The organism is Delftia deserti, from assembly GCF_042653485.1.
Lineage (GTDB): Bacteria > Pseudomonadota > Gammaproteobacteria > Burkholderiales > Burkholderiaceae_C > Comamonas > Comamonas acidovorans.
Genome location: NZ_JBHSIH010000001.1, coordinates 2,392,245 through 2,448,275, shown reverse-complemented (window position 1 = coordinate 2,448,275; position 56,031 = coordinate 2,392,245). Strand labels below are relative to the sequence as shown.

General features: G+C 68.8%; 49 protein-coding genes (2 of these 49 running past the window's edge). 21 read left to right on the top strand and 28 right to left on the bottom strand.

Annotation, left to right across the window (positions count from 1 at the left end; all coding sequences use genetic code 11):
• Together ACFPFG_RS11955 and ACFPFG_RS11950 are read right to left on the bottom strand one after the other, a co-directional pair.
• A protein-coding gene (locus ACFPFG_RS11955) for a patatin-like phospholipase family protein (RefSeq protein WP_197957246.1) crosses the window boundary here: on the bottom strand, nt 1–975 show its 5' portion. The gene continues 264 nt to the left of window position 1, outside the view; 975 of the gene's 1,239 nt are visible here — the first part of the coding sequence; its start codon is at nt 973–975; the stop codon falls past the left edge of the window.
• A gap of 56 nt (nt 976–1,031) precedes the next feature.
• Complete coding sequence (locus ACFPFG_RS11950) at nt 1,032–1,592, bottom strand: restriction endonuclease (RefSeq protein WP_380106703.1); 561 nt, start codon at nt 1,590–1,592, stop codon at nt 1,032–1,034.
• Between the two features lie 136 nt (nt 1,593–1,728).
• On the opposite strand from ACFPFG_RS11950, the gene apbC reads away from it, so the two are divergent.
• Together apbC and ACFPFG_RS11940 are read left to right on the top strand one after the other, a co-directional pair.
• Nucleotides 1,729–2,820 carry an iron-sulfur cluster carrier protein ApbC gene (apbC, locus tag ACFPFG_RS11945; RefSeq protein WP_012203771.1) on the top strand — a complete coding sequence of 364 codons (1,092 nt, stop codon included), beginning with the start codon at nt 1,729–1,731 and terminating at the stop codon, nt 2,818–2,820.
• 19 nt (nt 2,821–2,839) lie between these two features.
• Entirely contained in the window at nt 2,840–3,799 is a 960-nt protein-coding gene (locus tag ACFPFG_RS11940) for a LysR family transcriptional regulator (protein WP_197957245.1), read from the top strand.
• Here the strand turns inward: ACFPFG_RS11940 and ACFPFG_RS11935 are convergent.
• From ACFPFG_RS11935 to ACFPFG_RS11915, 5 genes are all read right to left on the bottom strand, one after another.
• On the bottom strand, nt 3,796–6,108 hold the full coding sequence (locus tag ACFPFG_RS11935) for a xanthine dehydrogenase family protein molybdopterin-binding subunit (RefSeq protein WP_380106700.1): 2,313 nt from the start codon (nt 6,106–6,108) through the stop codon (nt 3,796–3,798). The two genes, ACFPFG_RS11940 and ACFPFG_RS11935, sit on opposite strands and share 4 nt — an antisense overlap.
• A 107-nt stretch (nt 6,109–6,215) precedes the next feature.
• The gene (locus tag ACFPFG_RS11930) at nt 6,216–6,905 is read right to left on the bottom strand and encodes an N-carbamoylsarcosine amidohydrolase (protein WP_063327083.1); all 690 of its coding nucleotides are present in this window, start codon (nt 6,903–6,905) and stop codon (nt 6,216–6,218) included.
• Nucleotides 6,902–7,987, bottom strand: coding sequence for a 2,5-dihydroxypyridine 5,6-dioxygenase NicX family protein (locus ACFPFG_RS11925; RefSeq protein WP_183017467.1), 1,086 nt, complete (start codon nt 7,985–7,987; stop codon nt 6,902–6,904). Before ACFPFG_RS11925 ends, ACFPFG_RS11930 begins: the two co-directional genes overlap by 4 nt.
• 50 nt (nt 7,988–8,037) lie before the next feature.
• Nucleotides 8,038–8,883 carry an alpha/beta fold hydrolase gene (locus tag ACFPFG_RS11920; protein WP_183017468.1) on the bottom strand — a complete coding sequence of 282 codons (846 nt, stop codon included), beginning with the start codon at nt 8,881–8,883 and terminating at the stop codon, nt 8,038–8,040.
• Between the two features lie 11 nt (nt 8,884–8,894).
• A complete protein-coding gene (locus tag ACFPFG_RS11915) occupies nt 8,895–9,683 on the bottom strand; it encodes a maleate cis-trans isomerase family protein (protein ID WP_310889361.1) in 789 nt (262 codons plus the stop codon).
• Nucleotides 9,684–10,006: 323 nt separating this feature from the next.
• Between ACFPFG_RS11915 and ACFPFG_RS11910 the strand changes: the two genes are divergently transcribed.
• From ACFPFG_RS11910 to ACFPFG_RS11890, 5 genes are all read left to right on the top strand, one after another.
• A complete protein-coding gene (locus ACFPFG_RS11910) occupies nt 10,007–11,164 on the top strand; it encodes an FAD-dependent monooxygenase (protein WP_183017469.1) in 1,158 nt (385 codons plus the stop codon).
• Between the two features lie 107 nt (nt 11,165–11,271).
• Nucleotides 11,272–11,829, top strand: coding sequence for a (2Fe-2S)-binding protein (locus ACFPFG_RS11905; protein ID WP_380106696.1), 558 nt, complete (start codon nt 11,272–11,274; stop codon nt 11,827–11,829).
• Nucleotides 11,826–14,807 carry a c-type cytochrome gene (locus ACFPFG_RS11900; RefSeq protein WP_380106694.1) on the top strand — a complete coding sequence of 994 codons (2,982 nt, stop codon included), beginning with the start codon at nt 11,826–11,828 and terminating at the stop codon, nt 14,805–14,807. Before ACFPFG_RS11905 ends, ACFPFG_RS11900 begins: the two co-directional genes overlap by 4 nt.
• 353 nt (nt 14,808–15,160) lie before the next feature.
• A complete protein-coding gene (locus ACFPFG_RS11895) occupies nt 15,161–16,477 on the top strand; it encodes an MFS transporter (RefSeq protein WP_012203781.1) in 1,317 nt (438 codons plus the stop codon).
• Nucleotides 16,478–16,608: 131 nt separating this feature from the next.
• A protein-coding gene (locus ACFPFG_RS11890; RefSeq protein WP_380106692.1) for an IS3 family transposase occupies nt 16,609–17,879 on the top strand; the annotation gives its coding sequence in 2 pieces (ribosomal slippage) (nt 16,609–16,968 and nt 16,971–17,879; 1,269 coding nt in all).
• Between the two features lie 41 nt (nt 17,880–17,920).
• Here the strand turns inward: ACFPFG_RS11890 and ACFPFG_RS11885 are convergent.
• Nucleotides 17,921–18,364 (bottom strand): MarR family winged helix-turn-helix transcriptional regulator, encoded by a 444-nt coding sequence (locus tag ACFPFG_RS11885; RefSeq protein WP_174549389.1) that lies wholly within the window; start codon nt 18,362–18,364, stop codon nt 17,921–17,923.
• Nucleotides 18,365–18,663: 299 nt separating this feature from the next.
• Here ACFPFG_RS11885 and ACFPFG_RS11880 point away from each other — a divergent pair, with 299 nt between their 5' ends.
• Genes ACFPFG_RS11880 through ACFPFG_RS11870 form a run of 3 tightly spaced genes read left to right on the top strand, consistent with a single transcriptional unit; the run spans nt 18,664 to nt 24,068 of the window.
• The gene (locus tag ACFPFG_RS11880; protein ID WP_380106690.1) at nt 18,664–20,889 is read left to right on the top strand and encodes a formate dehydrogenase subunit gamma; all 2,226 of its coding nucleotides are present in this window, start codon (nt 18,664–18,666) and stop codon (nt 20,887–20,889) included.
• A 12-nt stretch (nt 20,890–20,901) separates the two neighbouring features.
• Nucleotides 20,902–23,838: a formate dehydrogenase subunit alpha gene (fdhF, locus tag ACFPFG_RS11875; RefSeq protein WP_380106688.1), complete on the top strand. Its 2,937-nt coding sequence runs from the start codon at nt 20,902–20,904 to the stop codon at nt 23,836–23,838.
• Nucleotides 23,838–24,068 carry a formate dehydrogenase subunit delta gene (locus tag ACFPFG_RS11870; RefSeq protein WP_312377422.1) on the top strand — a complete coding sequence of 77 codons (231 nt, stop codon included), beginning with the start codon at nt 23,838–23,840 and terminating at the stop codon, nt 24,066–24,068. The genes fdhF and ACFPFG_RS11870 overlap by 1 nt, the downstream gene beginning before the upstream one ends.
• A 20-nt stretch (nt 24,069–24,088) precedes the next feature.
• On the opposite strand, the gene ACFPFG_RS11865 is transcribed toward ACFPFG_RS11870, so the two are convergent.
• A complete protein-coding gene (locus ACFPFG_RS11865; protein ID WP_380106685.1) occupies nt 24,089–24,424 on the bottom strand; it encodes a GNAT family N-acetyltransferase in 336 nt (111 codons plus the stop codon).
• Here ACFPFG_RS11865 and ACFPFG_RS11860 point away from each other — a divergent pair, their 5' ends adjacent.
• Nucleotides 24,425–24,733 carry a hypothetical protein gene (locus ACFPFG_RS11860; RefSeq protein WP_380106684.1) on the top strand — a complete coding sequence of 103 codons (309 nt, stop codon included), beginning with the start codon at nt 24,425–24,427 and terminating at the stop codon, nt 24,731–24,733.
• 203 nt (nt 24,734–24,936) lie between these two features.
• Here ACFPFG_RS11860 and ACFPFG_RS11855 read toward each other — a convergent pair whose 3' ends face one another.
• The gene (locus tag ACFPFG_RS11855; protein ID WP_312377425.1) at nt 24,937–25,821 is read right to left on the bottom strand and encodes a LysR family transcriptional regulator; all 885 of its coding nucleotides are present in this window, start codon (nt 25,819–25,821) and stop codon (nt 24,937–24,939) included.
• A 72-nt stretch (nt 25,822–25,893) separates the two neighbouring features.
• Here ACFPFG_RS11855 and ACFPFG_RS11850 point away from each other — a divergent pair, with 72 nt between their 5' ends.
• The gene (locus ACFPFG_RS11850; RefSeq protein ID WP_380106681.1) at nt 25,894–26,850 is read left to right on the top strand and encodes a DMT family transporter; all 957 of its coding nucleotides are present in this window, start codon (nt 25,894–25,896) and stop codon (nt 26,848–26,850) included.
• 16 nt (nt 26,851–26,866) lie between these two features.
• Here ACFPFG_RS11850 and ACFPFG_RS11845 read toward each other — a convergent pair whose 3' ends face one another.
• The 11 genes from ACFPFG_RS11845 to ACFPFG_RS11795 all read right to left on the bottom strand — a co-directional run bounded on the left by ACFPFG_RS11845 (nt 26,867) and on the right by ACFPFG_RS11795 (nt 39,729).
• The gene (locus ACFPFG_RS11845) at nt 26,867–27,862 is read right to left on the bottom strand and encodes a Bug family tripartite tricarboxylate transporter substrate binding protein (protein WP_312377429.1); all 996 of its coding nucleotides are present in this window, start codon (nt 27,860–27,862) and stop codon (nt 26,867–26,869) included.
• Between the two features lie 112 nt (nt 27,863–27,974).
• Nucleotides 27,975–28,889: a dioxygenase family protein gene (locus tag ACFPFG_RS11840; protein WP_183017480.1), complete on the bottom strand. Its 915-nt coding sequence runs from the start codon at nt 28,887–28,889 to the stop codon at nt 27,975–27,977.
• 47 nt (nt 28,890–28,936) lie between these two features.
• The gene (locus ACFPFG_RS11835; RefSeq protein WP_183017481.1) at nt 28,937–29,929 is read right to left on the bottom strand and encodes a Bug family tripartite tricarboxylate transporter substrate binding protein; all 993 of its coding nucleotides are present in this window, start codon (nt 29,927–29,929) and stop codon (nt 28,937–28,939) included.
• A gap of 53 nt (nt 29,930–29,982) precedes the next feature.
• Nucleotides 29,983–30,261 (bottom strand): muconolactone Delta-isomerase, encoded by a 279-nt coding sequence (catC, locus tag ACFPFG_RS11830; RefSeq protein WP_012203794.1) that lies wholly within the window; start codon nt 30,259–30,261, stop codon nt 29,983–29,985.
• Between the two features lie 28 nt (nt 30,262–30,289).
• Nucleotides 30,290–31,477 carry a muconate cycloisomerase family protein gene (locus ACFPFG_RS11825; RefSeq protein WP_380106677.1) on the bottom strand — a complete coding sequence of 396 codons (1,188 nt, stop codon included), beginning with the start codon at nt 31,475–31,477 and terminating at the stop codon, nt 30,290–30,292.
• A 180-nt stretch (nt 31,478–31,657) separates the two neighbouring features.
• The gene (locus ACFPFG_RS11820; protein WP_380106675.1) at nt 31,658–34,039 is read right to left on the bottom strand and encodes a TonB-dependent siderophore receptor; all 2,382 of its coding nucleotides are present in this window, start codon (nt 34,037–34,039) and stop codon (nt 31,658–31,660) included.
• Between the two features lie 88 nt (nt 34,040–34,127).
• Nucleotides 34,128–35,216, bottom strand: coding sequence for a FecR family protein (locus tag ACFPFG_RS11815; protein ID WP_312377437.1), 1,089 nt, complete (start codon nt 35,214–35,216; stop codon nt 34,128–34,130).
• On the bottom strand, nt 35,213–35,773 hold the full coding sequence (locus tag ACFPFG_RS11810; RefSeq protein ID WP_183018809.1) for an RNA polymerase sigma factor: 561 nt from the start codon (nt 35,771–35,773) through the stop codon (nt 35,213–35,215). The genes ACFPFG_RS11815 and ACFPFG_RS11810 overlap by 4 nt, the downstream gene beginning before the upstream one ends.
• A 134-nt stretch (nt 35,774–35,907) precedes the next feature.
• On the bottom strand, nt 35,908–38,436 hold the full coding sequence (locus ACFPFG_RS11805) for a sensor histidine kinase (protein WP_380106673.1): 2,529 nt from the start codon (nt 38,434–38,436) through the stop codon (nt 35,908–35,910).
• A gap of 25 nt (nt 38,437–38,461) precedes the next feature.
• Nucleotides 38,462–39,358, bottom strand: coding sequence for an ABC transporter substrate-binding protein (locus ACFPFG_RS11800; RefSeq protein WP_380106671.1), 897 nt, complete (start codon nt 39,356–39,358; stop codon nt 38,462–38,464).
• A complete protein-coding gene (locus ACFPFG_RS11795; RefSeq protein WP_183018812.1) occupies nt 39,358–39,729 on the bottom strand; it encodes a response regulator transcription factor in 372 nt (123 codons plus the stop codon). Before ACFPFG_RS11795 ends, ACFPFG_RS11800 begins: the two co-directional genes overlap by 1 nt.
• Before the next feature lie 113 nt (nt 39,730–39,842).
• Here ACFPFG_RS11795 and ACFPFG_RS11790 point away from each other — a divergent pair, with 113 nt between their 5' ends.
• The gene (locus ACFPFG_RS11790; RefSeq protein ID WP_183018813.1) at nt 39,843–40,478 is read left to right on the top strand and encodes a response regulator; all 636 of its coding nucleotides are present in this window, start codon (nt 39,843–39,845) and stop codon (nt 40,476–40,478) included.
• Nucleotides 40,475–41,248, top strand: coding sequence for a response regulator (locus tag ACFPFG_RS11785; RefSeq protein ID WP_380106668.1), 774 nt, complete (start codon nt 40,475–40,477; stop codon nt 41,246–41,248). The genes ACFPFG_RS11790 and ACFPFG_RS11785 overlap by 4 nt, the downstream gene beginning before the upstream one ends.
• 81 nt (nt 41,249–41,329) lie before the next feature.
• Here ACFPFG_RS11785 and ACFPFG_RS11780 read toward each other — a convergent pair whose 3' ends face one another.
• The gene (locus ACFPFG_RS11780; protein WP_380106666.1) at nt 41,330–42,523 is read right to left on the bottom strand and encodes an MFS transporter; all 1,194 of its coding nucleotides are present in this window, start codon (nt 42,521–42,523) and stop codon (nt 41,330–41,332) included.
• A 95-nt stretch (nt 42,524–42,618) separates the two neighbouring features.
• Between ACFPFG_RS11780 and ACFPFG_RS11775 the strand changes: the two genes are divergently transcribed.
• Nucleotides 42,619–43,206, top strand: a complete 588-nt coding sequence (locus ACFPFG_RS11775; RefSeq protein ID WP_183018816.1) for a TetR/AcrR family transcriptional regulator — start codon at nt 42,619–42,621, stop codon at nt 43,204–43,206.
• Here the strand turns inward: ACFPFG_RS11775 and ACFPFG_RS11770 are convergent.
• Nucleotides 43,203–44,582, bottom strand: coding sequence for an aminotransferase-like domain-containing protein (locus ACFPFG_RS11770; protein ID WP_197957226.1), 1,380 nt, complete (start codon nt 44,580–44,582; stop codon nt 43,203–43,205). The two genes, ACFPFG_RS11775 and ACFPFG_RS11770, sit on opposite strands and share 4 nt — an antisense overlap.
• A gap of 122 nt (nt 44,583–44,704) precedes the next feature.
• Here ACFPFG_RS11770 and ACFPFG_RS11765 point away from each other — a divergent pair, with 122 nt between their 5' ends.
• The gene (locus ACFPFG_RS11765; protein ID WP_380106664.1) at nt 44,705–45,568 is read left to right on the top strand and encodes a DMT family transporter; all 864 of its coding nucleotides are present in this window, start codon (nt 44,705–44,707) and stop codon (nt 45,566–45,568) included.
• A gap of 47 nt (nt 45,569–45,615) precedes the next feature.
• Here the strand turns inward: ACFPFG_RS11765 and ACFPFG_RS11760 are convergent, their stop codons facing one another.
• Together ACFPFG_RS11760 and ACFPFG_RS11755 are read right to left on the bottom strand one after the other, a co-directional pair.
• Nucleotides 45,616–46,545 (bottom strand): tripartite tricarboxylate transporter substrate binding protein, encoded by a 930-nt coding sequence (locus ACFPFG_RS11760; protein WP_380106662.1) that lies wholly within the window; start codon nt 46,543–46,545, stop codon nt 45,616–45,618.
• Between the two features lie 3 nt (nt 46,546–46,548).
• Nucleotides 46,549–47,478, bottom strand: coding sequence for a LysR family transcriptional regulator (locus ACFPFG_RS11755; RefSeq protein ID WP_374620185.1), 930 nt, complete (start codon nt 47,476–47,478; stop codon nt 46,549–46,551).
• 145 nt (nt 47,479–47,623) lie between these two features.
• Here ACFPFG_RS11755 and ACFPFG_RS11750 point away from each other — a divergent pair, with 145 nt between their 5' ends.
• Complete coding sequence (locus tag ACFPFG_RS11750) at nt 47,624–49,012, top strand: hypothetical protein (protein WP_380106660.1); 1,389 nt, start codon at nt 47,624–47,626, stop codon at nt 49,010–49,012.
• A gap of 279 nt (nt 49,013–49,291) precedes the next feature.
• The gene (locus ACFPFG_RS11745; RefSeq protein WP_183018822.1) at nt 49,292–50,182 is read left to right on the top strand and encodes a LysR substrate-binding domain-containing protein; all 891 of its coding nucleotides are present in this window, start codon (nt 49,292–49,294) and stop codon (nt 50,180–50,182) included.
• Between the two features lie 84 nt (nt 50,183–50,266).
• On the opposite strand, the gene ACFPFG_RS11740 is transcribed toward ACFPFG_RS11745, so the two are convergent.
• Entirely contained in the window at nt 50,267–50,608 is a 342-nt protein-coding gene (locus ACFPFG_RS11740; protein ID WP_374620179.1) for a hypothetical protein, read from the bottom strand.
• Between the two features lie 229 nt (nt 50,609–50,837).
• Here ACFPFG_RS11740 and ACFPFG_RS11735 point away from each other — a divergent pair, with 229 nt between their 5' ends.
• Nucleotides 50,838–52,916, top strand: coding sequence for a bifunctional 2',3'-cyclic-nucleotide 2'-phosphodiesterase/3'-nucleotidase (locus ACFPFG_RS11735; RefSeq protein WP_380106657.1), 2,079 nt, complete (start codon nt 50,838–50,840; stop codon nt 52,914–52,916).
• Between the two features lie 81 nt (nt 52,917–52,997).
• Here ACFPFG_RS11735 and ACFPFG_RS11730 read toward each other — a convergent pair whose 3' ends face one another.
• A complete protein-coding gene (locus ACFPFG_RS11730) occupies nt 52,998–53,606 on the bottom strand; it encodes a PaaI family thioesterase (protein WP_197957222.1) in 609 nt (202 codons plus the stop codon).
• 105 nt (nt 53,607–53,711) lie between these two features.
• On the opposite strand from ACFPFG_RS11730, the gene ACFPFG_RS11725 reads away from it, so the two are divergent.
• Both ACFPFG_RS11725 and ACFPFG_RS11720 read left to right on the top strand, forming a co-directional pair.
• Nucleotides 53,712–54,200 (top strand): MarR family winged helix-turn-helix transcriptional regulator, encoded by a 489-nt coding sequence (locus ACFPFG_RS11725; protein WP_380106655.1) that lies wholly within the window; start codon nt 53,712–53,714, stop codon nt 54,198–54,200.
• Nucleotides 54,201–54,235: 35 nt separating this feature from the next.
• Complete coding sequence (locus ACFPFG_RS11720) at nt 54,236–55,519, top strand: MFS transporter (protein WP_380106653.1); 1,284 nt, start codon at nt 54,236–54,238, stop codon at nt 55,517–55,519.
• 30 nt (nt 55,520–55,549) lie between these two features.
• Here the strand turns inward: ACFPFG_RS11720 and ACFPFG_RS11715 are convergent, their stop codons facing one another.
• On the bottom strand, nt 55,550–56,031 hold the 3' portion of the coding sequence (locus ACFPFG_RS11715) for a Smr/MutS family protein (RefSeq protein WP_013803859.1). It continues 178 nt past the right edge of the window; 482 of the gene's 660 nt are visible here — the last part of the coding sequence; its start codon lies off the right edge, out of view; its stop codon occupies nt 55,550–55,552.

The window sequence follows — 56,031 nt, the reverse complement described above, 5'->3', positions numbered from 1 at the left end:
CAGCTGCAGGGGGCGCAGGCGGCTGCGTTCGCGGTCGGCAGGCGGGATCAGGGCCAGGGTCTGGTTGATGCGCTCGGCGCGCTCCACGTCCAGGGACAGGGCGTCCAGGAAGATGCTCGACAGCGTGTGGCCCGCGATATGGGCCAGGGAGGGGTAGCTGGCGCCTTCCGGCGGGGGCGTGGCAGCGGGCTCGTTGCGGCGGCCCGCGCCCACGACCAGGATGCGCTCGGCACCCAGGTGGATGGCGGGCGCCAGCGGGGCGGTCTGGCGCATGGAGCCGTCGCCGAAGTATTCGGTGGCCCCGTCCAGCGGCAGCGGCGTGGCCGGAAAGATGAAGGGAATGGCCGAGGACGCCAGCAGGTGCGCGTGCGTGATCTGGGCGGCGGCGGCCTTGCGCTGGTTGCGCACCCAGGGCTGGAGCTGGTCCTGCGCCTGGCAGAAGGTCACATGCTCGCTGGTGGTGTAGCTGGAGGCGGACACTGCCAGCGCGCGCAGGTGGCCGTCCGCGATCAGCTGGGGCAGGCGTTCCAGCGGAACCAGGCCGCGCGACAGCAGCCGGCCCAGCGGCTGGTTGTCCAGCAGCGAGCGCGGGCGCATGCGGCCCCAGCGCGCCAGGGCCCAGCCCAGGGACAGCAGGGTCAGCCAGCGCGCGCCGCTGCGCAGCACGCTCAGCGAGTCGGACAGGTAGATGTCCTCGGGCCGCAGGTTGCGCCAGATGCGCGACATGCGGCGCACGGCCCGGTCGAAATGGTCGCTGCCGCAGGCCAGTGCCGCCGCGTTGATGGCGCCGGCCGAGGTGCCGACCAGGATGGGGAAGGGATTGGGGCCATGCTGCTGGCCGCAGGCGCGGCGTATCTCGGCAATGGCCTCCAGCACGCCGGCCTGGTAGGCGGCGCGGGCGCCGCCGCCGCTGAGCAGCAGTCCGGTGCTGGGGGGAGGGAGGCTGGAGTCGGGTGAGGGCGCGGCATCGGGCATGCCTGGAGTGTGCCGCGCGCCGGCCGTCATCAGATCAGGGGATGACCCCGAAGGAATCAGGCCTTGGCCAGCAGGGAGCCCAGGTCCTTGCCGGAGATCAGGGCGATGCCTTGCTGTTTTGCCCAGGCGGCCGCATTCTCGGCCGGCGGCTGCAGCGACAGGTAGCAGACCGTGGCCGCATCGCGCGCCTGGCCTGCTGCCAGCAGGGCGCGCAGCGGCTCCATGCCGTGCACGCCGGCCTTCCAGCGCCTGGCGCTGGCCACGGTGGTGCGGCCTTCGCGTTCCAGCACGAAGTCGGCGCCGTCCTTGTCGGACAGGCGGGTCACGGTGTAGCCCTCGGCCTGCCAGGCGCGATCGAGCCGATCGGCGAACTCGCGCCAGCTTTGCTGGGCGGCGATCTCCAGGGCCTGTTCCACCTTGGCGAGGCTGGGCGCGCGCAGCTGGCGCCAGGCGGCAACGCAGCCTATGCCGAAGAAGGGCAGGGCGGTGATGGCGGCGAACGGCGCGATGTCCTTGGGCAGCAGCGCCGTGGACACCAGGGTCACCAGCGCGGCCAGCGCGATGCTGATCCACCAGCGCGAGCGCAGCAGGATCGCGAACAGGGAGTTGTGGGCCATCTTGAATTTCACGGGGCGGATCTTTCGCGGAAAAGCGGGAAAAATGGGAACAAAGCCAGCGGGGCCTGCATTGTCTCGCGCGGGCGAGGGCTTGGGGCCTTGGATAGACTATCCGGCTCTAGGAGTAATCAAAGCAATGGCAGTCACAGAACAAGCGCTCTTGGCCGCGCTCTCCAGCGTGCTCGATCCCCACACCGGCAAGGACTATGTGAGCACCCGCGCCCTGCGCAACCTGCAGGTCACGGGGGCCGACGTGGCCTTCGACGTGGAGATGGGCTATCCGGCGCAAAGCCTGGTGCCGGCGCTGCGCGGCCAGTTCGTCGCGGCGGCCAAGACCGTCGAGGGCGTGGGCAATGTCTCGGTCAACATCACGTCCAAGGTCGCCGCGCATGCGGTGCAGCGCGGCGTGCAGCTGCTGCCGGGCGTCAAGAACATCATCGCCATCTCTTCCGGCAAGGGCGGCGTGGGCAAGAGCACGACCACGGCCAACCTGGCGCTGGCGCTGGCCGCCGAGGGCGCGCGCGTGGGCATCCTGGATGCCGACATCTACGGCCCCAGCCAGCCCATGATGATGGGCATCTCGGGCCGCCCCGAAAGCCCCGACGGCAAGACCATGGAGCCCATGGAAAGCCATGGCGTGCAGGTCATGTCCATCGGTTTCCTGGTCAACAACGACCAGGCCATGATCTGGCGCGGCCCCATGGCCACGCAGGCGCTGGAGCAGATGCTGCGCCAGACCAACTGGAAGGATCTGGACTACCTGCTGGTGGACATGCCGCCCGGCACCGGCGACATCCAGCTGACGCTGGCCCAGCGCGTGCCCATGACGGGCGCCGTGGTCGTCACCACGCCCCAGGACATTGCCCTGATCGACGCCAAGAAGGGCGTGAAGATGTTCGAGAAGGTGGGCGTGCCCATCCTCGGCCTGGTCGAGAACATGGCGGCCCACGTCTGCACCAACTGCGGCCATGTGGAGCACATCTTCGGCGCCGAGGGCGGCAAGCAGATGGCGGCCGAGTACGGCATCGACTACCTGGGCGCCCTGCCCCTGTCGCTGCAGATCCGCCTGCAGGCCGACAGCGGCAAGCCCACCGTGGTGGCCGAGCCCGACAGCGAGGCCGCGCAGATCTACAAGAAGGTGGCGCGCGACCTGGCCGTGAAGGTGGCGCTCAAGGCGCGGGACTTCACCAGCAAGTTCCCCACCATCACCGTCAGCCAGGGCACCTGAGCCTTCTGGCGCTGCCGGCATGAACCTGCTGACCTCGATGCGGTATCTGGCGGCGCTCAACGAGCACCGCCATTTCGGCCGCGCGGCGCTGGCATGCCATATCACCCAGCCTGCGCTGTCCAATGCGCTGCGCGCGCTGGAGGAGGAGTTCGGTGCGGTCATCGTGCGCCGGGGCCGCTCGTTCGCGGGCTTCACGCCCGAGGGCGACCAGGTGCTGGCCACGGCCTTGGCCATGTTGCGCGCCGAGGAAGGCCTGCGCCAGGAGCTGAGCGCCGCCGCCGGCGCGCTGCGCGGGCAGCTGCGCATGGCGGCCGTGCCCACGGCCATGCCCATGCTCACGCGCTTTGCGGCCATGCTGCGCGAGCACCATCCGGGCATCACGCCCGTGGTGCTGTCCATGAGCTCGGCCGAGATCGAGAGCGGGCTCGAAGACCTGTCGCTGGACCTGGCCCTGGGCTACAGCGCGCGCATGCCGCCGCGCGGCCCGCGCCTGCAGTCCTGGCCCCAGTACGAGGAGCATTACTACCTGCTGTGCCGCGAGTGCCGCGATGTGCAGGGCGAGGGCCGGCCCTTCGCCTTTGGCGACGACATCGCCTGGCGCGAGGTGGCCGGCATGCCGCTGTGCCTGCTCACCCCCGACATGCACAACCGCACGGTGATCGACGAGGCCTTCGCCGCCGTGGACATGGCCGTGCAGCCCGCCATGGAAACCAACTCCGTGCTGACCCTGGTGATGGCCGTGGCGCAAGGAGCGGATGGCATGGCCACCGTGCTGCCCGGCGCCATGGTGGCCACGGTGCGCCACATGCCGGGCCTGGTGGCGCGGCCGCTGCGTTCGCCCGAACTGGTCACGCCCATAGGCTTCATGGCCCAGCAGGGCGTGCCGCCCACGCGCGCGCTCCAGGCCGCGCTGCAACTGCAGGAAGCCGCCGAATGGCGTGCGCAGTGCCTGCGGCATGCAGGGGCGCTGAAAAACTAGGCGGGCTGTGCAGTCTTTGGCGCGGCATTCAGTGCGGCGCGCACCACGTCGGGCGTGAACGGCGCGGCGTAGAAGCGCCGGCCGGTGGCGTCGAACAGCGCATTGGCCAGCGCGGCCGGCCCGGGCACCGAGGCCGATTCGCCTGCGCCCATGGGGGGCTCGTCCTGGCGCGGCATCAGCACCACTTCGATAGGGGGCAGGTCGCGGAAGCCGATGATGGGGTAGCTGCCCCACTCGCGACTGGCCACGCCTTGCTCGTTGAATGCGACCTTCTCCATCAGGCTGCGGCTCAGGGTCTGGATGACATTGCCGTGGATCTGGTGGCGTACGCCGTCGGGGTTGACCATCATTCCCGTGTCCTGGCCCACGACCAGGCGCCTCACGGCGATGCGGCCGCTGGCGGGGTCCACGTCGATGTCGATGACCCAGGCGGCCCAGGCCGCGCCGAAGCCGGGAAAGCGGCTGTGGATGTAGCGTGCATAGGCCACGCCGCGCCCGTGCAGCAGGCCGTCGGCGCCGGGGCGGCCCCGGCTTCCTGTGTGATTCCGCTGCCAGCCGGCGTGGCGAGCCGTGGCCTCGATCAGCTCGATGGCGCGCGGGTCATCGAGGTGGCGAACACGGTAGTCCACGGGGTCGGCACCGGCCGCATGGGCCAGTTCGTCGATCATGCAATCGTGGGCAAAGGAATTGGGCAGGGCCGAGACGCCGCGCAGCCAGGACGAGCGCACGATGGGCGCCATGTCATGGCAGGTGATGCGCTGGCTGGCGTAGCGGTAGGGCGGCACGGCCGTGCGGTCGCCCATCTCCAGCGTGCGCGGCTCGCCCGGGATGCGGCCCGTGAGCAGCAGGGCCAGCAGCGGCGCGTCGTTGGAGGGGTAGCGCACGGCAAAGTCGTAGGCCAGCAGTTCGCCCCGGGCATCGATGGCCGCGCTCACGTCCATGAGCTGGGCCGTGCCCTTGGGCTCCCACTGGTGTTCCTGCTCGCGCGTGAGCTGCACGCGCACGGGCGCGCCCACGGCCATGGACAGCAGGGCGGCGTCGGCGCAGACGTCGTCGGCGCAGTTGCGGCCGTAGCAGCCGGCCGCCTCCAGGCGCACGATCTCGATGCGGTCCTCGCCCAGTTGCAGCAGGCGGTCCAGGTCGGTGCGCAGCATGTGGGGGTTCTGCGTGCCGGCCCAGAGCTTGAGACGGCCCTCGCTGAAATCGGCCACGGCGCAGGACGGGCCGATGGAGGCATGCATCTGGTAGGGCCAGACGTAGCTGCGGCGCAGTTCGGTGGCCGCACCCGTGCCGACGCCCGCGAAGGCATCGTCCACAGTGCCCTGGTCCACCAGCGCACGGTGTTGGGCAGGATTGGCGCGGAGGGCTGCGGCCAAGTCAGACAGATCGGGTGCCGGCGGCACGGCCTGCCATTGCACGCGCAGCGCGCGCATGGCGGCAATGGCCTGTTCCTCGCGGTCGGCGACCACGCCGACGAAGTCACCTTCGGTGACCACCTGCACGTTGCCGGGCAGGTGGGCCACGGAGTCCCGCTCCACGGCCACCAGGCAGCGGCCGATGAAATCGCCGCCGTCGCGGCCCGGGTGCGGAGGGCGGATGACGCGGCCATGGCGCATGCCGGGCACGCGCACATCATGGACAAAGCTCAGCTCGCCCGTGGCCTTGGCGGGGATGTCCACGCGCGCCGCGCCACGGCCGACGAGCCGGTATTCGCTGGCGGGCTTGAGCTTCACTTCCTGATCGGGCGGGGCCAGCGTCAGCTGCAATTGCTGGCCGCGCAGCAGATCGCCATAGCCGAGTTCGCGGGCATCGCTGCCATCGGCAAAGCGCACCGCGCCTTCCCGCGCCTGGAGCCGGTCCGCCGCCACGCTCCATTGCTGCGCGGCCAGTGCCAGCAGCTGCTCGCGCGCCTGGGCGGCGGCGCGGCGCAGCGGCACGGCCGAGATCTGGATGCTGGCGCTGGCAATGGTCGGGCCCTGGTTGGGCGCGGCGGCCGTGTGGCCCAGCACCATGTCCAGACGGTCCAGTGGCACTTCGAGTTCCTCCGCCACGATCTGCGCCAGAGCCGTGCGTATGCCCGTGCCCAGGTCCACATGGCCGTTGAAGGCCAGGGCGCGCCAGCCCTGGGGCGCGGCTTCGTCGGCCAGTACGGCCACGAAGACCTCGGGCGTGGACTGCACATAGTCGGTGGCCGTGCCGGGCTGGCCGGGCGCAGGGCGCGGCGGCGCCACGGGCTGGCGCACCACAAGCAGGGTGTCGGCTCGCGTGAGCAGCTGTGCGTGCAGGGCTTGGGGCTGGGGCAGGTTCATGGTGCGGTGTTCTTCGCGGGCACGCCTTCAGGCGTGCCTTGTGCATGTTATGCACTTTGGGGCCGGCTGCGCAGGGCCGGCCCCATGGGCGCGTTGGCGCGGTGGGATCAACCTGCGGCGAGGGCGTCGGTGTCGGCGATGGCCTGGCTCAGCGGCATCACGGCCGCGTACTTCTGGGCCATGTCGAACAGGTTGGCCTCGTGCGGGCCCAGGGCGCGGTCGCCGCAGCAGTCGGCCACCACCAGCGGGCGAAAGCCCGACTGCATGGCATCGACCACGCTGGCGCGCACGCAGCCGCTGGTCACGCAGCCGGCCACCAGCAGGGTCTGCACGCCGCGCTGGGCCAGCCAGGGTGCGAGCATGGTGCCGAAGAAGGCCGAGGGCGTGCTCTTGCGCACCACGTATTCGCCAGCGGCCGGGGCCAGCTGGGGCACGATGGCGCTGTTGGGGCTGTCTTCCTTCAGGGTCAGCATGCCGGGCACCTTCAGGCAGAAGATGTTGTGGTCGGCATCGTCGTCCGAGAACACGATGCGGCTGTGCGCCACGGGCCAGCCGCGCTCGCGCGCATGGGCCAGCAGGTGCTGCGTCTGCGCGATGGCTTCGGGGATGTTGCCGCCGCCGAACACGGCCGGGTCGGCAAAGCCGTTGACGAAGTCGATGATGAGCAGGCCGAACGGGGCCTTGAGCGGCAGCGGCGTGCCGAAGCCCTGGCGTGCGTAGGCAGAGATGTCGCCCTGCACGCCCTCGGTGGGAACGCTCTGCGCGCCGGTGGCCTGGCCGGTGGTTGTCGTGGTCATGTGATGTCCTTTCCTTGCTTGGACCTTTTGGCGGCACGCGCCAGTCCTTCCTCGTCCTGCACCACGCCGTCGATGACGGTGGGCTTGCCATCCAGCGCCACCGAGCAGTGGCGCATGGGGATGTCGATGTGGCAGGCCGTGGTGCGGCTGCCCCCGGCCTCGTTGTTGGGGCCCATGGACCACAGGAAGTTGCCCTCGAAGGCGCGGGCGTCCATGCCGATGTGGGTTTCCTTGTTGTAGTGGGCCAGCATGGACCAGTGGGCGCGCGGCTGCAGCCCCCAGCCGATGTGGGAGACGGCATAGGCCTCGGGGTCCTCGTAGGAGGCCATGTACTCCTTGAGGATGTCGGCCTGCAGGCCGCCGCTGATGCGCGTGACGTAGCCCTTTTCGATGACGAGTTCGATGGGCTCGGTCACGTAGTCCTTCATGGGCAACAGGATGTCGCCCCGGTCCAGGACCACGCGGCCGTTGCTCTCGCCCTCGTCGGGCCAGGTCAGCACGAAGCCGCTGGGCCAGTGGTCCCAGCGGCCGGGCTGGTCCACGAAGCCGTATTCGCAGATGGCCGGGAAGCTGCCCAGGCGGCAGCGCAGGTCGGTGCCCGCGGCCGAGGTGATGTGCATCTGCCCGGCCGCCTCGATCCGCTTGGCCGCGGCCTGCACGCGCGCGCGGTCGCCCTCGGTGGGCACCAGGCGGCACAGCACCTCGGGCGGCTCCACGGCCAGCAGGATCTTGGTGCCGGTCTGCAGGATCTCGTGCTGCTCGGGCGAGAACAACAGGGTCATCAGGTCCAGCACCAGGTCGCTGGCCTTGAGCGCGGCGATGGCGGCGGGGTTGCCGGTCAGCGGCGTCGTGCCCAGGTAGGCCAGCGAGTCGCGGCTCAGTGATTTTTCGGCGTTGACGGGCGGCAGGTCCAGGCGGTTGACGCGTGCACCCATTTCGCTGGAGGCGGCAATGGCGCAGCGCAGCGTCTGCGGGTGCGTGTCGGCGCCCGTGAGCACGGTGACGGTCTGGCCGGCTTCGAGCCGGGACAGCGTGAGCACCTGCTTCCAGGCGTGGATCAGATCGATATCGCTGACGGACATGGTCGGCTCCTTGGTGTCGCGATGGATGGGAGTGGGCTGCGGTTGGACATTCAGTCCACCCGCGCTCCGAGGAAATCGCCCAAGGCCACGTAGAACCCGGCCTCGTTGTCCCAGGGGATCATGTGGCCGGCGTTGGGCACGCGCACATGCTCGGTCTGGGGTGCCAGGCCCTGCCACTCGGCCACGTCCTCGCTGCGCACCACGTCGCCGCGCTCGGCCGTGACCAGCAGCAGCGGGTGCTGGATGCGGGGCAGGTCGGCATGGATGTCGTCACGGCCGAAGTCCTCAAAGCTTTGCACGATGGCCGGCTCGTGGCAGGTGTGCAGCCACTGGGCGCGCAGCTGGCGCTGCTCTTCGGTCCAGGTGGGGCAGAAGGCGCGCATGGCCTCGGCATCCATGCCCAGCGTGGCCTGGCGGATGGAGTCCACATACCAGGGCAGGGCGGCCGGGTAGGCGCGGCGGCCGGGGCCGGAGACCGGAGGATCGACGATGACCAGGCGCGTGAGCCCGGCCGGCTGGCTGCGCGCGGCGCGCACGGCGATGCGCCCGCCCATGGAGTGGCCGACCAGCGCCCAGCGCTGCAGGCCCAGGGCCTGGGTGAAGGCGGCCACGTCGGCGGCCTGGGCATCGAGGCCGTAGTCCAGGCCAGGTCCCGAGGACGACAGGCCGCGCCCGCGCACATCGAGCACATAGGTGTCGAACTGGCGGCCCAGGTGCTCGGCCACGAAGCCCCAGGTCACGGCCGGGCTGGTGATGCCGGGGATCAGGATGACGGCATCGCGCTGCGCGCGTTCGCCCTCGGCGCCGCCGTAGCGCAGGTAGTGCTGGCGGATGCCGTTGGCGTGGACGTTGCCGCCGTAGCGGAATGTGCTGGGGGTGCTGGAGTTGCTGGTCATGCGTGTGTTCCTCAGGCCTTGGCTGCGCTGTTGCCGGTGTCGTAGGGATAGGCGCCCGACAGCAGCGCGCCCGCGCCCGGCACCACGGGGTCCAGCCCCAGTTCCTTGAGGATGGCATAGGTGGTGGCGATGGAGGCGGTCAGCACCGGCTTGCCGGTCTGGGCCTCGACCTGGGCCACGGCCGGCAGCGAGGGCATCTGCACGCAGGCCGACAGCACGATCACATCGGCGTCGGCGTAGTTCATGCCGGCCACGATGCCGGGCAGTTTGGCGGGGTCGTGGCGGCCCACGTCCAGGTTGTCGGGGATCTCCAGCGCACGCCAGTCCACGATCTCGAAGCCTTCGGCGGCCACGTAGTCCATGACCAGCTGGGTCAGCGGAACCATGTAGGGCGCCACCAGGGCGATCTTCTTGGCGCCCATGACCTTGAGCGCTTCCACCAGCGCGCCGGCGCTGGTGATCACCGGGGCGGTGGCGCCATTGCTTGCCGTGCGCTCGGTCAGGCGCTGCTGCGAGACGCGGTGGTAGCCCTTGCCCATGGCCATGATGGCCACCAGGCAGGCATAGCCCAGCACGTCCACGCGCGCGTCGCTCAGCTCCAGTGCGCAGCGGTCGCTTTCGGCGTCCATGGCGGCCAGCTCTTCCTTTTGCACCTTCTTCATGCGCATGCGGCTGGAGTGGAAGGTGAAGCGGTCCTGCGGGCGCAGCGTGGAGTGGGCCTGCAGCATGGCCGGCACTTCGGTCTCCATGGTGGTGTTGGAGCTGGGGACGATCTGGCCGATGCGGAACGTTTTGGTCATGGACTTGCCTTTGCAGAGTTTCGAGAGTGTCTGATCAGAATCAACTGAGTGTGTACGCTTTATTCTTGCAAAAGACGTGCCGCCTTGCAAATCAGAATTTTCTCGGGGTTTGTACTGATTTGGTGCAGAAATTGCACCAAAAATGGCGAACTTCAATTTATTCTGCCGCCCTGTGGTGCATGCGTCGGTTTGAAAAATTCAAGCGCATACACCTGAATTAAGTGTTTTGTTGCCTGGCACGCTTCCTGCTCTGCACTCTGCAAGGACGCGCCGAAGCAACGGTTGCCCCGTCTGGCTTTCAACATTCCTGCAAGGAGAAAACTGTGTCTCAATCCCCTCGAATCGCCGTTGTCGGCGCCGGTCTCGGCGGGGCTGCAGCTGCCAAGCTGCTGCTCCAGGAAGGCTTCAATGTGCGTGTCTATGAGCAGGCGCCCAGCTTCTCGCGCCTGGGGGCCGGCATCCACGTCGGGCCCAATGTGATGAAGATCCTGCGCAGGATCGGCATCGAGGACGCGCTCAACGAGCAGGGCTCGCATCCCGACTACTGGTACAGCCGCCACTGGCAGACGGGCGACGTGCTGGCCCAGATCCCGCTGGGCGACTACGCCGTCAGGGAATACGGCGCCAGCTACCTGACCGTGCACCGCGGCGACTTCCATGCGCTGCTGGTCGAGGCCCTGCCCGACAGCGTGATGGCCTACGGCAAGTTCCTGACCAAGGTGGAGGACCGCGGCAACGTGGTGGTCATGCACTTCGCGGACGGCACGACCGAGGAGGCGGACATCGTCATCGGCGCCGATGGCGTGAACTCCCGCATCCGCGAGGAACTGCTGGGCCCGGAGCTGCCCAAGTACGCGGGCTACCTGGCCCACCGCGCCGTGTTCCCCACGCCCGAGGTCAAGGCCGGCATGCTGCCCTTCGACGCGTGCGTGAAGTGGTGGAGCGATGACCGCCACATGATGACCTACTTCGTCACCGGCAAGGCCGACGAGCTGTACTACGTGACCGGCGTGCCCGTAGAGAAGTGGGATCTCAACGACCGCTGGCTGGAAAGCAGCAAGGAAGAGATGCGCGAGGCCTTCTCGGGCTGGCATCCCACGGTGCAGGCGCTGATCGACGCCACCGTGGAAGTGACCAAGTGGTCGCTGCTCGAGCGCGATCCGCTGCCGCTGTGGAGCCGTGGCCGCCTGGTGCTGCTGGGCGATGCCTGCCACCCCATGAAGCCCCACATGGCCCAGGGTGCGGCCATGGCCATCGAGGACGGCGCCATGCTGGCGCGCTGCCTCAAGGAAGTCGGCGCGCACAACCATGAACTGGCCTTCGCCCTGTACGAGGCCAACCGTGCCGAGCGCGCCAGCAAGGTGCAGCGCATCTCTCACGACAACACCTGGCTGCGCACCAACGAAGATCCGTCCTGGTGCTTCGGCTACGACGTGTTCAACGTGCCCCTGGTCGAGCCCAAGGTCAAGGCAGCGGCCTGATACTCGCTGCCTTGCCGGACGAGGGGAGGGGAGGGAATCCCCCCCTCCTGCCCGGCCGCAGAACGCCGACATCCTGAACCGCAGCCAAGTTGCAAGAGCCTCGCCCCATGGGAACCCCAGTCCATCCAAGCAGTACCCCCAGCCCCATCCGCCTGCAGGTCAATGCACGCGCATGCGAGGTGCCGGCAGCGCCCGGGACGGCGCTGCTGCATGTGCTGCGCAATGACCTGGAGCTGAACGGGCCCAAGTACGGCTGCGGCCTGGGCGAATGCGGCGCCTGCACGGTGCTGATCGATGGCGTGGCCGCGCGTTCCTGCGTGATCCCCGTGCGGGCGGCCGTGGGCCGCGAGGTCACCACGCTGGAAGGCCTGGGCTCGCGCCAGTGCCCCGGCCCCACGCAGCAGGCCTTCATCGACTGCCAGGCGGCCCAGTGCGGCTACTGCCTCAACGGCATGATCATGACCGTGGAGGCCCTGCTGCGCCGCAACCCCAATCCCGCCGAGCAGGAGCTGCGCAACGAGCTGCACCACAACCTGTGCCGCTGCGGCACGCATGTGGAAATCATGCAGGCCGCCCTGCGCGCCGTGCAGCTGCGGGCACAGCGCGCCGCGCTGCAGGCGCCCTCCGGTTTTCCATCTTCCAGCGCAGGCGAGGTCCAGCCATGAGCCCGGCCGGCAACGCCCCCGCCCTGCCTTCCGACCTGCTGCACGGCCTGGCGCTGCGCCCACCCGTCGCGGCCTGGGACGGTCTGCGCTACCGGGGCAGCGTGCCCCTGCATGCACGGCTGCAGGACGCCCAGACCATGGCCGGCGTGGTGGCCGCAGTGCAGCGCGGGCATTTTCTGGGTGTGGTGGCCGTGGCGCCTGTCCATGCCCGGCAGGCCGCTGCCGGCCTGGCCCCTGCCTGGGATGACCGGCAGGAAGCCAGGGCCGCCAGCGCGCCCCGTCCTGCCGACGGGACTGACAGAGCCGGCAAGGCCGACCTGCCCGATGCCGGCCGCTATGTCTGGCGCATGGCGGCGCCCGTGTCTTGCGAAGGTGTCGCACGCGCAGCCGTGTGGTGCCTGGACGGCCATGCCAGCGTCTGGTTGCCGCCCTGCGACGCCGACGTGCGGCAGATGATCGGCCGTGAACTGGCTGCACTGCTGCAATGCCCCGAGTCCGCGCTGCGGCTGTTCAGCCTGCCGGCCACGGCGGCCGGCACCCCGCATGCGCTGGATCTCATGGATGCAGCGGCCGATGCGGCCCTGCTGTCCCAGGCCGTGGGCAGGCCCGTCAGCGTGGCCTGCGAGGCCTGGACTGCTGCGGGCAGCGCAGACAGCCGGGAGCTGGTGCTGCGCGTGGATGCGCAGCCTTTGCAAGGGCTTGAAGCCGACACGGTGGTGCAGCCTCAGCCGGGCAATGCATCGCCGCAGCCGGACCTGCTGCTGTCCGACACGCCCTGGGCCGTGCGCCCCAGCATGGCGCGCCTGCTGAGCCAGCCCGAGCTGGCGCGCGCCGCAGCCCTGGCCACCGTGCTCGATGCCGGCGAAGTGCATGAACGCCGGCAGGCCGCCAGCCTGCGGCATGCCGGCGTCGATGATCTGAATGCCGCCCAGGTCTTTGCCCGCGAAAGCCGCTGGCATGAGCAGGCGCTGGACCAGGGCCATGATCCGCTGCAATGGCGGCTGCAGCACCTGCCCGAAGGCCCGGTGCGCGATCTGGCCCGGCAGGTGGCCGAGCGTGCGCAGGCATCGCAGCAGGCACCATCCCGCCAGGGCGCCGATGGCCGCCTGCTGGGCCGGGGCTTTGCCACCGCCCAGCTGCAGAGCCTGGATGCGCAGGGCGCCGATCTCCATGCCTGGAGCGCCTGGGTGGCCGAGGTGGCCGTGCACCCGCAAACGGGCGAGATCGAAGTGACCCGCGTCGTGGCCGGCCATGACAGCCGCAGCCTGCAGGCGGCGCAGGCTGCCAGCACGCGGCCCGAGATCGTCCAGCAGGACCCGCAATTGCTGGCCGATGCGCGCCGGCTGCTGGGCACGGCGCCCGCTTTTGACGACTGGGCAGGGGCCACAGCTTCCGCTGCTTCTTTCGATGTGATCGCCAAGCCCGGCTCCGACCTGGCGCAGCATGCGCCCGGCGATGTCGCGGTCATCCGCCAGGGCGATCTGGCGCTGGATGGCGTGGCCACGCTGCCCGCCGCCGCCGCCATTGCCAACGCCATTCACCATGCGACAGGCGTGCGCCTGCGCGAAGTGCCCTTCCAGCCCGAGCAGCTGCGCCTGGCGCTGGCGGGCGAGGGGGCGGGCAGGCCCGGTGCGGCGCGGCCCGGCCGTGGCTGGGGCTGGCTGGCCGCAGGCGCCGCAGGCCTTGCCGGCATGGCGGCCATGGCCTGGCCACTGAAGCCAGCCCTGCCGCTGACCGACGGGCCCGACGTTTCCCTGTACTCGCCGCAGGCCCTGGAGCGCGGCCGCCTGGTGGCGGCTGCGGGCGACTGCGTGGTCTGCCACACGGCCCCGGGCGGTGCGGCCAATGCCGGCGGCTTCGGGCTGGAGACGCCGTTCGGCACCATCTACTCCACCAACATCACGCCCGACAACGAGACCGGCATCGGCCGCTGGTCCTACGCGGCCTTCGAGCGCGCCATGCGCCACGGCATCCACCAGGACGGGCGCCAGCTGTATCCGGCCTTCCCGTACACGGCCTTCGCCAAGCTCAGCGATGGCGACCTGCAGGCCCTCTACGGCTACCTGATGTCCCAGCCCGCCGTGAAGGCCAAGGCGCCCCAGACGCAGCTGGCCTTTCCCTACAACCTGCGCCCGGCCATGGCGGGCTGGAACCTGCTGTTCCACGACGCCACGCCCTTCAAGGCCGACCCCGCGCGCAGCGCCGAATGGAACCGGGGCGCCTACCTGGTCGAAGGCGCGGGCCACTGCGCGGCCTGCCACTCGCCGCGCAATGCGCTGGGTGCGGAAAAGACCGGCATCCACTACCTGGGCGGCGGCGAGGCCGAAGGCTGGACGGCGCCCGCGCTCAATCAACTGGCGGGCGGCAAGCTGCCCTGGAGCCGCGAAGAGCTGTACCAGTACCTGCGCACCGGCTTCTCGGCCCGCCACGGCGTGGCGGCCGGCCCCATGGCGCCCGTCATCCACGGCCTGGCCCAGTTGCCCGAAGCCGATGTGCGCGCCATGGCCACCTATCTGATGGAACTGCCGGGCCAGGCCCCTCAGGCTTCCCAGGCCGCCCCGGCCATGTCGCCACCGGCACCGGCCGCCGTGCAGGCGGCGGCGCCTGCGGTCGCACATGCCAGGGCCCTGGACCGCCACGCCAATGGCGAGCGCATCTACCAGAACGCCTGCGCGGTCTGCCATGAGGCGGGCAGCGGTCCCACATTGTTCGGCGTCAAGCCGCTGCTGGGGCTGAACACCAACCTGCACGCGGCCAGCCCCGACAACCTGGTCCAGGTGATCCTGAACGGCATACAGGCGCCGGCCGACGATGCGCTGGGCTACATGCCCGGCTTCGGGGACAGCCTGGACGACAGGCAGATCGCGGACCTGCTCGGATATTTGCGCGAACGATTTGCACCGGAGGAAAAAGCTTGGCCAGACGACACGAAGACGATTAACCGGCTGCGCATGCAGGCACAGGCGCATGCGCACTGAGGGCGGCAATGGGCAGCAATGGGCGGCGGCATGGGCGATGCCGCGGATATGGACACCTTGCCCTGGAATCTCTCCAGGGTCTGGGTCCTGACATCTGATGCTGGGGACGGGTGATGGGCAACAACGGACGGCGCTGTCGATGTGCAGCCTGTCCGCAATGCGCCCATCGCCCGGATGCAGAGACCGACATCCGGAAATTTTTCATCGGGCCATGGAGATGGCGCCGAGGGAGCGGTTCGCTCCGGATGTGTGAAGGGTGGAAGGCACGGCAGGAGACGGCAACACAAGCTGAACGGCCTTGCCTGGGAAAAGACAGATTCAACAATTGCGATGGCTAGAAAAGGAGTCCCTGCATGTCATCTACATACATTTCGGTGGAAAAAGGCATCCAGACAGCGGGTGTCGGCAAGTTCCAATATCGGCTGTTCGTCATCTTCGGGCTGGTGTGGCTGGCCGATGCCATGCAGGTGCTGTCCATAGGCTTCAGCGCACCGTCCATTGCCAAGACCTTCGGCAAGACCGTGCCCGAGGCGCTGCAGACCGGCACCTTCTTCTTCATCGGCATGCTGATCGGTGCCTTCGTCTTCGGCCGCCTGGCCGACCGCATAGGGCGCCGCCCGGTGCTGATGATGGCCGTGGTGATCGACGCCTTTGCCGGCGTGGCCTCGGCCTTCGCGCCCGAGTTCGCCTGGCTGCTGGTGCTGCGCTTCATCACCGGCATCGGCGTGGGCGGCACGCTGCCCGTGGACTACACCATGATGGCCGAGTTCCTGCCCAGCGACCGCCGTGGCCGCTGGCTGGTGCTGCTGGAATCGTTCTGGGCCGTGGGCACCATCTTCCTGGCCATCCTGGCGCTGGTGGCCGTGTCCTGGGGTGACGATGCCTGGCGCGTGATCTTCTTCGTGACCGGACTGCCGGCGCTGATCGGCGTGGTGCTGCGCTTCTACATCCCCGAGTCGCCCATGTTCCTCAACCGCAACGGCAAGTCCGAAGAGGCGCGCAAGGTGCTGCAGCGGGTGGCCAAGGTCAATGGAACCACCGCGGAAATCCCCGCCCTGCAGCCTGAAAAGCAGGAGCGCAAATCCATCCTCGCGCTGTTCAACGGCGACCTGCGCCGCCGCAGCCTCTCGCTGTTCCTGGCCTGGGCGCTGATCTCCATCGCCTACTACGGTGTCTTCGTCTACCTGCCCGTCAAGCTCAGCAGCGAGGGCTTCGCCTTCATGCGCGGCCAGGTCTTCCTGGTGGTGCTGGCCCTGGTGCAACTGCCCGGCTTTGCGCTGTCGGCCTATGGCGTGGAGCGCTGGGGCCGCAAGCCCACGCTGATCGGCTTTTTGCTGCTCAGCGCCGTCGGCTGCATGTTCTACAGCCTGGGCTCGTCGCCCTTCGTGGTCATCGGCTCCACCCTGCTGATGAGCTTCTCGCTGCTGGGCACCTGGGGCGCGCTGTATGCGTTCACCCCCGAGGTCTACCCCACCGACCTGCGTGCCAGCGGCATGGGCATGGCCGGCGCCGTGGCGCGCTTCGGCGGCCTGTTCGCCCCGGCCATCATTGCGCCCATCATGGCCACCCACTTCACCCTGGCCCTGGCCGTGCTGTCCGCCATGCTGGTGGGCGGTGCCCTGTCGATCTGGGCCGTGGATGTGGAATCGCGCAACCGGGCGCTGGATTGATGACGGCCTGAGCGGACTGAAAGGTCGGCTCAGCAAAAAGGCCAGAAGGATTTTTCCTTCTGGCCTTTGTTTTTGGGGATGACCCGTCCTGACCTGGGTTGACACCTTTTCCTCTCAGAAAAGGCAAGTCAATGGAATCAAGGGTCAAACGCACGCAGCGGGACTACACGCTGGCTTTTAAGCTGTCGGTGGTCGATCAGGTGGAAAAAGGCGATCTCACGTACAAACAGGCCCAGGAGCGCTACGGCATCCAGGGCCGTTCGACCGTGTTGGTGTGGCTGCGCAAGCATGGTCGCCAAAACTGGAGTTCGGCATCATCCGGGCTTGCCATGCCAGTACCGATCAAGAAGCCCTCATCTGCACCTGCTGCACCGCTGACTCCCGAGCAGAAGATCAAGGCCCTCGAAGTCCAGCTTCGCGAAGCCAACGAGAAGGCCCAACTGTTCGAGGCGGTGATCGATGTCCTGAAGAAGGACTACGGGGTGCGCATCGTAAAAAAGCCTTTGGGCAAGTCCTCTCGCAAAAGCTCCTCCCGGGGCTGAGCGTGGCGAGGGCTTGCCGCCATTGGGGCGTCAGCCGCCAAGCCTACTACCAGCAGTTGCAGCATCAGCAGCAACGCTGTGCGCGTGCCGACACCGTGATCGAGCTCGTTCGCGACGTGCGCCTGCGTCAGCCCCGGTTGGGCGCGCGCAAGCTGCACCATCTGCTCGCGCAGCCGCTGCAGCACGCCGGCGCGAGCCTGGGGCGCGATGCGTTGCTGGACGTGCTGCGCGAGGCGCGCATGCTGGTGGCGCCGAAGCGGGCGTATCACAAAACCACCGACAGCCATCATCGGTTTCGACGCCATCCCAACTTGCTCAAGGAGGGGCCGCATCAAGTCCGAGCGACTGCCAGCGAGCAGGTGTGGGTGGCCGACATCACGTACTTGCCCACCGACCAGGGGTTCGTCTATCTCAGCCTGGTCACTGATGCGTGGTCGCGCAAGATCGTGGGCCATCATGTGCACGACAGCCTGCACACCGGGCAGGTCAGCCGGGCGCTGAAGGTGGCGCTCAACGGCCGCCAGACGCAGCAAATGCTGGTGCATCACTCGGACAGGGGCATCCAGTACTGCTCGAATGACTATCAGGAGATTCATCGGCGCCACGGCATTGCCTGTTCGATGACTGACGGCTACGACTGCTATCAGAACGCGCTGGCCGAGCGCGTCAACGGGATCTTGAAGATGGAGTTCCTGCTGCATCGGCCTGCCGATCTGGCCCAGGCCAGCCGGATGGTCCAGCAGGCCGTGCAGATCTACAACCAGGAAAGACCGCACCTGTCCCTAAAATTGAAAACGCCCGATGAGGTTCATCGGGCGTCTCTGGCCGGCTGGATTACGCCGGATCGGTGTCCTTCATAGGTGTCAACCTATGGCAGGACGGGTCAGGAGGCTGCAACGGCTCAGTCGGCCTCGCCACCTTCCAGCATCTTCTTGAGCAGAAAATCCAGCGCCAGCCGCTCGGCCGGATTGAGCCTGCCGTAGGTGCTTTCGGTGATCTGCTTGGCGAAGGGCTCCATGTCGCGCACCAGGTCCTGGCCGGCCTCGGTGAGGTTGATGACGACCTTGCGGCGGTCGATGCGGTCATGGTCCACCTGCACCAGTTCGCGCTGCTTGAGCCGGTCCACCACGCCGCGGATGGTGGCCTGGTCGATCACGGTGGCCTTGACGATGTCGGCCAGCGAGCTGCCGCTGTTGTCGCGCACGGAGCACAGCACCACGAATTGCGCGGCCGTGAGCTGCGAGTCGGGAATGTATTGCTGGAAGAGTGCAGTGTGGCGCTGATAGACACGCCGCAGCAGGTGGCCGATCTGGTCCGAAAAATGATAGCCATCCTGTGGCGTCATGGCTGATGGCGGGTGGTTCATGGTGCGCGTGAGCTTATCAAAATTCACACCAAATACCGTGTGATTTACGACAAGCCGGGCGCATTTGCCAAGTGGCGCAAACCCGCGCTGGCTGCGGCATCCGCAAGACCCGGAACGGCAGGTGCAGCACTGCCTGGCGGCTCATTTGGGAATTGAATGGCGCAATCATCCGTTTGAATTTGACGGCCTGCCCGGCAGGGCTTGAAATGGCATCAGAGACAAAGCGCCAGCGGACCGGACCGCGCCGCTCCCTACAACGAAAGCCAGCAGGGACACCCATGCCAGCCACACAAGGGAAGATCATTCCCATCGCCGTCGCCAATGCCGCTGCTGCCGACAGCGCACTCGGCGCCCATGAGCGCGAGGCCGTCGAGCACGCCATTGCCGTCCACGCCCGGCGCCCCGGCCCTCTGATCGAGTTGCTGCACGCCGTGCAGGACATGCTGGGCCATGTCCCCGAAGCCGCCGTGCCGCGTATCGCCGATGCGCTGAACCTTTCGCGCGCCGAGGTGCATGGCGTCATCTCCTACTACCCCCATTTCCGCACCACGCCAGCGGGCCGCCATGTGCTGCAGGTCTGCCGCGCCGAGGCCTGCCAGTCGCGCGGTGCCGACGCGCTGCTGGCCCATGCAGGCCAGGCGCTGGGCTGCGGATCGAGTGGACACGGGCATGGGCATGGGCACGGAACCAGTGCCGATGGCGCCGTCACGCTGGAGCCGGTCTACTGCCTGGGCCTGTGCGCGTCATCGCCTGCCGTGATGCTCGATGGCCAGCCACATGCGCATGTCTCGGCCAACGACCTGGATGTACTCATCGCGCAATGCCGCCAGCCGGGGCCGGCCGGCGAGCCGGTGGCGCAGCCTGCGCATGCAGGGGCAGGCGCACGGGCAGGGGCAGGGGCAGAGGCAGAGGCAGGGGCAGGCCCCGGCGTGCGCGTCTATGTGCCCCGCGATGCCGCCGCGCTGGTCGTGGGCGCTGACGCCGTGGCCGGCGCCCTGCAGCGAGAGTGCGCGGCGCGCGGCCTTGCGGTGCAGATCGTGCGCAACGGCTCGCGCGGCCTGCTGTGGCTGGAGACCCTGGTGGAAGTCGAGACGCCCGAAGGCCGCGTGGCCTACGGCCCGGTCACGGCCGATGCGGTGCCGGGCCTGCTCGATGCCGGAATGCTGCAGGGCGGCGGCCATGCGCTGTGCCATGGACTGACCGAGGCCATTGCCTACCTGGCGCGCCAGGAGCGCCTGACCTTTGCGCGTGTGGGTGTCATCGATCCGCTGAACCTGGCCGACTACGCAGCCCATGGCGGTTGGCAGGGGCTGGAGCGCGCGGCGCGCATGGAGCCCGCGGCCATCGTGCAGGAGGTGCTGGATTCGGGCCTGCGCGGCCGTGGCGGTGCGGCGTTCCCGGCCGGCATCAAATGGAAGACCGTGGCCGCCGCAGCGGGGCCGCAAAAGTACATTGCCTGCAACGCCGACGAGGGCGACTCGGGCACCTTCGCCGACCGGCTGCTGATGGAGGGCGATCCCTACACGCTGATCGAAGGCATGGCCATCGCGGGCCTGGCCGTGGGCGCGACGCAGGGCCTGGTCTATGTGCGAAGCGAGTATCCGCACGCCATCGCCACCCTGCGCGAAGCCATTGCGCGTGCCGAGGCCGCAGGCTGGCTGGGCCGCGACGTGGCGGGCAGCGGGCGGGCCTTCCACATGGAGGTGCGCAAGGGCGCGGGCAGCTATGTCTGCGGCGAGGAAACGGCCATGCTGGAGAGCATCGAGGGCCGGCGCGGCATCGTGCGCGCCAAGCCGCCGCTGCCGGCCATAGCGGGGCTGTGGGGCCGGCCCACGGTGATCAACAACGTGATCACGCTGGCCACGGTACCGCTGATCCTGGCGCGCGGCGCGGCCTTCTACCAGGGCTTCGGCATGGGCCGCTCGCGCGGCACGCTGCCGTTCCAGCTGGCCGGCAACATTGCGCGCGGCGGCCTGGTGGAAAAGGCCTTCGGCCTGAGCCTGCGCGAGCTGGTGGAAGACTTCGGCGGCGGCACGGCCACCGGCCGCGCCGTCAAGGCCGTGCAGGTGGGCGGCCCGCTGGGCAGCTATGTGGCGCCGGCCGACTGGGATGCGCCGCTGGACTACGAGGGCTATGCGGCCAAGGGCAATGTGGTGGGGCACGGCGGCATCGTCGTGCATGACGACAAGGCCGACATGGCGCGGCTGGCGCGCTATGCCATGGAGTTCTGCGCCATCGAATCCTGCGGCAAGTGCACGCCCTGCCGCATCGGCTCCACGCGCGGCGTGGAGGTCATCGACCGCATCGTGCGCGCCGGCGCCGACCCTGCCGCCCACGCCGCCCACGCCGGCCAGGTGGCCCTGCTGGAAAGCCTGTGCGACACCATGCAGCACGGCTCCATGTGCGCCATGGGCGGGATGACCCCGTATCCGGTGCGCTCGGCGCTGAACCACTACCCCCAGGACTTCGGTATCGAGTCCACCACGGCCGCAGCGGCTGCCTGAACGGAGAACACCATGCTCGACCATCTGAAGCAAGCCGACTGGGGCACGCCCGCCAGCCCGTCCGAACGCCTGATCACCCTGGAGATCGACGGCCGCGAGGTCTGTGTGCCCGAGGGCACCTCGCTGATGCGCGCTGCCATGGAAGGCGGCGTCAGCGTGCCCAAGCTGTGCGCCACCGACAGCCTGGAGCCCTTCGGCTCCTGCCGCCTGTGCCTGGTGCAGATCGAGGGGCGCAAGGGCTTTCCGGCCTCGTGCACCACGCCTGCCGAGCCCGGCATGAAGGTGCGCACGCAAAGCCCGCAACTGCAGGAGCTGCGCCGCGGCGTGATGGAGCTGTACATCTCCGACCATCCGCTGGACTGCCTGACCTGCAGCGCCAACGGCGACTGCGAACTGCAGGACATGGCCGGCACCGTGGGCCTGCGCGAGGTGCGCTACGGCTTCGAGGGCGCCAACCACTTCAAGGGCCAGGCGCGGGCCGAGGTCGATGTCTCCAACCCGTACTTCAGCTACGACCCCAGCAAGTGCATCGTCTGCAACCGCTGCGTGCGCGCCTGCGAAGAGACGCAGGGCACATTTGCGCTGACCATCTCGGGCCGGGGGTTCGAATCGCGCGTCACGGCGGGGCAGGGCGGCAGCTTCATGGACAGCGACTGCGTCAGCTGCGGCGCCTGCGTGCAGGCCTGCCCCACGGCCACGCTGCAGGAAAAGACCGTGACCGAGCTGGGCCAGGCCGGGCACAGCGCCATCACCACCTGCGCCTACTGCGGCGTGGGCTGCGGCTTCAAGGCCGAGATGAAGGGCGAGCAGGTCGTGCGCATGGTGCCCTGGAAGGACGGCCAGGCCAACGAGGGCCATGCCTGCGTCAAGGGCCGCTTTGCCTGGGGCTATGCCACGCACAAGGACCGCATCACCCGGCCCATGGTCCGCGCGAAGATCACCGACCCCTGGCGCGAAGTGAGCTGGGAAGAGGCCATTGCCCACACGGCCAGCGAGTTCCGTCGCATCCAGGCGAAGCACGGCAAGGACTCGATTGGCGGCATCACCTCCTCGCGCTGCACCAACGAAGAGGCCTACCTGGTGCAAAAGCTGGTGCGCACGGCCTTCGGCAACAACAACGTCGATACCTGCGCGCGCGTGTGCCACTCGCCCACGGGCTATGGCCTGGGCCAGACCTATGGCACCTCGGCGGGCACGCAGACCTTCAAGTCCATCGAGCACACGGACGTGGTCATGGTCATCGGCGCCAATCCCACGGCCGCGCACCCGGTGTTCGGCTCGCGCATGAAAAAGCGCCTGCGCGGCGACGGCCGGCGTGCGGGCGCCAGGCTCATCGTCATCGACCCGCGCGAGATCGAGCTGGTCAAGTCGCCCCACATCCGCGCCGACTACCACCTGCAACTGCGGCCCGGCACCAACGTGGCCATGATCACCTCGCTGGCCCATGTCATCGTCACCGAAGGCTGGCTGGCCGAGGACTACATCGCCGAGCGCTGCGATGCCAGGTCCTTCGCCCAGTGGAAGGAATTCGTGGCCCGGCCCGAGAACTCGCCCGAGGCCATGGCCGAGGTCACCGGGGTTGCTCCCGAACTCGTGCGCGGCGCCGCGCGCCTGTATGCGCTGGGTGCCGAGGACCACGCGGCGGGCACCCCCGTCAACGCGGCCATCTACTACGGCCTGGGCGTGACCGAGCATGCGCAGGGCTCGACCATGGTCATGGGCATCGCCAACCTGGCCATGGCCACGGGCAATGTGGGCCGCGAAGGCGTGGGCGTGAATCCGCTGCGCGGCCAGAACAATGTGCAGGGCTCCTGCGACATGGGCTCCTTCCCGCATGAACTGCCCGGCTACCGCCACATCTCGGACAGCACGGTGCGCGCCGAGTTCGAGGGGGCCTGGGGCGTGGCGCTCAGCCCCGAGCCCGGCCTGCGCATTCCCAACATGTTCGAGGCGGCCCTGGCCGGCAGCTTCATGGGCCTGTACTGCGAGGGCGAGGACATCGTGCAGTCCGACCCCAACACCCAGCATGTGACGGCCGCGCTCTCGGCCATGGAATGCGTGGTGGTGCAGGACATCTTCCTGAACGAAACCGCCAAGTACGCCCATGTCTTCCTGCCGGGCGCCTCCTTCCTCGAAAAGGACGGCACCTTCACCAATGCCGAGCGCCGCATCTCGCGCGTGCGCAAGGTCATGGCGCCGCTGGCCGGCCATGCCGACTGGGAAGTCACCCAGCTGCTGGCCAATGCCCTGGGCTACGCCATGCACTACACGCACCCGAGCGAGATCATGGCCGAGATCGCCGCGCTCACGCCCAGCTTTGCAGGCGTGAACTACGACAAGATCGACCGGCTGGGCAGCGTGCAATGGCCCTGCAATGACAGCACCGAAGAGGCCGGCACGTCCATCATGCACAGGGACCGCTTCGTGCGCGGCAAGGGCCGCTTCATCATCACCCAGTACGTGGCCACCGACGAGAAGGTCACCCAGCGCTTTCCGCTGCTGCTGACCACGGGCCGCATCCTGTCGCAGTACAACGTGGGCGCCCAGACCCGGCGCACGCACAACAGCCACTGGCACAGCGAGGACCGGCTGGAAATCCATCCGCATGACGCCGAGGACCGCGGCATAAGCGACGGAGACTGGGTCGGCATCGCCAGCCGCGCGGGCGAAACCGTGCTGCGCGCCACCGTCACCGAGCGCATACAGCCCGGCGTGGTCTACACCACCTTCCACTTTCCCGAATCGGGCGCCAACGTCATCACCACCGACAGCTCGGACTGGGCCACCAACTGCCCCGAATACAAGGTCACGGCCGTGCAGGTGCTGCCGGTACCCCAGCACGCCCAGCCGTCCGACTGGCAGCGCGGCTTTGCGCGCATGCATGAAGAGCAGATCGGCCTGCTGCAAGCCGCGCAGGCAGGCAGCATGGCCGTGGCGGGAGGCAAGTGATGGACAGCGCCAACCTGGTCCGCATGGCCAACCGCATCGGCGAGTTCTTCGAGGCCATGCCCGAGCGCGACGAGGCCCTGCAGGGCATTGCCGAACACATCCGCAAATTCTGGGAGCCCCGCATGCGCGCCGAACTGGCCCGCGTGCTGGCCAGCCCCGACGAGGCGCAGGCGCTCAAGCCCATCGTGCGCGAGGCGCTGGTGCTGCATCCGCTGGGCCATCCTGCCTAGCAGGCCGGTCCGGAGGATGGCTACGTCCGGCCGATGGCCGCCAACACCCGTCGCAGATCGATGAACATCGTGGTGGTGGCCGTTGGCCCATCGGTGCTGGTGCCTATGGGCAGAAAGCCCTTTGCCGCATAGAAGCGCACGGACTCTGGCTTGGCATCCACCACCAGAAAACGGCAGCCCGTGTATGGCATGACATGGTCCGTGATCAGGGCAATGACAAAGTCCACCAACTGGCTCCCAACCCCCCGGCCCTGCAGGCTGGTATCCACGGCCAGCCGGGCCGGCTTGATGGCCGGATAGTCCTTGTAGCGAAAGCCGTCCAGCACGGCCGGTTCGTCGAACTGTTCGAGGGCCACATGGGTGCACAAGGTCGTGATGTAGGCCAGAACCTTGGTCTCGCCTTCCGGCACCAGGACGAAGGTGCGCGCAAGATGCTCCTGATGGAGCTTCTTGGCTTCTTTGCGCAGAAAGGATTTGAGAGGGGCGAATGCCTCGCTGCCCAGGCTCAGCGCGTTGCAGCCGTCACCCGAGGCCAGTTCGCGCAGCTCGAAACCCCCGGCTCAGTCTTTGCCCTTGAGGGGTTCGCCGGTCGGCTTGAGCTTGATCCGGACCGTGCCATCCCTTGTGAAGGTGATGGCGAGCTTGCGGCCATTGCGTGCGGATGACACAGCAGCCTGTGTGCCCCGGCCATGCGCAAGCCTCCGTGTGAGAGCTTTCGCTTCATCACCGGAAACCGTGACCGGGCCGAGAAAGTTGCTGTGAACTGCCATCGGCGCAATCTAGCAGTTTGGTGACAGAAGCAGCCTGCATGTGCGCTGATCTGTCACCAATGCCATGGTTTCTGCCATGCCAGGAGGGCGGCACTGCGTCAGCCAAAGCACTTCTTCTTCGCCATCTCCCGCGCCAGCGCCACAAAGCCGGCAGCGGCTGGCGACAGGCGGTCCAGGCTGCGCACGGCCAGGCCGGTGACGCGGCGCTGGCGGGGCAAGAGGCTGCGGTAGACCATGCCTTCGGGGGCCTGTTCGGGCACGGCCAGGCGCGCGGCAATGGCAATGGCGTGGCCCTGGGCCACGAAGCCCTGCATGGACGACATTTGCTCGAAGTGGTAGATGGCCGCAGGCTGGGCGCCGGCCTCGGCCAGGAAGCGGTCGATGTGCGCGCCCGACCCGGCCGAGGTGCGCACAAAGGCCTCGCCGTGCAGGTCGGCGGCGCGGACGCTGCGCTGGGCCGCCAGCCGGTGCGATGCGGGCAGCAGCGCCACCAGTTCGTCCTCGATCAGGGGCACGGTGTCGAAGCGCTCGTCAGGCAGCACGACGAAGCCGATCTCCACGCGCCGCTCCAGCAGCCACTTGACCACGGTGTCGTCGTTCTGCTCGTCGATCTGCACCAGCACGGCGGGCTGGCGGCGCCGGTATTCGGTGATCAGCGGGGGCAGCAGCCGCAGCGAAGAGGTGGCGCCGAACGAGGCCACGCGCAGCGTGCCGCGCGCCATGCCGCGCTCGGCATCGGCCTCCTGCCGCAAGGCCTCCTTTTGCTGGAGGATGTCGTTGGCGCGCTGCAGCAGCCGCGTGCCTGCGTCGGTCAAGGGGGAGTGGGGGCCTTCGCGCCGCACAAGCTGCACCTGCAGCTCGCCCTCCAGCGCGCGCAGGGCATGGCTGACGGCACTCTGGGTAATGCCCAGCAGCGCGGCCGCGCGCGAGAAACTGCCGGCGCGGGCCAGGGCCGCAAACACTTCGAGCTGGGTGAAGGTCATGGGATCGCGGTGTCCATGTCATGAGCATTTGCTCATTTGTCTATGAATCGATATGAGCACATAGTACGCGCCATGAATTCTCTCCGCTTCTTTGGCCCGCACCTGCGGCTTGTCGGCATGGCCCTGCTGTGGGGCGCTTCCTGGCCTGCGGGCCGCGTGGTGGCACAGAGCATGCCGCCGCTGGCCGCCGCCAGCCTGCGCTTCCTGCTGGCCGCCGCCGTGCTGCTGCCCTGGCTGTACTGGGCCGGTGGCATGGCCGGCCTCCGGTACTGGAGCGCCAGGCGCTGGCTGGGCATGGCGGCCGCTGGCGCCACGGGCGTGTTCGGCTATGCGGCCTTCTTCCTCATGGGGCTGCAGCATGTGCCGGCCGGCAAGGCGGCCCTGGTGATCACGCTCAACCCCGTGCTCACGCTGGCCCTGGCGGTCTGGCTGTTCGGCGAGCGGCTCAACCGCACCATTGCCCTGGGCATGGCGCTGGCGGCCTGCGACGCCGTGGTGGTGATCTCGCATGGCCAGCCGCTGGCGCTGCTGCAGGGATCGGTGGGCGCGGGCGAGCTGCTGATCCTGGGCTGCGTGGTGTGCTGGGTGACCTACACCCTGATCGGCCGCTGGCTGCTCACGGGCGTGGATGCGCTGTCGGCCACGGCCGTGACCTCGACCATGGGCGCGGCCATGCTGCTGGTGGCCAGCCTGGTGGTCGAGGGGCCGGCCGGCCTGCAGGCTGCCGTGCTTGGCAACGCAACCGCCTGGGGCGCGCTGGCCTTCCTGGCCTTCGGCGCGACGGCCCTGGCCTATGCCTGGTACTTCGACGGCGTCAAGGCGCTGGGCGCGGGCGCGGCCTCGGGCTACATCACGCTGGTGCCCGTGATCGGCGTGGCGCTGTCGGCGCTGTGGCTGGGCGAGAGCATCGATGCCAGCATCGTGCTGGGCGGCGGCATGGCCGTGGCCGGCACGGCGCTGATGAACTGGGGGCGCAGGCCTGCGGCTGCGGTGCACGTGGTTGCCAAGCGCACCGCAGTCCAGAGCTGAACGGACCCCGTCCGGTTCAATCCAGCGAGGCGCCCGAGGTGCGCACGCGCTCGCCCTGCACCTGGTAGTCGCGCGCCAGGAAGTCGCGGTATTCGGCGGGGCTGGAGGCCACGGCCACGTAGGAGAACGCGTCCACCTGGGTCTTGCGGAATTCGGGCTCCAGCAGCACGCGGCGCACATCGGCGGCGATCTTCTCCACCAGGGGCGCCGGCGTTCCAGCCGGTGCCAGCAGGCCGATGTTGAAGACAGCCTGGATGTCGCGCACGCCGGCTTCCTTGAAGGTGGGCACATCCGGCAAGGCGATGCTGCGTGTCTCCGAGGACACGGCCAGGGCCTTGAGCTTGCCGGACTTGATGTGCTGCTCGATCACCGACACGCCCAGCACCGCTGCGTCGATCTGGCCGGCGATGACTTCGGGGATCAGCGGTGCAGCGCCCTTGTAGGGCACGTGCACCATCTCCAGCCCTTCCTGCTTGGCGAACATGGCTAGCGGCAGGTGCACGATGCCGCCCGCGCCCGATGAGCCATAGGTCAGCGGTTTGGTCTTGCCTGCCTGGCGTGCCTGAGCGATGAATTCCTGCAGCGTGCCGGCCTTGGAACTCTGGGGCACGAAGAAGACCATGGGCACGCTGATCAGGCGGGAGATGGGTGCGAAGTCCTTTTGCGGGTTGTAGGGCAGCTTCCTGTACAGGTGCGGGTTCATGGTCAGCGACGCTTCGGTCGCGGCGAACAGCGTGTAGCCGTCGGGTGCGCTCTTGGCCACGTACTCGGCTCCGATGATCTCGTTGGCACCTGTGCGGTTGAGGATGACCACGGGTTGCGACCAGACCTTGTTCAGGCGCGTGGCCAGTGCGCGTGCCAGGTTGTCCACGGGGCCGCCGGCCGCGTAGGGCACGACGATGTTCACCGGCTTGGTGGGAAAGGTCGCAGGAGCCTGGGCGTGGCCCAGGGCGGGCACGAGGGCCACGGTGGCGGTCAGCAGGGTTGCGGCGATGCGATGCAGGCTGGACATGGTGTGGGAAGCGGGTACGGTGAAACAGGCCGCACTCCAAGGGGCGGCCTGCTGTGGAACGGACGAATCGAAAAAAATGGCAGGCCGGAAGGCTACGGAAGGTGGCGGAGCCTCAGGCGCGCACACGCTCCATGCGTGTCAGTGGCAAGGACTCGCCTTCGCTGACTGCGGGCTGCAGCACGAAGTCGAAGCGCGTGCGTACGAAAGGCGCGTTCACGCCCAGCGACTCGTAGCCTGCCGGCGCCACGCCGCGCTCCAGCTCGACGATCAGGCCGTCACGGGTGGCGAAGGCGAAGTCGTCGTCCAGGTAGGTGTCGCCGGGCAGGTTGACCTGGGTGGTCAGCGTGCGCATGCCGGGCGCAACCACGAGGAAGTGAATGTGGGCGGGGCGATGGCCGTGGCGTCCCAGCGCGTCGAACAGTTCCGAAGTGGGGCTGTTCGGCGGTATGGAGTAGCCGGGCGGCACATAGCTGCGAAAGCGGTAGCGGCCCTGGTCGTCGGTTTCTATGCGGCGGCGCAGCTCGTAGGGCTTCATGCCCGGGAAGAAGTGCGAGTAGCCGCCCTGGACATTGGCATGCCAGACGTCGATGAGTGCATGCGGCAGAGGCTGGCCGTCAAGATCCAGCACCCGTCCTTCCATCACGAAGACCTCGCCCTGGGGCTCGCCCTCGTCCAGGCGCACCTCGGCTTGCGCCAGTGGTGCGCCGGCCACGAACAGCGGGCCTTCGATGGCGCGCGGCGTGCCTCCCGCGCGGCCGGCACGCGCATCGGCCTCGTCGCTGCGGATGTCCAGCAGCCGGTCGAAGCCCAGGCCTGCCGTGATCAGGCCCAGCTGGCCGCTGCTCCCAAGGCGGCCCAGCCAGTCCACGGCGGCCCAGAACTCGTCGGGCTTGACATCCATCTCGTCGATGGTGTGGAACAGATCGCTGACGATGCGCTGGGTCAGCGCCCGCACGCGGTCGCTGCCGGGGGCGATCTGCTTGCTGTTGACCAGATTCAGCAGCTGGTCCTGGGACAGTTCGGACATGTTTGTCTCCTCGTGGTTTTATGGGATGTCCTGGAAAAGAGGAGCGCTCAGTCCATGCTGATGTTGCGTTCCGTGATCACCTTGGTCCAGCGCACGGACTCGGCCTGCAGGTGCCTGGCCGCTTCGTCGGGCGTGGAGCCCACGACTTCGGCACCGATGGCCTTGAAGCGTTCGAGCACGTCGGGCTGCTTCATCTCGGCCACGAAGACCTGGTTGAGCTTCTTGACGATGGCCGGCGGCGTGCTGGCGGGCATGAAGACGGCGAACCAGGGCGAGACCTCGTAGCCCTTGATGCCGGCCTCTTCCATGGTGGGCACGTCGGGCATGCTGGACGAGCGCTTGGCCGTGGTCACGGCCAGGGCGCGCAGCTTGCCCGACTGGATGTGCGGGCGCGCCGAGGTGATGGAGTCGAACATGTAGTTGACCTGTCCGCCCAGCAGGTCGGAGACGGCCGGGCCCGATCCCTTGTAGGGGATGTGCAGGATGTCCACGCCGGCCAGCGAGTTGAACACTTCGCCCGCCAGGTGGATGGAGGTGCCGTTGCCGGCCGAGGCATAGGTCAGCTTGCCGGGCGAGGCCTTGGCGGCGGCCACCACATCGGCCACGCTCTTGACGTTGGGCTGGGTGGAGTTGGTGACCAGGATGTTGGGCACCACGGCCAGCACGCCCACGGGGGCGAAGTCCTTGATCGGGTCGTAGCTGAGCTTGCGGTACAGCGGCTTGTTGGTGGCCATGCCGATGGAGGTGATCATCAGCGTGTAGCCATCGCCGGGCTGCTTGGCCACGAAGTCGGCGCCGATGTTGCCGCCGGCGCCGGGACGGTTCTCGATCACGAAGGGCTGGCCCAGCGTGCGGCCGGCCTTCTCGCCCAGGGTGCGCGCGATGGCGTCCATGGCGCCGCCCGGCGGGAAGGGCACGATCCAGCGGATGGGCTTGCTGGGCCAGTTGGCCTCGGGGGCCTGCGCATGGGCGGCGGGCATCACGGCGGACAGGCACAGGCCTGCGGCGGCGGCGGTCAGAAAACGGCGTTTCACTTTCACTTCACTTGTCTCCGGAAAATCTTGTCTTGGTGCGGGCCTGGTGCGGTCGGTGCTCAGGCGATGGCCGAGGGGTGCCTTGCCAGCGGTGTGACCTGGATGTCCATGTAGGGGAACAGCGGCAGGCCCTGCAGCAGCTCGTGCAGTTCGTCGTTGGAGGCCACGTCGAACACGCTGTAGTTGGCGTACTCGCCGACCACGCGCCAGATGTGGGGCCAGCGGCCGTCGTGCTGCAGCTGCTGCGAGTAGGCCTTCTCGCGGGCCTTGATCTCGGCGGCCACGTCGGCGGGCAGGTCGTGGGGAATCTTCACGTCCATGCGGACCAGGTAAAGCATGTTTGTCTCCAGGAGGAATGAAAGGAATTCAGGTCGCAGCCCCGGTCCGGGCCTGCCCCATGTCGAAGTGCTGCGGCTGGCCGCCGGCCAGCGCGCGGTCGAAGCGCGCCAGCTGCTGCAGGTCGATCTCCACGCCCAGGCCGGGTCCGTCGGGCAGTTGCAGCTCGAAGTCGCGGATGGCCATGCGCTCGGTGACGATGTCGTCCACCAGCAGCTGCGGGCCGAACAGCTCGCAGTTGTAGTGCTGCCCGCCCAGCGTGGCAAAGACATGGGCCGAGGCGGCCGAGCCGATCGAGGTCTCCAGCATGGTGCCGCCGTACCAGCCGATATCGGCCGCCTGGGCAATCGCCGCCACCTTGCGTGTGCGCAGCAGGCCGCCGTGCTTGGCCACCTTGAGCGAGAACACATGGCTGGCCTGCTCGCGCGCCAGGCGCATGGCGTCGTAGGGCGTGCACACGCTCTCGTCGGCCATGACCAGGGCCCCCTGCAGCGTGGCCGTCAGCTCGCGCAATGCAGGCACGTTCCAGCCGGCCACGGGCTGCTCGATCAGGGTCACGCCGGCTTCGATCAGCTGCGGCAGAAAGCGCCGCGCCGTGGCGCCGTCCCAGGCCTGGTTGACGTCCACGGTCAGCGTGGCGCGGCCCTGCAGGCCGCGTGCGATCTCGCTCACATGGGCCACGTCGGCCTCGGGCGTGCGCGCGCCTATCTTCATCTTGAAGATGCGGTGGCGCTTTTGCTCCAGGCGCAGATGGGCCTCGGCCAGGTCGCGTTCGATATCGCCGCTGGCCAGCGTCCAGGCCAGGGGCAGGCTGTCGCGCTGCTTGCCGCCCAGCAACTGCCACACGGGCAACTGCAGGCTGCGCGCCACGGCATCCAGCAGCGCGATTTCCACGGCGCTCTTGGCAAAGGCATTGCCCTTGCAGGCCAGGTCCATGCGCGAGAGGCAGGCCTCGAAGCGCGCGCCGTCCTGGCCGATCAGGCTGGGCGCCAGGTGGTTGGTGATGGCGTGGTGGATGCTCTCGGGCGATTCCTCGTTCCACGACGGGCCGCCGATGGTGGCGGCCTCGCCAAAGCCCGTGGCGCCATTGCGCAGCCACAGCTGCACGATCACCGGGCTTTGCCGGCTGATGGAGCCGAACGACAGCTTGTGCGGACGGATGGTGGGAATGTCGAGGATCCGCGCCTCGATGCGCTCGATCAGGAAACGGTCTTGCATGGCAATGGCGGGTGTCTTGGCTGGCGGCGGCTGCCGACGATGGACACAAGCGTAAATCCATGCATTGTGTGGATCTATTGAATTATTTGTGAGAAATCATTCGATGGCGTCGATGTGTTGAATGCCTGCGCCGCAAGCCGGTGGCGCGGCGGTCCGCCGCCGCGCGCCCCGGCAACCGGATCAGAAACTGCTGCGCAGCGTGACCATGATGCTGCGCGGCAGGCCGTAGTAGTTGCTGCGCGTGGCCGTGCCCACGCGCTCCCAGTAGACGCGATCGAAGAGGTTGTCGATGTTCACGGCCAGCTTGACCTGGGGGGTGAGCGGGTAGGCGGCATAGACGGACCAGACGCCGTAGCCGCCCGTGCGCCAGCGCACGGCGCCCAGGGTGTCATAGAACTCGCTGACGGCCCGGACGCCGGCGCCCAGCTCCAGGCCCTGGGCCACGGGGCCGGCCACGCGGTAGCGCGCCCACAGGTTCACGCTGTGGCGCGGTGACATGGTGCTGAAGTCGGTGCCGGTCTGCGTGACGGTGCCCTGCAGGTACTTGGAGCGCATGTAGGCGTAGCTGGCCGCCACGTCCCAGCGCGGCGACAGCGAGCCGACCACTTCGGCCTCGAAGCCTTCGGAGCGCACCTTGCCTGCGGGGATGACGAAGGCGGCATCGGCGGGGTCGGCCAGCGCGCGGTGGGTGTCCTGCATGCGGTAGACGGCGGCGGTGGCATTCAGGCGTCCATCCAGCAGGCTGCCCTTGATGCCGGCCTCCACCTGCCGGCCCTCGCGCGGGGCGATCTGGCCGCCGCCTGCCAGGCGCCCGCTTTGCGGCTGGAAGATGCGCGACTGGCTGGCGTAGAGCGTCCAGCTGTCGTTCAGATCGAAGAGCACGGCGCCGAAGGGCGTGAACTGGCCATCGACCTCGTAGCCCGAGCGCGTGTTCTGCAGCCGATCCGAGGTTTCGGTCTTCCACCAGCTCTTGCGCGCGCCCGCCACCAGGGTGAGGGCCTGCGCGGGCTTGATGCGCAACTGGCCGTAGACGCCGCGCAGGCTGGTGCGCGTGGTGTCGTCGGCAAAGGGCTTGAAGCTGGGCTCGGCGATGGAGGAGGGGTCGTAGTGGAACAGGTCGGCGGGCGTGTTCATGGCGCCGCGCAGCATGCGCAGGTGCATGTTGGAGCTGCGGTAGTCCGCGCCCGCGATGAAATGGTGCGTCTGCCCGGCCCATTGCCAGGGCGTGCTGTAGTAGATGTCGGCCGTGGTGTCGGCGTAGTCGCGGTCCACGGTCTGGGCCTGGGTGAAGCGGCTGATGCCGGTGTCCGAGACGGCCGAGTAGCCATTGATGTACTTGTCGCGCTGCTGGCGCAGCACGCGGCGGGCTGCCAGCTTGAACAGGCCGCCGCCGTCGAGCCGCGTTTCCGACTCGATGAAGCCGGCCAGCGATTCGGGCGCGGCGCGGCCCCAATCGGCGGCAATGGCCACGTCGCGGGGAATGGGGGCCAGCCTGCCGTCGGCGTGGGCGGGCAGGCCGGTGTCGTAGTTGCCCCGGCCGCGCTGCCAGGTGGCGCCCACCGAGACCGTGCTCTGGGAAGTGATGTCCAGCTCCACCGTGCCGTACAGGGCCTGCTTGTGGCCGTCCATGGCCATCACGGGGCTGCCGAAGTTCTCCTGCAGCGCCACCACGCGGCCACGCAGGCTGCCATCTTCCGAGAGCGGACCGGTGACATCCACCTCGGCCCGCTTGCGCCCGCGCGAGCCCCGGCCGACGGCGGCCTGGCCCTGGTAGTCGGGCAGGGCGCGCTTGCGCACCAGGTTGAGCATGACGCTGGGCTCGCCCGCGCCCGAGAACAGCCCGGCCGGCCCGCGCAGGGCCTCGACCCGGTCGAACAGCGCCAGGTCCAGCGTTTCCTGGGTGGCCGGGTTGCCGCTGACGGTGAGGCCGTCCAACTGGTAGGTGGAGGACTGGTAGCCGCGCGAGAGGATGTCGCTGCGCCCGCCCGTGCTGCTTTGCCGGCGCACGACGATGCCTGGCACCACCTTGGCCGCTTCGGTGAGCTCCACGAAGTTCTGGTCATCGAGCTGCGCGCGCGAGATCACGGACACGGACTGCGGCGTCTCCCGCACCGTCAGCTCGATCTTGGTGGCCGCGCTGGCATAGGGCGAGCGGTAGCTGCCCGTGCCTTCCGTGCGGCCGTCGCGCACGGCGGTGGCGGTCACGCGCACTTCGTCCAGCGCGGCCTGAGGGCGCGCCGGGGCGCGGCGCAGCAGCCAGCCGCCCTGGGGCTGGGCAGCGGCCTCCAGCCCGCTGCCGGCCAGCAGTCGCTGCAGTGCCTCGGCCGGCTCGAAGCGGCCCTGTACGGCGGGCGCGGTCTTGCCCGCCAGCAGGGCGCTGTCGGCCGCAATGCTGGTGCCGGTGGCGCGCGCCAGGGCCTTGATGGCGTCGGACAGCGGTTGGGCCGGCAGGTCGATGGCGGCGGATGCGGCCAGGACCGGCATGCAGGCCAGTGCCGCCGCGCAGGCCAGCAGGGTCTGGCAGGTGCGTGCCGGGCGGGAGGAAAGAGGGCGGGCGGGCATGGCGGGAACGTTCTCCTGGATATCGGTTGTGCTCGCCTGTATGACGGAGCAGCCCGCCGGATCCCTGATGTGCGTTGGCCGTTTTTTTTCAGTTTTCTGGTTTTTTGCCCGGCGCGACGTGGCGCGGGGTCAGCCAGGTGGCGCCGTCGCGTTCCTGCACGCGCACGGCGGCGATGCGCGGCAGCGCGTCCAGGAAGCTTTCCACATCGCCGCGCTGCACGGCGGCGGTGATGCGCGGTCCTCCGTCAGTGCCTTCGTCAGTGCCTTCGGCCAGTGCGGCACGCACGGGCTGGCGGCGCCAGCGCGACAGCGTGGCGGCGATCTCGCCCAGCCCGGCGCTGTCGAAGACGATGAGGCCGCGTTCGATGGACGAGAAGCTGTCGCGCGCATCGCGCTGCACGCGGCGGGGGCGGGGGCGGGGGCGGGGCAGAGTGCCATCGGCATCGTGCGCGCCATCGGTGCCTGCATCCGGCATCTCTCCCACTTCGCCGGCGTGCAGCAGCAGCGCCTGATGGCCCTGCGCGTCGCCTTCGCCCGCCAGGCGCACCGTTCCATGCTCCACGCTCACCCGCACCAGGCCCGGCAGCCGGTTGACCGTGAAGCGCGTGCCCAGCACGGTGATGCGCGCCTGGCCTGCGTCGATGGTGAAGGGGCGGTCTGCATCCCTGGCCACGTCGAACAGGGCCTCGCCCTGCTCCAGCACCACGGCGCGCCGTCGGCGGGAGTAGCGCGTGGCGATGCGGCTGGCCGGCCCCAGGGTCAGCGTGCTGGCGTCGGGCAGGCGCAGCACGATGCGCTCGCCAATCGCACTGTCGCGGGCCAGGGCGGACAAGGTGGAGTCCTGCCAGGCATGCCAGCCGCGCAAGGCCAGCACACCCGCCGTGCCCAGGCCGGCAATGCCCAGCACGCCGCGGGTGATGGCGGCGCGGCGGGTGTGGCGGCGTGTGTCGCGGCGCTGGCGTGCGGCGGTGTTCACGGCCGTGGCCAGGGCCTCGGCCCGGGGCGTGGAGTCGAAGTCCTGCCACAGCGCCTCGAAGGCGGCGTATTCGGCGGCGTGGCGCGGGTCGGCATCCATCCAGCGGCGCCAGGCAGCGGCATCGGCGGCGCCCGCCTGCGCTCCCGCATCCCGGTGCATGCGTATGAACCAGCGCGCGGCCTCCTCGCGCGGCTTGCTCATGGCGCGAGCAGCTCGCGTGCGGCGCGCAGGTCCAGCAGGGCGCGCATCAGGTGGCGCTCCACCATGTTCAGGCTGATGCCCAGCATGGCGGCAATCTGGGGCTGGGAATGGCCTTCCACCTTGCACAGCCAGAACACCTCGCGGCAGCGCGGTGGAAGCCCTTCGATGACCCGCTGGGCGGCGGCCAGGCGCTGCTGCAGATCGGCCAGCACCTCGGCGGAAGGCGCAGTGAATGCTTCCTGCAGGGCGGTGGCGTCCGCGCACCTGCCGGGGGCCGTGGAGTCCGGCTCGCCTGCCAGGTCGGGCAGTGGCACGAAGCGGCGTTCATGCGCCATCTGGTCGGCCAGCACGGTGCGCGCCACCACGCGCAGGTAGGCATGCGGCTGGGCGATGCCTTCATGCCGGCCGCTCAGGGCGTAGCGCACAAAGGCGTCATGCAGCACATCCTGCGCACGGTGGATGCAGCGCGTGCTGCGCCAGATGGCGGGCAGCAGGCTGCCATAGGCCCAGCGCAGGTCCAGGCCCAGCCAGGCTGCGGGAGTCGGATGGCGTGTCATACAAACGGGGAGGGAAGGCGGGCAGGCAGGGGCGGGCGAAGTGATGGCATTCTAAATGAGACTTTTTCTCATTTGCCATCACCTGTTCGTCGCCTGTTGCTTGCCGACCGCACATGCTCCGCGCGGCGGTGCCGCTACAGCAACTCCGCCGGGCGCGTCTCCGGTGCGCCGCTGCGGCAGGGCAGGGTGATGCGAAACACCGATCCGCCTTCGGAGCGGTTGCTGGCGGCGATGGTGCCGTCCATGGCGTCGATGATCTTGCGGCAGATGGCCAGGCCCAGGCCCGTTCCACCCGAGCCGTTCTTGGTCTTGCTGGACTGAACGAAGGGCTGGAAGATCTTGTCCAGTTCCTGCGGCGGAATGCCCGGCCCCTGGTCGGAGACGGCGATGCAGATGTCGCCCTGTCCGTCGATGCGGCCCTGCACATCGATGCGCCCGCCAATGGGCGAGAACTTGATGGCGTTGGCCAGCACATTGCGCACCACCTGCTGGAAGCGCACGGGGTCGGCCTTGGCGATCAGCGGCGCCTCGTCGAGCTCCAGCCGCAGGTCGATGAGCTTTTGCTGCTGCTGCGGCTCCAGCTCGCGCACCACGGGCCGGATCAGGCTCCTGAGGTCGGTGCGTTCCAGGTGGATGGTTCCCACGGCGCTTTCCAGCTTGGCGACATCCAGCAGGTCATTGACCAGGGCCAGCATGCGCTGGCCGGCTGCATGGATATCGTTGAACATGTCGGCGATGGCGGCATTGCCGCGCGAGCGCAGGCCACCCAGTTCGGCAAAGCCCATGATGGACTGCAGCGGGGTGCGCAGCTCATGGCTCATGTTGGCGACGAACTCCGATTTCACGCGGAAGGCCTCTTCGGCCGCGTCGCGGGCTTCGCGGGTGGCATGCTCGGCCGCGCGGAATTCGCTCACGTCCACAAAGATGCTGAGCACGCCGGTGATCCGGCCCTGGGCATCCTTGACTGCCGCCTTGGAGATCTGCACGTCGCGGTAGCTGCCGTCCACATGGGGCAGCCGGGCCTCCAGCACCATGCGCTGGCCCGAGCGCAGCACGACCTGGTTGCTGCGCATCTGCAGCAGGGCATCGTCAAGCGAGTGCAGGCCCTTGATCTCATGGCCGAGCACGGCATAGCGGCCGCGGCCGAAGAAGTCCTCCCAGGCCTTGTTGACCAGGGCCACGCGCTGGTCCGCGTCGGTGACCAGCATGGGCAGGGGCGTGGTCTCGAACAGCAGGTGCTGGAAGGCCAGCTGGGTCTGCAGCTCCTGCTGGGCCTTCCAGCGGGCGGTCACGTCCACGGCGCTGCCGGCAAAGCCCACCAGCCGGCCATCGCGCAGCAGGGGCACCACGGCGATGTCGCAGAGCATCTCCCGGTTGCCCGGCAGGCGGAACATGGCTTGGCAGTTGCGCGGTGCCAGCCGTGCCAGGGGATCGAGCAGGGCCTTGATCTGCGCCAGGTACGGGCCGTCCACGATGCTCTCCAGCGGCTGGCCCACGGCCTCGGCGCTGGGCTGGCCGGTCAGTTGTTCCCAGCGCGCGTTCACGAAGGTCAGCCGGCCGTTGCTGTCGGTTCGGAAGATGAGTTCCTGCACGCTGCGCATGAGCACGGCCATCTCATGCTCGCTGCGCGCCAGGTGTGCCTGTGCCTGCTCCATGGCCTGCAGCGCCGACTTCTGGACCCTGCGGGTCTTGAGCACCGACCAGCTCAGGCCCAGCACCAGGGCCAGCAGGGCCATGCCGGCCACGAAGAAGGCAAAGGCGTTGTCCCGCCAGCGCGCCACCATGGCCGCGTAGGGCTCCTCCACCACCAGCAGCAGCGGCCAGTTGCGCACGGCGCGGAAGGACACGATCTGGTGGCGGCCCAGCATGCCCGCGCCGATGTAGGAGCCGAATTCGCTGTGCGGCAGCCATTCCTGGAACAGCGGCGTCTGCAGCGCGGCGGCCGCCTGCACGCCCGTGCCCGCATTGGTGCTGGCCAGGGGCCGGCCGTCATAGGTCAGCAGCACGGCCTCGTAGCTGAGGGTCTCCAGCGTGGCCTGGTAGAAGTTGGCCACTGCGTCCGGATTGATCAGGGCCACCAGCACGGCGGGCATGCCGTTGTCCTGGTGAAAGGCCAGCAACTGCGGCAGGAAGGACACGCCGCGCGGCGTCGGGCGCGCCCGTGGCGCCAGCGACGACAGGCTGCGGCCGGGCACCAGCCGGCCCAGCTGGGGCTTGCCGGGGATGAGGACGGCCGCCTTGTCGTGCAGCAGATCCTGCGTGTCGATCTGCTGGCCGGCCTCGCCGGCCTGGGTGCTGGCCAGGATGAGGCCCTTGTCGTCGATCAGCGCCATGCTGCGCAGGTAGGGCAACTGGGCGATCAGCAGGGCCATGGCGGCCTCGCGCGTGCCGCGCGCACTGCCTGCGGCCACGATGGCCGGGTTGTGCGCCAGGCTGGCCAGGGCCATTTCGGTGTTCTCGAAGGTCTTGGCCGTCTGGTCCTCCAGCACGCGGGCCAGCAGCGCGGCCTGGGACTTGCTCTGGTCGGCCTCGACATGCAGCTGGCTCCAGACGAAGAGCACCAGTCCGGCGAGCACGCACAGCGCAAAGGTCAGCACCAGTGCCTTGATGTGGGCACTGCGCCGGGCTCCCAGAAAATGATGCGCAGCAGCTCGTTCAGACATGATGAAGATGCTCAAGTCGGACGTCTCAGGGCGCGACGATGGCTGTCAAGCCGTTGTGGCGCGCCGCCCTGTCCAGGCGGCCGTCGCGCTTGATGTCCGAGACGAACTGGTTCAGGCGCGCCAGCCACTGGGCGTCGGCAGGGCTGACCGCATAGCCGTAGGGCAGCACATGGAAGGGCTTGGGCGGCGCGATCAGCTGCATCCAGTCCGAGCTGTCCAGCAGCTTGCGGCTGTACGGGTAGTCGGTCATGAACACGTCCACGCGCCCGGCCATGAGTTCCTTTTCGCGGGTTTGCGGCGGCTCCACCAGCATCAGGCGCGCATGCTTGAGCGTCTCGCGCATCACCGGCTCCATGAAGGTGCCGCGCTGCACGGCCACCTGCACGCCGGGCTGGTCGATGTCGGCCCAGCTGCGCACGGCGGGATTGCTCTTGGTGGTGATGCCGTAGATATCGCTGCTCAGGTAGGGTTGGGTGAAGCGCAGCTGCTGCTGGCGCTGCGGCAGGATGCCGACGGCGAACATGGCCACGTCGCAGCGCGACTCCAGCAGGTCGGGCACCAGCCGCGAGAAGGACGAGTCCACATGCTGCAGCCGCGCGCCAAGGTCCTTGGCCAGCTCTGCCGAGAGCTCCGCGTCGATGCCCGTGAGCCTGCCCGTGCGTGCGTCACGGTAGGTGATGCCGTAGTAGTCGGGCCAGATGCAGACCTTCAGCGTGCGGCTGCTCGCCACGCGGTCCAGCACCTCGCCGGCCCGTGCTGTGCCAGGCCCCATGGCCAGCACCGCGACCCAGACCGGCACCAGTGCCAGCAGTACCGCCTGTACAACGGGCAGCACGACGGCCTGCACCAGCGCGTACAGGCGCGCGGCGTTCCCGGACGGTATCCGCCATCGGCCCGCGGCGGCCTGCGTGTGCATCGTCATCAGTCGCTCCTGTAAAGACTGGCCATGGTCTCCAGCAGCCGGCTCGGGCTGAAAGGCTTGAGCAGGTATTCGTCGGCACCGGCATTGAAGCCCGCCTCGCGGTCCTGCGCACTGCCCCGGGCTGTCAGCAGGATCACCCGCGTGTGCCGCAGATCGTAGGAGGTCTTGATGCGGCAGCACACCTCCAGGCCGTCCAGCGTGCCCGGCATCATCATGTCCAGCAGCACGACATCGGGCTTGCTGCGCTGGGCCAGGGCCCAGGCTTCGTCACCGGTCGGCGCCTCCATGACTTCATATGCGCTGGACTCCAGCGTCATGCGCAACAGCTTGCGGATGTCGGCCTGGTCTTCGGCGATCAGTATCTTCTTCATGGCGGGCCTTTCGCAACGCAGTTGAAGGGGTCTGCGCTGGATTGAATCATAAATATCAAATTCATCAAATTTCTATTGAATTTCTTAATCGTATTTGATGCAAAATTGCTGCCATGTCCGAGAACAGCACCCCACCAGGCCAAACCCCGCACTACACAACCGCCGAAGTGGCCAAGCTGCTGGGCATGGCGGTGCGGTCGGTTCAGCTCATGGTCGATCGCGGCGAGCTGGAGGCCTGGAAAACCCCCGGGGGGCACCGGCGCATCACGCGCGCTTCCGTGGAGCGCTGGCGCGGCAGGCAGGGCGATCCGGCAGCGTCCGGGACGCCAGCGGCGGCCCCGGCGCCCGCTCCCGCGCAGGCCGGCACGGGCCCGCGCGTGCTGCTGATCGAGGACTCCGTGCATTTCCAGAACCTGGTGCGTCTGCTGGTGCAGCGCCACTTCCCCGAGGTGCAACTGCACGTGGCGCACGACGGGATCACCGGCATGGCGCTGTACGGGCAGATCCAGCCCGATGTGCTGCTGGTGGACATCCTGCTGCCCGACATCGACGGCGCGGCCCTCATCACCACCTTGCGCACGCATGAGCAGTTCGCGCGCTGCAAGCTGCTGGTGGTCACTTCGCTGGATGCGGCAGAGCGCGAGGCCTATACCTTTGCCCTGGGCGGCGTGCGCGTGATCCACAAGCCCCAGCTCGTGCAGGAACTGCCCGAGGCGCTGGGCGAGCTGCTGGGCGGGCAGGCAGCGTGAACCCGACCCATCCTGCGGTCCTGCTGGTGGAGGACGATGCCTCGATTGCGCGATTCGTCACGCTGGCGCTGGAGGGCATGCCCCTCACGCTGGTGTCCTGCACGAGTGCGGAGCAGGCGCAGCAGCTGCTGCAGAGCCAGCCCTTTGCCCTGCTGATCACCGACCTGATGCTGCCCGGCGCCTCCGGGGTCGAGCTCATCGAATGGCTGCGCTGCTCCCCGCAGGCCGGCTGCAGAGCCGTGGTCTTCAGCGCTGGCGTGCGGGCCGACGTGGCGCTGCGGCTGGAGCAACTGCAGGTCTGGGGCGTGCTGCGCAAGCCCGTGTCGGTGGCGCAACTGGTGGACTGCGTGGAAGCGGTGCTGGCGGCGCAACCGGCCGGGTCGGCCGGGCCGGCCAGCGTGCAAGCCGCCGATACGGATGCGAATATGCCGGTGGATGGCGGAGCGGCTGCCGTCGCCACCTACTTCGGCGGCGATGCCGCCCTGTTCCACAGCTACCGCGCCAGCTGTCTTGAGCAGCTGCCCGCCGATGTGGCGCTGGGCGAAAACCTGCTGGCCGCGCGCGACGCCGCGGCGCTGCGCCGGCTGGCGCACAGCCTCAAAAGCGTGCTGCGCCTGCTGGGGCAGGAGCAGTCCAGCGGCCTGGCGCAGGCGCTGGAGCAGGCCTGCCTGGCCAGCGACTGGCCGCGCGCCGCCGATGCCTGGCGGCAACTGGGCGCGGCCCTGCTGGGAATGCTGGAAGGCGCGGGCCAGCGGCCCCGGCGCGGCTGACGCGCAGTCCGGCGCCGTTGCAGCCCACAGCGGCGTTGTCCCCAGCACTGCAGCCCCCGAGGGCGCACGCCGGCCAACGCATCAAGACGCAGCCGCGGTCCTTGGCAACCGAGTCCCCGCCAGCGCCAGCCCGGCGAACAGCATCAGCATCAGGCCGTAGCCATAGGTGACCGGCAACAGGCCGAAGTGCGCAGCCGCCATGCCCGCCGCGATGGCCGGCATGCTGAACGCCAGGTAGCTGGCGATATAGATGGCCGAGATCAGGGCGCCGCGCTCGTGCGGCTCGGCCAGCGGGATCACGCTGCGCAGCGCGCCCTGGAAGCCGACGCCGAAGCCCGCGCCCGCCACCACCGAGGCACCCAGCACCAGGGGCAGGCTTTGCAGATGGGCGCCGACCAGCAGCAGGGCCACGCCGGCCAGCAGGCCGCTGCCGCCGAACTGCAGCATGGCGCGCGGCGCGCGGCTGCGCAGCGTCCAGATGGCGGCGGCGGCGCTCAGCGTGTTGATGCACACGGCAAAGCTGGCCGCGACCTCCGAGCCCGTGACCGAGCGGATCATCGACGGGCCCAGCGACAGGTAAAAGCCCCCCAGCGCCCACACGGTGATGCTCATGGGCAGCACGCGCATGAAGTCGGCCCGGGCCTGGCCCGGAATCCGCACGCGCGGGCGCATGGCGGCCAGCGCGCCGGGGCGGCGCGCACCTGTCTCGGGCAGCACCGCCATGGCGGCGGCCACGGCCACGAAGATCAGCGCCATGAGCCAGAACACCAGGCCCAGCTGCTGGCGCCACAGCTGCGCGAACTCGCCCGCCACGACAATGCCCGCCGCCATGCCGACCATGGGCGCCATGGTGCTCACCAGCGTGCCGCGCTCGCGGTGCAGATCCAGCAGCGCCGCGCCCATGGCCGCACTGGCCATGCCCGTGGCAAAGCCCTGCAGCACGCGCGCCAGCACCAGGGCCTGCACGTCGCCCGCGCGGGCGAACACCGCCAGCGAGACGATCTCCAGCACCAGCGCCGCCAGGATCACGGGCTTGCGGCCCAGGTGGTCCGACAGCGCGCCCGTGGTGAGCAGGGCCAGCAGCAGGCTCAGCGCATAGACCGCGAAGACCAGGGTCAGCATGCCGGAGGAAAAGCCCCAGTCCTGCTGGTAGAGCCGGTACAGCGGCGTGGGCGCGCTGGAGGCCGCGAAGAAGCTGCCCAGGCCGAAGGCCAGGACGGCCAGGCTGTGGCCAGGCCGCAGGACGGAAGTGGGGGATGGTTGCAGGGCTGGCATGGTTAAAAGGCTTGTCGCACAATTAATGCAAAGTTTTTGCGTTAGCGAATTCTGCGCTTGTGCGCTGCTAATGCAAATTTTTAGCTTTAATAACCATGAGCACGCAAGTCCCATCCCTTTCCAAAACAGGCGGTCCCGCCCGTCCCGGCGGACGCAGCGCGCGCATCCAGGCCACGGTCTACCAGACCGTCAAAAGCCTGCTGGAAACCATGCCGCGCGAGGAGCTGAGCTTTCCGCTCATCGCCGCCCAGGCGGGCGTGACGCCGTCCACCCTCTACCGGCGCTGGGGCGACATACAGCAGCTGCTGGCCGATGTGGCCGTGGAAATCATCCGGCCCACGGCGCCGCCGCTGGACACGGGCACGCTGGAGGGCGACCTGCTGGCCTGGGCCGAGCAGTTCCTGGAGGAGTCGGCCTCGCCCCTGGGCCGCACCATGCTGCGCGACATGGCCGCCGCAGCGGGCAACGAGCACACGCCCTGCGCCTGCGTGGAAATCCTGCGCGGGCAACTGGCGCAGATCGGCGAGCGCGCAGCGCGGCGTGGCGAGGCGATGCCCGCTGCGGACACCCTGATCGACGCGCTGGCAGCGCCCATCGTCTACCGCGTGCTGTTCGACCTGCCGCCGTCCCTGGAACACGTGCAGGCACGGGTGCGCGGCCTGCTGCAGGCTGAAACGGCCTAGCCCTTCAGCGCCCGCGCCAGCACCTCGAAGATCCGCGCATCCGAGCACTGCGCCACATTGAAGCGCAGGAAATCGCCTGCGCTCTGCGACTGGCTGAAGGCATTGCCGGGCGCCAGTACCACGCCATCCTCCAGGCAGGTGCGCGCAAGCGCCGTGGCATCCATGCCCCCGGGCAACTGGCACCACAGGAACATGCCGGCCTGCGGCACCAGCCAGGGCTTCATGCCCAGGGCCTGCAGCCGCGCGGCCGTGCGTTCCATCTCCTGCGCCAGCCGCAGCCGCACGGACTCCATGTGCCTGCGGTAGCCGCTGTCGGTCAGCGTGCGCAGCACGATGTCTGCGGCCATGCGCCCGCCGCCGAAGTTGGTGGCGATCTTCAGGTCCGCCAGGTCCTGCGTCCAGTCGGGCCGCGCCGCGATGAAGCCGCAGCGCAGCGAGGCCGACACCGTCTTGGAGAAGCTGCCGATCTGGATCACGCGCGACAGGCCGTCGAAGGCCGCCAGCCGGGGTGCCGCATGGGTCTCCAGGTCGCAGAAGATGTCGTCCTCCACGATCACCAGGTCCGAGCTGTCGGCCAGCTTCAGGATGCGGTGCGCCACCAGTGGCGACAGCGTGGCGCCGGTCGGGTTGTGGATGGCCGAATTGGTGATGTACAGGCGTGGCGAATGTGCCTGCAGCGCGTCGGCGAACCGGGCCACGTCGGGCCCCTGCGGCGTGTAGGGCACGCTCACGGCCTGCACGCGGTGCGCCTTGAGCAGCGCATGGAAATTGAAATAGCAGGGGTCGTCGATCAGCACCGTATCGCCGGGCTCCAGCAGGAAACGGCAGACCAGGTCGATGGAGTGCGTGCCCGACTCCGTCAGCAGGATCTGCTCGGGCGAGGCCTCCAGCCCCATGGCGGCCATGCGCCGCGCCAGCAGGCGGCGCAGTGCCGGGTGGCCCAGCGGCGTTGCGTACTCCGTCAGCTCCAGCGTGCCCGAGCGCGCCAGGGAGCGCAGCGCGCGGCGCACGCCTTCCTCGTACAGCCATGAAGGCGGCAGCCAGCCGCAGCCCGGCTTGAGCGCGTGGGCATCTGCCTGCAGCGACTGGCGGGCCAGCCACAGGGGGTCGACCTCCCTGTCCACGCGCGGCCCGATACCGCCCAGCGCCAGCGGCGCCACCGGCCCCGCCACATAAAAGCCCGAGCCGGGGCGCGAGGCGATCACCCCCTCGGCCGCCAGCCGTTCGTAGGCCTCCACCACGGTGGAGACCGACACCTGCATGGCCTGTGCCTGCGCGCGCACCGAGGGCAGGCGCGTGCCGGGCAGGTAGGTGCGCGCGGCGATGCGCGACTGGATCTCTTCCATCACCGCCTGGATGCGTGTGCCGCTGCGCATGGCTGTTCTCTCTTCTGTAGTGGTTTTGTGTGCATAACAGTTCTTTTGAATTGTATTGGACTGTCTATGGATGAACCGCCTGCGCACTGGTCCACTGCCGGCTGCCAACAAGGAGTTTTTCGATGGACAGAACAAGCAGCGGGTGGATCAACGGATTCATCGGCGTGGCGATCTTCGCGGGATCGCTGCCGGCCACCCGCGTGGCGGTCGCCGACCTGGACCCCACCTTCCTGACCTGCGCGCGCGCCAGCATCGCGGCATTGCTGGCCCTTGCCGTGCTGCTGGTGCTGCGCCAGCAGCGGCCTGCGCGGGCCGACATGCCTTCGCTGGCGCTGAGCGCGCTGGGCGGCGTGGTGGGCTTTCCGCTGCTCACCGCGCTGGCGCTGCAGTACGTCACCTCGGCGCATTCCATCGTCTTCGTGGGCCTGCTGCCCCTGTCCACGGCCGTGTTTGCCGTGTTGCGCGGCGGCGAGCGCCCGCGCCCGGCGTTCTGGCTGTTCTCGCTGGCGGGCGCGGCCTTCGTGGCCGGCTATGCGGCCGTGGGCGGGGCCGGGGGCTCGCTGCGCGGCGACCTGCTGATGCTGGCCGCCATCATCGTCTGCGGCCTGGGCTATGCCGAGGGCGCGCGCCTGTCGCGCACGCTGGGCGGCTGGCAGGTCATCAGCTGGTCACTGGTGCTGGCCCTGCCTGTCATGCTGCCGGCCGCCCTGCTCAGCATGCCGGCATCGCTGGCCGATGTGGGCCGGCCCGCATGGCTGGGCCTGGCCTATGTCTCGCTGTTCAGCATGCTCATCGGATTCGTGTTCTGGTACCGGGGCCTGGCGCAGGGCGGCATTGCGGCCGTGGGCCAGATCCAGCTGCTGCAGCCCTTCATGGGCCTGGGCCTGGCGGCCGTGCTGCTGCATGAGCAGGTGAGCTGGGGCATGGTGCTGGTCACCATGGCCGCCGTGGTCTGCGTGGCCGGGGCGAAGAAGTACGCGCACTGAGCCGGGCAGGTTGGGGGCGGGTACGGGACAGTGAGTGCGACGTGGCGCTAGCGCCCGGCCTCGCGCATCACCTGCTGCGCGAACTCTGCGGCCGAACCCTCGAACGGCTGGTTGCTGGCCGCCTCCAGCCGGCTGCGGATGGACGGCACGCGCAGCGCCTGCGCCACCCCGGCGTTGAGGCGCTGGACCAGTGCTGGCGCCATCTGCGGTGGCGCGAACAGGCCGAACAGCGAATCCAGGTTGGCTTGCGCATGGCCCAGCTGCGCCAGCGTGGGCACCTCGGGCAGGGCCGCCAGCCGCTGCGGCGCGCCCACGGCCAGGGCCTTGAGGCGGCCCGCGCGCAGCGCCTGCAGCTGCAGCGGTGCCACATTGGTGGACAGCAGCTCGAAATGCCCGGCCAGCGCATCGTTGAGCTGCTGGCCCCCGCCCTTGTAGGGCACATGCACGATAGGAATGCGCGTGGCCTGCTCTATGCGCTGCAGCACCGCGTGCCCCGTCGTGCCCTCGCCCGTGGTGGCCCAGCGTATGCCGCCGGGCATGCCGCGCGCCTCGGCCAGCATGCCTTCGAAATCTGTCGCCTTCAGCGCCGGTGTGCCCACCAGCAGCATGGGCGTGCGCATCACGCCGGCCACGGGCGTCACGGAGGCTGCGGCCAGGCCCACGGCGGTGGCGGCGGCAAAGACCAGGGTGCGTCCGTCGGGCGCGCTGCGCGCCAGCAGCTCCAGCGCCACGGTGCCGCTGGCGCCGGGGCGGTTGTCCACGATCACGGCCGTGCCCCATTGCTGCGCCAGTTGCTCGGCCAGGGCGCGGGCCACCATGTCGCTGACACCGCCTGCGGGGTAGGCCACCACGATCCGCAGGCTGGCGCCCTGCCGGGCGGGCTGGGCCGGTGACGCCTGGGCGGGCCAGGCCAGCGCGCAGGCACCCGCCGCCAGCAGGGCGCGCCGGCCGGTATCGGTGCCTTGCAGTGTCCGCATGCCTCAGCCGCCCGGTGCCTGGTGGCGCTGCGCCAGCTCGCGCGCCAGGGCGATGAAGGTGCCCACGGGACCCGCGCCGCCTGCTTCCGAGCCGGCCTCGCGGTGCACCAGGGTGAGCGGTGCACCCAGCCGCACGGTGGGCTCGAAGGCGCGGTAGACCACGGCCTCGGGATGGGCGCCGCGCACCGAGGCCGGCACGATGGACAGGCCCACGCCCGCCGCCACCAGGTTCACATTGGTCATCATGCGTTGCACCTCGGCGGCCACCTCCACATGCACCCTGTGCCGGGCGCACAGCGCCAGCAGATTGGCATACAGACCCGGCGCGCCCGTGCGGCGCACAAGGATCAGGCGCTCGCCGTCGAGCTGCCTGAGCGCCACGGGCCGCGATGCATCGCGCGCCAGGCGGTGGTCCACGGGTATGGCCAGCAGCGCGGGCTCCTGCAGCAGCGTCTCGAACACCAGGCCCTCGGGCCGTGCCACCGGCACGCGCAGAAAGCCGCAGTGCATGCGACCGGCCTGCACGGCCTCGGTGATCTCGGCGGCGTTGTTCTCGCTCACATCGAGCGCAAGGTCGGGATGTCGGCCCCGGCACAGGCGCAGCACCTCGGGCGTGAAGGCATGGGCCGCCGCCGAGCTGGTGAAGCCCACATGGATGCGCCCGCGCTCGCCGCGCGCAAAGGCCTGCATGCGGTCGCGCATGGCGGTGAAGTCGGCCAGCAGCCGCGCGGCCTCGCCCTGCAGCTCCAGGCCCGCGTCGGTCAGGTCCACGCCCTTGGGGTGGCGCCGGAACAGGGCAATGCCCAGCTCCTCCTCCAGCGCGCGGATCTGCTGCGACAGCGGCGGCTGCTGCATGCCCAGCAGCTCGGCCGCGCGCGTGATGTGGCCGGTATCGGCCACGGCCAGGAAGTAACGGAGATGGCGCAGTTCCATATATGTGAAAAGTATCCAGTCGATATCCTAAAAATCTTTGAAATATTGGACAAGCCTCTACAGAATCCCATCCAGTCACCGATGCGACCGCTTGCCGAGGCGCGGCAGGTGACTTCCAACAAGAAGCCAAGACAGGAGACAAGACATGCAAGCATCCGCGTATTTCCCCCTGCGTCCCGCCAGCGCCTCGCTGCTGGCCGCGCTCGCCCTGGCCGGCTGCGGCGGCGGCTCGGCCGTGCTGCACGGGCCGGTCACCTCCATCGAGACCGCGCCCAAGAGCACGGCCTGCCCCGCCGAGATTCCTGCGGGCGTCAGCTGCTGGGCCGGGCAGGACTCCAAGGGCGCCTACTACCTGATCGCCAAGCCCGCGCAGTGGAACGGCACCCTGGTGCTGCACGCCCATGGCGGCCCCGACCTGGCCGCGCCCACCGCCGACCGTGCGGCCGAAGACCTGGTGCGCTGGTCCATCATGGTGCGCGCAGGCTACGCCTGGGCCGGCTCCACCTACCGCCAGGGCGGCGTGGAAGTGCGCGCCGCCGCCGAGGACACGGAGCGCCTGCGCGGCATCTTCCGCCAGCATGTGGCCAGGCCGCAGCGCACCATCCTGCACGGCCAGTCCTGGGGTGCGGGCGTGGCGGCCAAGGGTGCGGAAATGTTCAACGAGCAGACCGTGGGCGAGCGCCCCTACGACGGCGTGCTGCTGACCAGCGGCGTGCTGGGCGGCGGCACCCATGCCTATGACTTCCGCACCGACCTGCGCGTGGTCTACCAGTACCTGTGCGCCAACCACCCGCGCCCCAATGAGCCGCAGTACGCGCTCAACCTGGGCCTGCCCGCAGACGCCAAGATGCGCCAGGCCGACGTGGCCCTGCGCGTGAACGAATGCCTGGCGCTGGACAAGCCCGCCGCCCAGCGCACGGTCGCGCAGCAGGCGAAGATCGACACCATCACCAAGGTCATCAAGATCCCCGAGAGCGCCATCCAATCGCACATGAACTGGGGAACCATGCACTTCCAGGACATCTCTGCCAAGCGCACGGGCGGCGCCAGCCCCTTCGGCAACGAGGGCGCGGTCTATTCGGGATCGGCCGACGATGCCGCGCTCAATGCCGGCGTGCTGCGCTACCGCGCCGACCCTGCGGCCTACCGCAAGTTCGCCGATGACACCGACCCTGTGGGCAAGATTGCCGTGCCGGTTCTCTCGGCCAAGTGGATCAGCGACCCCACGGCCTTCGTGGAGCTGGATGCGCGCTTTCGCGCGGTGATGCAGCAGGGCGGCAGCGGTGACCGGCTGGTGCAGACCTTTACGCGGCAGGGGACGCACAGCTATATCAGCGATGCGACCTATCCCGCTTTGATGACTGCGTTGATGCAGTGGGTGGAGGCGGGGGTGAAGCCGACTGCGGCGGGGATTGCTGCTGCTTGTGTGGGGAATGAGGCCAGGTTTGGGGTGGGGTGCAGTTTCGATGCGGCTTATGTGCCTGCTGCGTTGGGGGCTCGGGTGCCTGAGAGGCAGCGGCCTGCCTTGCAGTGAGCTTGCCTCTGCATTGAGCTTGTTTTTGACCCTGCCGGGGAGGTGTTTTTCGAGGCCGGGTTTCGGTCCGGCGGCCGACCTGCTTTCTTTGAGTCGTCAACGGTACGCCGGCCGAAGAAACGCAGGCCAAAGAAAGACGACCCGAATCCATCCATCAGATTGAAATACTGCCCGGGCTGATGGATTTCGTGGACGACAGCGACGACGCATGAGCGGCCCTGGCGGGCCCGTCTCTCTGTGAGAAACTGGCCCGCCGTACTCCCTCCCTTGCCTGCACCCATGGAACTGCGTCAGCTGCGCTACTTTGTCGATATCGCCAAGACCGAGCACCTGACGACATCGGCCAGGAACCTCTATGTCACGCAGTCCACGCTCTCGCATGGGCTGCGCCAGCTGGAAGAGGAGCTGGGCATGGCGTTGTTCGAGCGCATTGGCCGGGGGCTGAAGCTGTCGCAGGCGGGCGTGGTGTTCCGCAACTATGCGGAGCGTGCGCTGCATGAGGTGGAGGCCGGGCGCATGGCGCTGGCCGACCTCAGCGAGCTGCAGACCGGCACGCTGACCATCGGCGTGATTCCCACCTTCCTCAACACCCTGGTCGCCCCGGCCGTGGCGGCTTTCATGCGCGCCTATCCCAAGGTCAACGTGGTGGTGATCGAGCTGCTGGCGCCGCCCGTGGAGCAGGGATTGCTGGACGGCAGCCTGGACCTGGGCGTGAGCTTTCACCCGCCCCAGCGCGCCGAACTGGACGCGCTGCCGCTGTTCGACGAACGCATGATGCTGCTGGTCAACCCATCGCATCCGCTGGCCGGGCGCCGCACCCTGTCCGTCAAGTCGCTGGCCGGCGTGCCGCTGGCCTTGCTGCCGCGCACGTTCCATACGCGCAGCCTGATCGAGGACGGGCTGCGCACCGCAGGGGTCACGCCCTTGCTGCGCGCGGAAATGGGCTCGGTGGAGTCGCTGATCGCGCTGTGCCGCTGGGGCGACATGGCCACCATCGTCCCCGAGCGCGCTGCCCAGCAGGCCACGGACATGGTGGCCATCCACCTGGTCGCCCCCCAGCTCATCCGCACGGCAGGCCTTCTGTGGCGTCGCGGTGCCAGCTACAGCGCAGCGGCGCGCGAGTTTGCGGCGCAGCTGGCACCCGCCACGCGAACCAGCCTGGGCCGCTGAAACAAGAACTCAGAGGGTCGAGCGCGGCACCGGCCGCCAACACCGCGTATGCCGATGCGGGCTCCATCGTGGAGCCCGCTTTTTTTACATGGGTCCCTTCAAAAAGCCCTTGTCCTTCATTTCCCGGATTTCCTGGTCCATCCCCCGGCTGTCCCGATCCAGAATTTGCTGAACCCTTTCGGCTCCTCTGCCATAGAAGCGGCAAAAGCCCGGCCGCTGTGTGGCATCCACCTTGGGCGCGTTGGCCTTGAGCGTGGCGTAGTCCTTTTCCTGGGCCTTGATGTAGTCGTCCGGTATGGAGCCGTTGGCTTTGAGAGTGCCGCCCAGCTTTTCCATCTTCTGCATTGCATCCACGCATTCAGGAGGCAGTGGCTCGGCACGGGGCACACAGGCCTGCATGGTGGTTGCGATCACGGCGAGGGCCAAGAGAGGGACGCGCATGGGAGAAATGTAGCAGCCCTGTCCGTGCAGGCATCACCGCCGAACACCGGCCTTGGCAGGAAGTTCGTCGCACGCGTTGCGGGCCGCATGGCTTCGTCTGGTGGCCTGGGGCCTGCACCCTGGCATGGCAAGGGAAGGCCGGGTCGCCAGCTGTCACACCCCTGTAAACCCCCACCACCACACTCACCCCCTTCACCATCCCCACAAAAACCACATGCCGCTGAGCAAACTCCCCACATTGCAATCCCTGCTCCTGTCCCGCCGCCTGGCGCTGAGCGTCCTGGCCAGCGCCGCGCTGGTGGCCGCCTGCGGTGGCAGCGACAGCAACGACAGCACGACGCCCCCGGTGGCCAGCCAGCCCGCGACGGCCACGCTGGCCGTGCTGGAGACCACGGATCTGCACTTCAACGTGCGCAGCTATGACTATTTCAAGCTGGCGGAGGATGCCTCCTACGGCTTCGAGCGCACGGCCACGCTGGTGCGTGCGGCGCGCAAGGAGTTTGCCAATACGCTGCTGGTGGACAACGGCGACACCATCCAGGGCACGGCCCTGGCCGACTACGAGGCCGAGGTGGCCAGGATTCCCTGCACGCAGCAACTGTCCATGTACAAGGCCATGGGCGCGCTGGGCTTCGATGCGGGCACGCTGGGCAACCACGAGTTCAACTACGGCCTGCCGTTCCTGAACCAGGTGCTGGGCGGCGGCCTGGACGTGGACGGCGTGGACAAGGCGCTCAAGTGCGCGGGCAATGGTTTTCCGATGGCGCTGTCGAATGTCTACAGCAGCAAGACCAAGCAGCCGCTGGTGCAGCCCTACGTCATTCTGGAACGCAAGATCGCGGCCAAGGACAAGGATGGCAAGGCGGTGGAGCTGCCCATCAAGATCGGCGTGATCGGCTTCACCACGCCGGGCATCATGAACTGGGACAAGCGCTATCTGGAGGGCAAGCTCTACACCGAGGGCGCCGTGGAGTCCGCCCAGAAGTACCTGCCCGAGATGCGCGCCAAGGGCGCCGACGTGGTGGTAGCCATGCTGCACGGCGGCCTGGACGGCGCGGCCTACTCGCCGACGATGGAGAACCCCGGCCTGCACCTGAGCAAGGTGGCCGGCATCGACGCCATGGTCATGGGCCACCAGCACAGCGTGTTCCCCGATGCGGCGGCCACGCCGGCCTTCACGCAGGCGGGCGTGGACAACAAGGCCGGCACCATCAACGGCGTGCAGTCGGTGATGGCCAGTTCCTGGGGCAAGGCGCTGGGCGTGATCCAGCTGGCGCTCAAGTGGGACGGCAAGCAGTGGAGCGTGGACAAGAGCGCGGGCAAGAGCGAGCTGCGCAATATCCAGACCGGCAAGGACGCCGCAGGCAAGGCCACCTACGTGGCCGTGGACCCGACGGTGGCACCGCTGATCGAGAGCCAGCACCAGGCAGCCATCCAGTACGTGAAGACGCCCATCGGCAGCACGGACTTCCGCATGAGCACGCTGTTCGCCGATGTGGGCGACCCGGGCGCCATCCAGATCGTCAACCAGGCGCAGCGCGACTATGTGGCCGACTATGTGAAGGCCAGCCTGCCGCAGTACGCGCAACTGCCCGTGCTGTCGGTGAGCGCGCCGTTCAAGTCGGGCTTCCAGGGCGGCGCCGACTACACCGACGTGGCCGTGGGCCCGCTGGCCATCTACAACGCGGCCGACCTGTACCTGTACCCCAACACCGTGTATGCGGTGAAGGTGAACGGCGCCGACATCAAGGACTGGCTGGAGGCCGCTGCCAAGCGCTTCAACCAGATCGACCCGGCCAAGACGGGCGAGCAGCAACTGATCAGCACCTTCCCGGGCTACAACTTCGACATGTTCACCACGGCCGATGTGCAGTACGAGATCGACGTGACCCAGCCCGTGGGCAGCCGCATCAGGAACCTGCAGTACCTGGGCAAGGCCATCGACCCCGCGCAGGAGTTCGTGATCGCCACGAACAACTACCGCGCCACCAGCGGCAAGAGCTTCATCGCCAAGCTCGACGGCTCCAGCGCCATCTGGGCCTCGCCGGACGCCAACCGCGACGTGGTGATCGGCTACGTGCGCAAGAACGGCAGCATCACGCGTGCCGCCAATGGCGCGGCCAAGAGCTGGCGCTTCACCAAGGTGGCCACCTCGGCCAACGTGGTGTTCAGCTCCGGCGCCAACGCGCTGCCGGTGGCGCAGGCGGCGGGCCTGGCCAACATCTCGCTGGTGGCGGCCGATGATGGCTCGGGCAAGGGCACGTCCAAGTACCGCCTGGATCTGTCGAAGTAAGCCGGACTGACCGAGAAAACGAGAAAAAGCCCCGTGCCAGGCGCACGGGGCTTTTTGCATTGGTGGCGGCTTTCCGCGTGTTCAGCGTGCCGGAGGCAGCTCGAAGACCAGGCAGGTGGTGGTGGCATGGGCGTAGAGCGTGCCATCGGGGCCGACCAGGCGCGCCTCGGCCGTGGCCAGCTGGCGGCCGCAGTGCAGCACGCGGCCTTCGGCGCGCACGCGCGGCACGCGCGGGGTCAGGGCCTTGACCAGGTTCACCCCCAGTTCGGCCGTGGTATAGCCCCGGCCCGGTGGCATGCAGGTGTGGACGGCGCAGCCCAGTGCCGAGTCCAGCAGGGTGGCGAACCAGCCGCCGTGCACCGTGCCCATGGGGTTGAGGTGGTTGGCGCCGGGGCGGCCCTGGAAGACCGCGCTGCCTTCGCCCACGGAGATCAGCATGAAGTCCAGCGTGCGTGCAATGGGCGGGTAGGGCAGCTCGCCGCGCAGCATGGCCTGCATCAGCTCCAGCCCGTTGCGGCCTGCGACCTGGTCGGGGCGCGACACGCCTGCGCCGGGGCCGGCGTCCAGCCGCAGGGAGACCGCCTGTTCCTCGTCCAGCCAGGCTTGCAGGGCAGGGGAGATGGAGCTGGAGGTGACGCTGGAGGTTGCGTTGTGGGCGGCCTGCTCCGGGGCGTGGGTGCGCGTGTCCATGGAATGTCTCTCTTTCATCGGGAAAAGTGCGGGCGCCAGCCTGTCTGGAATGGCGGCATGGATATTATTGTACCTACAACAGTTGTATATGCAATAATATGTGCCATGCCAGTGAATCCAGACATCCTCGCCGTGCCCCAGGGCTGCACCAACCACCGCGTGCGCCAGCTCATGCGCAGCGTGGGCCAGGTGTATGACGCCCATCTGAGCGAGACGGGGCTGCGCATCACGCAGTACTCGCTGCTCAGCCATGTGCTGGCCGCCAGTCCGGTGCGGCCCTCGGACCTGGCGCGGCGCATGCGCATGGACGCCTCGACGCTGACGCGCAACCTCAAGCCGCTGATCGACGCCGGCTGGGTGCGCATGGGCCAGGGCGAGGACCAGCGCAGCCGCCTGGTGCACATCACCGACGCGGGCCAGGCCAAGCGCGAAGAGGCCAAGCAAAGCTGGAAGACGGCACAGAACGAGCTCAACGCCCGCGTGGGCCTGGAGCGCGTGGCGGCCCTGCATGCGCTGATCGACGAATGCCTGGTGCTGCTCGATGGCGGCAATGGCGCTGGCGATGGCAACGCTGCAGGCGGCCCGCAGGCATAGGCCCCACCGAATTCCCAACCCCCGAAGAGACTCCCATGCTCTCCAACTCCACGGCGCGCTGGCTGCAGCGGCGCGGCATCCACTACGGCTGGCTGGTCGCGGCCATCACCTTCCTCACCATGCTGACCATGTCGGCGGCGCTGGGCCTGCCGGGCGCCATGCTGCAGCCGCTGTCGCGCGAGTTCGGCTGGAGTACGGAGCAGATATCGAGCAGCCTGGCGCTGCGCTTTGCGCTGTTCGGCCTGCTGGGGCCGTTTGCCGCCGTGATGATGGAGCGCTTCGGCCTGCGTGCCGTGATGTGCATGGGCCTGGCCCTGGTGGGCGGCGCCATGGCGCTGGTGACGCAGGCCACGCAGCTGTGGCATCTGTTTTTGCTGTGGAGCCTGCTGCTGGGCATGGGCACGGGCCTGACGGCGCTGGTGCTGGGTGCCGTGGTGGCCAACCGCTGGTTTGCGGCGCGGCGCGGCCTGGTCATCGGCGTGCTCACGGCCAGTGCGGCCACGGGGCAGCTGGCCTTCCTGCCGCTGGCCGCCTGGATGATCGAGCACTGGGGCTGGCGCTCGGCCACGGTGCCGGTGTTCGTGGCCAGCGCCTTGATTGCCGTGCTGGCCCTGCTTTTCGTGCGGGACCGGCCTTCGGACCTGGGCCTGGTGCCCTTTGGCGGCGATGCATCGGCCCCGCCGCCGCCGGCCATGGCCATGAACTTCGGCACGCCCTTCAAGGTGCTGGCCGAGGCCGCGCGCAACCGCACCTTCTGGCTGCTGGCGGGCACCTTCTTCATCTGCGGCCTGTCCACCAACGGCCTGGTGCAGACGCACTTCATCTCGCTGTGCGGCGACAACGGCATGGGCGCCGTGCCCGCCGCGTCGGTGCTGGCCATGATGGGGGCCTTCGACTTCGTGGGCACCGTGCTGTCGGGCTGGCTGTCGGACCGCTACGACAACCGCAAGCTGCTGTTCTGGTACTACGGGCTGCGCGGCCTGTCGCTGTTCTGGCTGCCGCATTCGGAGTTCACCTTCTACGGCCTGGGCCTGTTCGCCATGTTCTACGGGCTGGACTGGATCGCCACGGTGCCGCCCACGGTCAAGCTCACGGCCCAGCATTTCGGGCCGCAGAAGGTGGGGCTGGTGTTCGGATGGATCTTCGCGGCCCACCAGCTGGGCGCGGCCGCCGCTGCCTGGGGCGCGGGCCTGACGCGCACGTTGGTGCTGACCTATACGCCCGCGCTGTATGCGGCCGGCCTGGCCTGCCTGGTGGCGGCGGTGATGGCGCTGGTGATAGGGCGGGCGCGCAAGGCGGCGGCGGTGGCCGCGGCCTGAGCCCCATCACCGTTCACGCCATCCACGCCTTCAGTACAGCTGGCGCTTGCCCGGCTGCAGCAGGACGACCAGGGCGCCCGCGCCACCTTCGGCCGGGCGGGCCTGCACAAAGGCCAGCACTTCCTTTTTCTGCACCAGCCAGCGCAGCACGCGGCCCTTGAGCACAGGGGTCTTGCCCGGCGAGCCCAGGCCCTTGCCGTGCACCACGCGCACGCAGCGTATGCCCGTGCGGTGCGACAGGCGGATGAACTGGCCCAGCGCCTCGCGTGCCTCATCCACGCGCAGGCCGTGCAGGTCCAACTGGCGCTGGATGCTCCACTGCCCGGCGCGCAGCTTGTGGGTCACGTCCAGGCCGATGCCGGGGCGCCGGAAGCTGAGCTGGTCGTCGGTGTCCAGCAGGGTGCTGACGTCGAACTCGTCGCTCATGGCCTCCTGCAGCACGCGCTGCTCGTCCAGCTCCAGCTGCAGGGGCAGCGGCTCGGGGGGCTCGGGGGCATGGAGGTGGCGGGCGT

Coding starts and splice junctions, on each gene's coding strand:
- ACFPFG_RS11760 (WP_380106662.1), bottom strand. CDS start 46,545: ATGCGGACACTGCAAGGCACCGATACCGGCCGGCGCGCCCTGCTGGCG.
- ACFPFG_RS11790 (WP_183018813.1), top strand. CDS start 39,843: ATGTCCGAGAACAGCACCCCACCAGGCCAAACCCCGCACTACACAACC.
- apbC (WP_012203771.1), top strand. CDS start 1,729: ATGGCAGTCACAGAACAAGCGCTCTTGGCCGCGCTCTCCAGCGTGCTC.
- ACFPFG_RS11775 (WP_183018816.1), top strand. CDS start 42,619: ATGAGCACGCAAGTCCCATCCCTTTCCAAAACAGGCGGTCCCGCCCGT.
- ACFPFG_RS11780 (WP_380106666.1), bottom strand. CDS start 42,523: ATGCCAGCCCTGCAACCATCCCCCACTTCCGTCCTGCGGCCTGGCCAC.
- ACFPFG_RS11820 (WP_380106675.1), bottom strand. CDS start 34,039: ATGCCCGCCCGCCCTCTTTCCTCCCGCCCGGCACGCACCTGCCAGACC.
- ACFPFG_RS11905 (WP_380106696.1), top strand. CDS start 11,272: ATGGGAACCCCAGTCCATCCAAGCAGTACCCCCAGCCCCATCCGCCTG.
- ACFPFG_RS11735 (WP_380106657.1), top strand. CDS start 50,838: ATGCCGCTGAGCAAACTCCCCACATTGCAATCCCTGCTCCTGTCCCGC.
- ACFPFG_RS11930 (WP_063327083.1), bottom strand. CDS start 6,905: ATGACCACGACAACCACCGGCCAGGCCACCGGCGCGCAGAGCGTTCCC.
- ACFPFG_RS11805 (WP_380106673.1), bottom strand. CDS start 38,436: ATGTCTGAACGAGCTGCTGCGCATCATTTTCTGGGAGCCCGGCGCAGT.
- ACFPFG_RS11915 (WP_310889361.1), bottom strand. CDS start 9,683: ATGACCAAAACGTTCCGCATCGGCCAGATCGTCCCCAGCTCCAACACC.
- ACFPFG_RS11950 (WP_380106703.1), bottom strand. CDS start 1,592: ATGGCCCACAACTCCCTGTTCGCGATCCTGCTGCGCTCGCGCTGGTGG.
- ACFPFG_RS11825 (WP_380106677.1), bottom strand. CDS start 31,477: ATGCAAGACCGTTTCCTGATCGAGCGCATCGAGGCGCGGATCCTCGAC.
- ACFPFG_RS11815 (WP_312377437.1), bottom strand. CDS start 35,216: ATGAGCAAGCCGCGCGAGGAGGCCGCGCGCTGGTTCATACGCATGCAC.
- ACFPFG_RS11885 (WP_174549389.1), bottom strand. CDS start 18,364: ATGACGCCACAGGATGGCTATCATTTTTCGGACCAGATCGGCCACCTG.
- ACFPFG_RS11920 (WP_183017468.1), bottom strand. CDS start 8,883: ATGACCAGCAACTCCAGCACCCCCAGCACATTCCGCTACGGCGGCAAC.
- ACFPFG_RS11750 (WP_380106660.1), top strand. CDS start 47,624: ATGCAAGCATCCGCGTATTTCCCCCTGCGTCCCGCCAGCGCCTCGCTG.
- ACFPFG_RS11935 (WP_380106700.1), bottom strand. CDS start 6,108: ATGAACCTGCCCCAGCCCCAAGCCCTGCACGCACAGCTGCTCACGCGA.
- ACFPFG_RS11770 (WP_197957226.1), bottom strand. CDS start 44,582: ATGCGCAGCGGCACACGCATCCAGGCGGTGATGGAAGAGATCCAGTCG.
- ACFPFG_RS11940 (WP_197957245.1), top strand. CDS start 2,840: ATGAACCTGCTGACCTCGATGCGGTATCTGGCGGCGCTCAACGAGCAC.
- ACFPFG_RS11730 (WP_197957222.1), bottom strand. CDS start 53,606: ATGGACACGCGCACCCACGCCCCGGAGCAGGCCGCCCACAACGCAACC.
- ACFPFG_RS11855 (WP_312377425.1), bottom strand. CDS start 25,821: ATGACCTTCACCCAGCTCGAAGTGTTTGCGGCCCTGGCCCGCGCCGGC.
- ACFPFG_RS11840 (WP_183017480.1), bottom strand. CDS start 28,889: ATGTCCGAACTGTCCCAGGACCAGCTGCTGAATCTGGTCAACAGCAAG.
- ACFPFG_RS11845 (WP_312377429.1), bottom strand. CDS start 27,862: ATGTCCAGCCTGCATCGCATCGCCGCAACCCTGCTGACCGCCACCGTG.
- catC (WP_012203794.1), bottom strand. CDS start 30,261: ATGCTTTACCTGGTCCGCATGGACGTGAAGATTCCCCACGACCTGCCC.
- ACFPFG_RS11765 (WP_380106664.1), top strand. CDS start 44,705: ATGGACAGAACAAGCAGCGGGTGGATCAACGGATTCATCGGCGTGGCG.
- ACFPFG_RS11720 (WP_380106653.1), top strand. CDS start 54,236: ATGCTCTCCAACTCCACGGCGCGCTGGCTGCAGCGGCGCGGCATCCAC.
- fdhF (WP_380106688.1), top strand. CDS start 20,902: ATGCTCGACCATCTGAAGCAAGCCGACTGGGGCACGCCCGCCAGCCCG.
- ACFPFG_RS11800 (WP_380106671.1), bottom strand. CDS start 39,358: ATGACGATGCACACGCAGGCCGCCGCGGGCCGATGGCGGATACCGTCC.
- ACFPFG_RS11745 (WP_183018822.1), top strand. CDS start 49,292: ATGGAACTGCGTCAGCTGCGCTACTTTGTCGATATCGCCAAGACCGAG.
- ACFPFG_RS11895 (WP_012203781.1), top strand. CDS start 15,161: ATGTCATCTACATACATTTCGGTGGAAAAAGGCATCCAGACAGCGGGT.
- ACFPFG_RS11755 (WP_374620185.1), bottom strand. CDS start 47,478: ATGGAACTGCGCCATCTCCGTTACTTCCTGGCCGTGGCCGATACCGGC.
- ACFPFG_RS11925 (WP_183017467.1), bottom strand. CDS start 7,987: ATGTCCGTCAGCGATATCGATCTGATCCACGCCTGGAAGCAGGTGCTC.
- ACFPFG_RS11795 (WP_183018812.1), bottom strand. CDS start 39,729: ATGAAGAAGATACTGATCGCCGAAGACCAGGCCGACATCCGCAAGCTG.
- ACFPFG_RS11810 (WP_183018809.1), bottom strand. CDS start 35,773: ATGACACGCCATCCGACTCCCGCAGCCTGGCTGGGCCTGGACCTGCGC.
- ACFPFG_RS11725 (WP_380106655.1), top strand. CDS start 53,712: ATGCCAGTGAATCCAGACATCCTCGCCGTGCCCCAGGGCTGCACCAAC.
- ACFPFG_RS11850 (WP_380106681.1), top strand. CDS start 25,894: ATGAATTCTCTCCGCTTCTTTGGCCCGCACCTGCGGCTTGTCGGCATG.
- ACFPFG_RS11900 (WP_380106694.1), top strand. CDS start 11,826: ATGAGCCCGGCCGGCAACGCCCCCGCCCTGCCTTCCGACCTGCTGCAC.
- ACFPFG_RS11880 (WP_380106690.1), top strand. CDS start 18,664: ATGCCAGCCACACAAGGGAAGATCATTCCCATCGCCGTCGCCAATGCC.
- ACFPFG_RS11870 (WP_312377422.1), top strand. CDS start 23,838: ATGGACAGCGCCAACCTGGTCCGCATGGCCAACCGCATCGGCGAGTTC.
- ACFPFG_RS11860 (WP_380106684.1), top strand. CDS start 24,425: ATGGGTGCACAAGGTCGTGATGTAGGCCAGAACCTTGGTCTCGCCTTC.